The organism is Cognataquiflexum nitidum (genome assembly GCF_022538055.1).
Classification (GTDB): domain Bacteria; phylum Bacteroidota; class Bacteroidia; order Cytophagales; family Cyclobacteriaceae; genus Cognataquiflexum; species Cognataquiflexum nitidum.
In genome coordinates this window covers 1-53,131 of sequence record NZ_JAKZAM010000035.1, presented here as the reverse complement: position 1 = coordinate 53,131, position 53,131 = coordinate 1, and the positions used below count along the sequence as shown (strand labels likewise).

37 protein-coding genes, 1 tRNA gene and 2 pseudogenes are annotated in these 53,131 nt (G+C 39.9%); 11 read left to right on the top strand and 29 right to left on the bottom strand.

Features of this window, described 5'->3' with window-relative positions; translation table 11 throughout:
- The coding region (locus tag MMU07_RS18945) for a right-handed parallel beta-helix repeat-containing protein (protein ID WP_241128175.1) at window positions 1-1,283 on the bottom strand (1,283 nt) is incomplete at its 3' end.
- Between the two features lie 815 nt (window positions 1,284-2,098).
- Window positions 2,099-2,172, bottom strand: a tRNA-Pro gene (locus tag MMU07_RS18940).
- A gap of 208 nt (window positions 2,173-2,380) precedes the next feature.
- On the opposite strand from MMU07_RS18940, the gene MMU07_RS18935 reads away from it, so the two are divergent.
- On the top strand, window positions 2,381-2,797 hold the full coding sequence (locus tag MMU07_RS18935) for a CBS domain-containing protein (RefSeq protein ID WP_241128174.1): 417 nt from the start codon (window positions 2,381-2,383) through the stop codon (window positions 2,795-2,797).
- A gap of 374 nt (window positions 2,798-3,171) precedes the next feature.
- Here the strand turns inward: MMU07_RS18935 and MMU07_RS18930 are convergent, their stop codons facing one another.
- The 8 genes from MMU07_RS18930 to MMU07_RS18895 form a co-directional block, all read right to left on the bottom strand.
- On the bottom strand, window positions 3,172-3,555 hold the full coding sequence (locus MMU07_RS18930) for a DUF4174 domain-containing protein (RefSeq protein WP_241128177.1): 384 nt from the start codon (window positions 3,553-3,555) through the stop codon (window positions 3,172-3,174).
- A 69-nt stretch (window positions 3,556-3,624) separates the two neighbouring features.
- Window positions 3,625-4,914 carry a metallophosphoesterase gene (locus MMU07_RS18925; RefSeq protein ID WP_241128173.1) on the bottom strand — a complete coding sequence of 430 codons (1,290 nt, stop codon included), beginning with the start codon at window positions 4,912-4,914 and terminating at the stop codon, window positions 3,625-3,627.
- Window positions 4,915-5,102: 188 nt separating this feature from the next.
- The gene (locus MMU07_RS18920; protein WP_241128172.1) at window positions 5,103-5,942 is read right to left on the bottom strand and encodes a transglutaminase family protein; all 840 of its coding nucleotides are present in this window, start codon (window positions 5,940-5,942) and stop codon (window positions 5,103-5,105) included.
- Between the two features lie 3 nt (window positions 5,943-5,945).
- Window positions 5,946-6,683, bottom strand: coding sequence for a proteasome-type protease (locus MMU07_RS18915; RefSeq protein ID WP_241128171.1), 738 nt, complete (start codon window positions 6,681-6,683; stop codon window positions 5,946-5,948).
- Window positions 6,680-7,660, bottom strand: a complete 981-nt coding sequence (locus MMU07_RS18910; RefSeq protein ID WP_241128170.1) for an alpha-E domain-containing protein — start codon at window positions 7,658-7,660, stop codon at window positions 6,680-6,682. Before MMU07_RS18910 ends, MMU07_RS18915 begins: the two co-directional genes overlap by 4 nt.
- A 6-nt stretch (window positions 7,661-7,666) precedes the next feature.
- Window positions 7,667-9,094, bottom strand: coding sequence for a circularly permuted type 2 ATP-grasp protein (locus MMU07_RS18905; RefSeq protein ID WP_241128169.1), 1,428 nt, complete (start codon window positions 9,092-9,094; stop codon window positions 7,667-7,669).
- 186 nt (window positions 9,095-9,280) lie between these two features.
- The gene (metG, locus tag MMU07_RS18900) at window positions 9,281-11,341 is read right to left on the bottom strand and encodes a methionine--tRNA ligase (RefSeq protein WP_241128168.1); all 2,061 of its coding nucleotides are present in this window, start codon (window positions 11,339-11,341) and stop codon (window positions 9,281-9,283) included.
- A 50-nt stretch (window positions 11,342-11,391) separates the two neighbouring features.
- Window positions 11,392-12,024, bottom strand: coding sequence for a TetR/AcrR family transcriptional regulator (locus MMU07_RS18895; RefSeq protein WP_241128167.1), 633 nt, complete (start codon window positions 12,022-12,024; stop codon window positions 11,392-11,394).
- Between the two features lie 149 nt (window positions 12,025-12,173).
- Here MMU07_RS18895 and ligA point away from each other — a divergent pair, with 149 nt between their 5' ends.
- From ligA to MMU07_RS18865, 6 genes are all read left to right on the top strand, one after another.
- Window positions 12,174-14,639: an NAD-dependent DNA ligase LigA gene (ligA, locus tag MMU07_RS18890; RefSeq protein WP_241128166.1), complete on the top strand. Its 2,466-nt coding sequence runs from the start codon at window positions 12,174-12,176 to the stop codon at window positions 14,637-14,639.
- A complete protein-coding gene (locus tag MMU07_RS18885; RefSeq protein ID WP_241128165.1) occupies window positions 14,636-15,136 on the top strand; it encodes a DUF6913 domain-containing protein in 501 nt (166 codons plus the stop codon). The genes ligA and MMU07_RS18885 overlap by 4 nt, the downstream gene beginning before the upstream one ends.
- On the top strand, window positions 15,130-15,987 hold the full coding sequence (gene dapA / locus MMU07_RS18880) for a 4-hydroxy-tetrahydrodipicolinate synthase (RefSeq protein WP_241128164.1): 858 nt from the start codon (window positions 15,130-15,132) through the stop codon (window positions 15,985-15,987). Before MMU07_RS18885 ends, dapA begins: the two co-directional genes overlap by 7 nt.
- Window positions 15,988-16,047: 60 nt before the next feature.
- On the top strand, window positions 16,048-17,364 hold the full coding sequence (xseA, locus tag MMU07_RS18875) for an exodeoxyribonuclease VII large subunit (protein WP_241128163.1): 1,317 nt from the start codon (window positions 16,048-16,050) through the stop codon (window positions 17,362-17,364).
- Window positions 17,354-17,557: an exodeoxyribonuclease VII small subunit gene (gene xseB / locus MMU07_RS18870; protein WP_241128162.1), complete on the top strand. Its 204-nt coding sequence runs from the start codon at window positions 17,354-17,356 to the stop codon at window positions 17,555-17,557. Before xseA ends, xseB begins: the two co-directional genes overlap by 11 nt.
- Window positions 17,558-17,660: 103 nt before the next feature.
- Complete coding sequence (locus tag MMU07_RS18865; protein ID WP_241128161.1) at window positions 17,661-18,362, top strand: DUF6089 family protein; 702 nt, start codon at window positions 17,661-17,663, stop codon at window positions 18,360-18,362.
- 54 nt (window positions 18,363-18,416) lie between these two features.
- Here the strand turns inward: MMU07_RS18865 and MMU07_RS18860 are convergent, their stop codons facing one another.
- The 5 genes from MMU07_RS18860 to MMU07_RS18840 all read right to left on the bottom strand — a co-directional run bounded on the left by MMU07_RS18860 (window position 18,417) and on the right by MMU07_RS18840 (window position 25,607).
- Window positions 18,417-18,914, bottom strand: a complete 498-nt coding sequence (locus MMU07_RS18860; RefSeq protein ID WP_241128160.1) for a UpxY family transcription antiterminator — start codon at window positions 18,912-18,914, stop codon at window positions 18,417-18,419.
- A 144-nt stretch (window positions 18,915-19,058) separates the two neighbouring features.
- Window positions 19,059-22,469, bottom strand: a complete 3,411-nt coding sequence (locus tag MMU07_RS18855) for an efflux RND transporter permease subunit (RefSeq protein WP_241128159.1) — start codon at window positions 22,467-22,469, stop codon at window positions 19,059-19,061.
- A 7-nt stretch (window positions 22,470-22,476) separates the two neighbouring features.
- Window positions 22,477-23,604, bottom strand: a complete 1,128-nt coding sequence (locus tag MMU07_RS18850; RefSeq protein WP_241128158.1) for an efflux RND transporter periplasmic adaptor subunit — start codon at window positions 23,602-23,604, stop codon at window positions 22,477-22,479.
- Between the two features lie 30 nt (window positions 23,605-23,634).
- Window positions 23,635-24,993 (bottom strand): TolC family protein, encoded by a 1,359-nt coding sequence (locus MMU07_RS18845; protein ID WP_241128157.1) that lies wholly within the window; start codon window positions 24,991-24,993, stop codon window positions 23,635-23,637.
- Entirely contained in the window at window positions 24,990-25,607 is a 618-nt protein-coding gene (locus MMU07_RS18840) for a TetR/AcrR family transcriptional regulator (RefSeq protein WP_241128156.1), read from the bottom strand. Before MMU07_RS18840 ends, MMU07_RS18845 begins: the two co-directional genes overlap by 4 nt.
- Window positions 25,608-25,822: 215 nt before the next feature.
- Here MMU07_RS18840 and MMU07_RS18835 point away from each other — a divergent pair, with 215 nt between their 5' ends.
- A complete protein-coding gene (locus tag MMU07_RS18835; protein WP_241128155.1) occupies window positions 25,823-26,623 on the top strand; it encodes an alpha/beta fold hydrolase in 801 nt (266 codons plus the stop codon).
- A gap of 289 nt (window positions 26,624-26,912) precedes the next feature.
- Here the strand turns inward: MMU07_RS18835 and MMU07_RS18830 are convergent, their stop codons facing one another.
- Window positions 26,913-28,247, bottom strand: coding sequence for a S41 family peptidase (locus tag MMU07_RS18830; protein WP_241128154.1), 1,335 nt, complete (start codon window positions 28,245-28,247; stop codon window positions 26,913-26,915).
- Window positions 28,248-28,299: 52 nt separating this feature from the next.
- Window positions 28,300-28,689: a Dabb family protein gene (locus MMU07_RS18825; protein ID WP_241128153.1), complete on the bottom strand. Its 390-nt coding sequence runs from the start codon at window positions 28,687-28,689 to the stop codon at window positions 28,300-28,302.
- A gap of 75 nt (window positions 28,690-28,764) precedes the next feature.
- On the opposite strand from MMU07_RS18825, the gene MMU07_RS18820 reads away from it, so the two are divergent.
- The 3 genes from MMU07_RS18820 to MMU07_RS18810 all read left to right on the top strand — a co-directional run bounded on the left by MMU07_RS18820 (window position 28,765) and on the right by MMU07_RS18810 (window position 32,222).
- Window positions 28,765-29,751, top strand: coding sequence for an aldo/keto reductase (locus MMU07_RS18820; RefSeq protein WP_241128152.1), 987 nt, complete (start codon window positions 28,765-28,767; stop codon window positions 29,749-29,751).
- Between the two features lie 97 nt (window positions 29,752-29,848).
- Entirely contained in the window at window positions 29,849-31,141 is a 1,293-nt protein-coding gene (locus tag MMU07_RS18815; protein ID WP_241128151.1) for a glycosyltransferase family 4 protein, read from the top strand.
- Window positions 31,116-32,222, top strand: a complete 1,107-nt coding sequence (locus MMU07_RS18810; RefSeq protein ID WP_241128150.1) for a DegT/DnrJ/EryC1/StrS family aminotransferase — start codon at window positions 31,116-31,118, stop codon at window positions 32,220-32,222. The genes MMU07_RS18815 and MMU07_RS18810 overlap by 26 nt, the downstream gene beginning before the upstream one ends.
- On the opposite strand, the gene MMU07_RS18805 is transcribed toward MMU07_RS18810, so the two are convergent.
- The 12 genes and pseudogenes from MMU07_RS18805 to MMU07_RS18755 all read right to left on the bottom strand — a co-directional run bounded on the left by MMU07_RS18805 (window position 32,204) and on the right by MMU07_RS18755 (window position 52,699).
- A complete protein-coding gene (locus MMU07_RS18805) occupies window positions 32,204-33,244 on the bottom strand; it encodes an adenylate/guanylate cyclase domain-containing protein (RefSeq protein WP_241128149.1) in 1,041 nt (346 codons plus the stop codon). The genes MMU07_RS18810 and MMU07_RS18805 overlap by 19 nt on opposite strands.
- A 10-nt stretch (window positions 33,245-33,254) precedes the next feature.
- Complete coding sequence (locus tag MMU07_RS18800) at window positions 33,255-33,632, bottom strand: response regulator (RefSeq protein WP_241128148.1); 378 nt, start codon at window positions 33,630-33,632, stop codon at window positions 33,255-33,257.
- A gap of 11 nt (window positions 33,633-33,643) precedes the next feature.
- A complete protein-coding gene (locus tag MMU07_RS18795; protein WP_241128147.1) occupies window positions 33,644-34,714 on the bottom strand; it encodes a sensor histidine kinase in 1,071 nt (356 codons plus the stop codon).
- 152 nt (window positions 34,715-34,866) lie between these two features.
- Entirely contained in the window at window positions 34,867-36,222 is a 1,356-nt protein-coding gene (locus MMU07_RS21890) for an ATP-binding protein (protein ID WP_418884523.1), read from the bottom strand.
- A gap of 183 nt (window positions 36,223-36,405) precedes the next feature.
- A pseudogene (locus MMU07_RS21885) lies at window positions 36,406-36,621 on the bottom strand (triple tyrosine motif-containing protein); the annotation flags it as partial.
- A gap of 2,558 nt (window positions 36,622-39,179) precedes the next feature.
- Complete coding sequence (locus MMU07_RS21745; RefSeq protein ID WP_255737739.1) at window positions 39,180-39,305, bottom strand: hypothetical protein; 126 nt, start codon at window positions 39,303-39,305, stop codon at window positions 39,180-39,182.
- A gap of 64 nt (window positions 39,306-39,369) precedes the next feature.
- Window positions 39,370-39,540, bottom strand: a pseudogene (locus MMU07_RS18780) (GxxExxY protein); the annotation flags it as partial.
- Window positions 39,541-39,816: 276 nt separating this feature from the next.
- The gene (locus MMU07_RS18775) at window positions 39,817-41,193 is read right to left on the bottom strand and encodes a sensor histidine kinase (RefSeq protein WP_241128146.1); all 1,377 of its coding nucleotides are present in this window, start codon (window positions 41,191-41,193) and stop codon (window positions 39,817-39,819) included.
- A gap of 230 nt (window positions 41,194-41,423) precedes the next feature.
- Window positions 41,424-43,202: a patatin-like phospholipase family protein gene (locus tag MMU07_RS18770; RefSeq protein WP_241128145.1), complete on the bottom strand. Its 1,779-nt coding sequence runs from the start codon at window positions 43,200-43,202 to the stop codon at window positions 41,424-41,426.
- Window positions 43,203-43,525: 323 nt separating this feature from the next.
- Window positions 43,526-45,718, bottom strand: coding sequence for a tetratricopeptide repeat-containing sensor histidine kinase (locus MMU07_RS18765; protein ID WP_241128144.1), 2,193 nt, complete (start codon window positions 45,716-45,718; stop codon window positions 43,526-43,528).
- 554 nt (window positions 45,719-46,272) lie between these two features.
- On the bottom strand, window positions 46,273-46,464 hold the full coding sequence (locus MMU07_RS18760) for a hypothetical protein (protein WP_241128143.1): 192 nt from the start codon (window positions 46,462-46,464) through the stop codon (window positions 46,273-46,275).
- A 34-nt stretch (window positions 46,465-46,498) separates the two neighbouring features.
- The gene (locus MMU07_RS18755) at window positions 46,499-52,699 is read right to left on the bottom strand and encodes a S8 family serine peptidase (protein ID WP_241128142.1); all 6,201 of its coding nucleotides are present in this window, start codon (window positions 52,697-52,699) and stop codon (window positions 46,499-46,501) included.
- Between the last annotated feature and the right edge of the window lie 432 nt (window positions 52,700-53,131).

The following is a 53,131-nucleotide window of genomic DNA, read 5'->3' as shown; positions in this document are numbered from 1 at the left end:
GTGCCCGTAACCTTAAATCCATCTATGTTTATTCCACTGCTTCGCAAAGAAAACGTTCCACTCAAGATGGATTCCGCAACCCGAGTTCCTGTATTTGGATTGATACCAAAATTGGCGCCTCGAAGTTCTATACTCTTGTTAATAATAGGATTTTGGGTATAGGTTCCTTCCTGAACATTGATAATATCATCCAATGCAGCGTAATCAATAGCAGTTTGAATATTACTATTTACCGAATTCAGCAAATATTGATTACTGGGAACATAATAAACCAATCCATTTCGGTTACCTCTCGTACGATGAAACATTGTGCTTTCGATCCCAAAAAGAGTTGCAAGTGGTAGGGCATTGAAAGCAATACCATTGTAAGTACCTGCAGAAATATCCAATCTAAAGTCTGCTGTAACGTTGGAAAGATTTACAAAGGTACTGATTAGTGCTTTATACTCGTTGGCACCTAAAGCAAATGAACCTGAAGTTGGAGAGGTCCCACCAAAAGCCAAATAAGTACCACTGTTTTGAAAAGTATTTCCAGAAAGAGATATCCCCGACCCCATATCATCAATGTTGATAGCAGTTCGGCAATTTTCAAAAAGGTTATCCTCTATATTAATTACCCCCAAAGGTCCATTCAAAAAGATTCCAGAGTTCCATGTTTTATGACCACTGAATAGACCACCTGAAACATCACCTGTGAATTTATTATTAAGGATGTTTCTGATACCATTTCCATTTGAAATTTCAATACCTCTTACAGTACTTCCTGTAGTATTGCCAAAACGTTCAATAATATTGTTTTGAATTGTCACTTCAGATTCACCACCTAAAGAAATTGGAGTAACCGTATTGGTTTGGAAAATATGAAAGCCATCGATAATTACAGTATTGGATCCGAGGATACTTATATTACCATCCGATATGATTGATTCCAAGACTCTCGAACCAGAATTACCATCTATTCCAACATTTGCTCCTCGAAGCTCAATATTTTTATTAATTACAATATCTTCTGTATAGGTGCCAGGAAATACCACCAATACATGTCCATCGGAAGCCAAATTTACTGCCCCTTGGATTGTTTCACTAAAACCAATCAGAGGAAGAGTTAAGGTTTCATCAGAATAAACCAAAACCAAATTGGCAATTGCATTTTTGTTATTGATATTGGGTTGGAGCTCACTTCCAAAAGAAGGAGGATGAAGCAAAGTAAAAGTAATAAAGAAAAGGAAAAACCTGGAAATAAAATTTCCAAACGATCCCTGAAGTAGGATTTTATAGTTCATGACATTTGTTTTTAAGTTGAACAAAAGTTTAATTTTAAAATTATGCGGCTATACCTAATGCCTTTTTAAAAGAGTTTAGATTTTTGTTTAAATACCTAAGATGAATCAAAACATTTTAAGCTTGGTTTGGAAAGACTTAAACATCTCCTTAGGAATCTAATTAATTCAAAAATTGCGAAATTTATTTTATTATATCTTTTCATATTTTTTTTATATTATTTTTTACTAAAATATAATTATTATAAATATTATTTAATTAGTAATTAGAAGCACTTCAATTATTTATAAAGGTTTTGAGTTAATTTCTTATCTTAAATTTCAAATGAATATCATAAAAAAGTATTTAATAGACAAATTTTTGTATATAAAAAGTATTAAATTAATAATTTGATAAAACAAAGGTTGACTAAAAAAATATCTATTGACACCAAATGACAATAATTTGGTAACTATATATAACTAAAAAATAATCTTTAAATTTTATTAATAATAAGGATTTACTTTTTTTACTACTTTTTTTTATTTTTTATATTTAAAATATAATTATTCATTTATTTAAAAAAGTAAATAAAAAATAGATTCCTAGAAATATATTTTTAAGGATTTATTTGAAGAAAATCGATCGTTCTAAATATAGTTTCTTAAGTCTTGAAGAATACTTATTCCTATAGAACCTGAAAATTAAATGGGGTCAAACCCGAAATTGCGATATAAATGGGTAAAAAAATTTATTGCTACAATTTGAAAGCTTAGAATCATTATACGAAAAAAGTCCCAGTCTTTTGGAAAGGGACTTGTTATAGAATCCATAATCGTCGGGGTGACAGGATTTGAACCTGCGACCACACGCCCCCCAGACGTGTACGCTACCGGACTGCGCCACACCCCGATTCGGCTTCGAAAATACTATTTTCCTGAATAATTCTAAAATGCAAGACGATTTTGTTACTTTTTATCCTCATACAAAAGAAAAACAACTTAAAAAAAATCGTTTTTTTAATCTATTAAGGTCAAAATCAACTTTGAATATGACTTTCATCAGGTTTGGATTTTTGACATAATGGTACATTAGGGTACTTAAATAAACCCTATAAATCATGAAAAAGCGGGAACCAGTAAAGGAAATAATGACCAAAGAGGTATTCACTGTACAGGAAAATGAAAAACTGTCTACAGTGGTGGAAATGTTCAGAAAACACAAAATCAGGCATATTCCGGTATTAGAAGGAAAAAAAATAACGGGTATCATCAGCCGTACAGATATCAACAGGCTGACATTTGGCGCTCTTTTTGAAAATCAGGAAGGTGCGGATGAGGCTGTTTTGGAGATCTTAAGCATCAATCAGGTAATGACTGCAAAACCAAAAGTAGTCTCGGAAGATGATTCTATTAAAGAAATTGCTGAAATTTTCGCCCATGAAGAATTTCACGCATTGCCTGTCGTGTCAGGAGATGAACTGAAAGGAATTGTAACAACCACTGACGTAATAAAATACCTACTCGACCAATATTAAAGATTAAACAATCTTGATTCAGAATCGCAAAATTGTGAAAATCTTGGAATCATGGATACGCTCTGACAAGACTTACAAATCACCGATTTGGGATTGGATTTAAGCGACTGATTTATAGCTTCATAACTATTATTGAAAGGTCCTAAGTATAGCCTATCATGAAATGAGGGGATTTTAGAACATTCACGGTGGTGGATTTCAAACTCCCCTTCTTCATTCGGGATGGAGGATAAGTAGTAAAATTTCATTGAATAGCTATTTAACTCATTCAAATTTAAAAATTTTCACCCCCCAAAAAAATAACCTAAACAAGGTATTTTTGATCCAATCGTAGTAAAAGAGTCATTTCTTATAAAAAGAATCCAACAAAAAAATCAAAGGGATTTTCTGATTTCTGACTGCCTCATCGGCATAGAGTCTATGGTTTTGAATATATAATCCCAATCAGGTTTTCCTTCTACCTGTAACTTAACCCCTCCATCTAATCCTATTAAAACCCAGTTGCTTTTTCCTTTTGCAGGAGAATACTTTTCCTGAAGTCCTTTGAGATAGTTTTGATCAAATGAAGCCTTAGAATTGGTAATGAATTGCTCTCCAATGGATAGAAAAATAATTTTTCTTTCATTCATTCCTTTCTCAATAGGTTTTATAGCAAACTTGGGATTTTGATTTTCAGCAGGAAAAAAAAGTACAATTCGATTTTTCCACCTCAACTCTTCTAGTGTCACAGTTTCTTTTCCCTCCAAAGTGAAAAACATCAAAACTAAAGTCAACCAAATCATAAATTCAAAACCAAACAATGTATACTTTGTTCATAATTCACAATCCTAATTTTTGGCTGAAGCCAAATGGATGGAATCAGGCTTTTTACCCTTTTTCAACTCAATCACCGTAATCTCCGGCCATATCCCTACCCTTCCTGCAAATGCGTGGAAACCAAAACCTCTATTGACATATAAATAACTTCCGGCTTCCTCTGCCAAGCCGGCCCAATTAGGATATCGGTATTGGACAGGACTCCATTTGACCAATTGGGTTTCAATACCAAACTGCATACCGTGGGTATGTCCTGAAAGCGTCAGATGAACAGGATTGGGATTGTTTTTGACTTGGGCATCCCAATGGGATGGATCGTGGGAAAGCAAAATTTTGAAATCCCCGTTTTCAGTTCCCTCCAAAGCTTTTTGCAAGTCGCCTTTTTCTTTGAAGCCTACTCCCCAATTTTCAACCCCGGCGAGTATAATGGATTGCCCGTCTTTTTCTATCCTGATATTTTCATCCAACATCAAATCAAAACCAAGTTTGGCATGCTGTTTCTTTAGTTTTTCGAAGTTTTCTTTCTTAGCTTCAGGGCTCGGCCACGAGGAATAATCCCCGTAATCATGGTTTCCCAAGATTGAAAACTGACCATACTTAGCCTTTATTTTTGAAAATTCTTTTATCAAGGGTTCAATCTCCTCTGCCCTGTGGTTGACGAGGTCACCTGTAAAAACAAAAAGATCAGATTTTTGATCAATTACCATCTGAACCCCACTTGCCACAGCTTGATGATCCTTTAAGCTTCCGGAATGGATATCAGAAATCTGTGTAATGGTAAAGCCGTCAAAGGCTTCAGGCAAATCCTCAAAGTATAAGACTTCCCGGTGAACTTTGAAATTGTATTTACCATACTTGATCCCATAAACAAAGCTGAAAAGGGGTACTGAAGCGGCCGTCAAAGCCAAAACACTCACCCAAACTGTCCTGGATGGAAAGGAATATCCTTTGGCACCATTCATCGCAAAAATCGATATGGCTTGGATATTTCTGATGATATCTTCTCCTAAGAGGACAAAAACAATGACAAGCTGCGTCACAATCAAAGTAAGAAATACACTTGATAAGGTTTGGGCTGAAGATGCAAACTCTCCTGTTGAAAAAACCTGAACAGATTTAAATACAAGCCAGGTCAACAAGCTCAACATAAATGCCCAATAGGACCATTTGATCAATTGTTGGATGCGAATAAGGTCGATTCCCATGCTGACGGTTCTGATCGCCTGAAATACATACCAACTCAGAAAGAGAATAAATAAAAAGAGGATGGAAAGAAATATAATTGGTCCTGATTGACTCATTGTTGTGAAGATCTACAATGGTTTATACATATTCCAACCTGTTTTTGTTCATTTTGGAAAAAATAAAGGAAATGGAGAATTGGTTAAGGAGTTATCGGATTGTGTCTTGATTGTCCAAGGAGTAAGGAAATATGAAAATTACAAGGCTCAAAAAATATAGTAACCTACCTAACGATTTTGAAAAAAAATCAAACAACCTCAATCACTACATCAGTGGTCAAATGAGACTGTGAGGTGCCACCGTAATTCCCTACAACCGGTGATGCAAACTTTGGATCATAACTGATTGCCAAAGGAATATATCGGCTATCTGCCAATAAACCCAAACTTGGATCCAAACCTATCCATGACGCTCCGGGGAGAAATACTTCCACCCAGGCATGAAGCTCATGTCCTGCGTCCAATTCAGGGTTGAAAGCATAGCCGCTTACAAACCTGCACGCCAATCCTATACTTCTCAGCATGGACATCAGCATCCATGACAAATCACGGCAAGAACCCATTTTACTATCAAAAACCTCCCCCAAAGGCATAATACCCTCCTCATGACGGATGACATGTTCCCATTTGGAATGGATTTTTGCCAAAAGCAAAACCAAAAAACCTACCAGACCATCTGATTCTTTCATCACACTTTTGACGAAATCATCCAAACCGGGCAGTTTTTCTCCCTCAATATATATCCTTAAATAATCTCTGACTTCCTCAGGATAGGAAAAAGTACCAAAAGGAAAAACGGGCTGCGGTTGGATGATAAATCCGTAGGGATTAAACTCCCCAACTTCTATTTCAAAATCACTTTTGATTTCCAAAAAATCCGATTCACCTGTAAACCAAGCTTGAAAGTATGGATTATTCTCAAAATTGATCCTTTCGTGAAATCCCAAAGGGGTAGGAAAAACAGTCCAGTTTGATTTTAAAACCTTGAAATAAAAACGCTGTAACGGAATCAGGTAAAATTCATGGATATTAAGCTGTACTTTCTGATCGTAAGTATATCTTGTAGAATGTCTGATCCTTAATTTCATTTTTTAGTTAGATACTATTTCTTCCTCCCTAAAAGCATTGTGCAGGATATCTGCAGGAAGTACTTTGATGGCTTCCTTGAGCCGGCTGTTCCAAAATGCCGAAATATGTTCAAGCTCTTTTTGCTCAAATCTTTTTTCAATGATATGGTAGGCATCATTTTCCAACACCACCGTATCTATTGGATAATCCACATCATTGGCTGAAATCCTGGTGGCGTCAAATGCCAAGAAAGCACATTTAAGTGCATATTCCAAAGATTCTTCATAGCCCAATGACCTCCTCAAAACAGGATTGCCGGCACCTGTATTCCCGATGATTACAAAAGGCGTGCCCTTTCTGATCTCAATCCAATTCCCTTGAGGATAAAGCAGGTAAAGCTTTGGTTCTTTGTCATGTTCCAATTGTCCACCTATGATGGAAAAAAGATTGAAAGAAAGCCCTGCTTCTTCAAGGTACTCTTTATCCTCCTTGGCAACTATTTTTACCTGATTCCCAAATTCATTGACTGCTTTGTACAGTTTTGTGAAGTTTTCGTCCTGCTCCTCGATCACTTCTGTAAAATAAGTAATTGCCTTGTCCCTTACGGAACGCAATCCGGAGGTCATGATAAAAAAAGAATGTTTCTCTCTATTTACGGTAAAAACTTTCTTGGAAGTGGTAGTGTCGTTACCGGATGTAATTCGGGTGTCAGATAATCCAACAATTCCGTTTTTTGTTTTTATTCCGAGGCAAAAGGTCATTCCTGAATCTGAGTTTGATTGATAAAGTTATCCTTAATTTGGAAGAAGTTGGTATTTATTTTATTCGAAACATCATTTATTTTTATTTGGAGTTGGTCAAGATACTCGTGAAGACCTATATCGATTATCTCTTCCACATCGGTAAACTCTAGGTTTGACCTCAATTCTCCTATGGCTTTTTCTGCAGAATTCTTGTAACCGCTGTCTGCCAGACCGGAAATTTTGTGAAGACAACTTTCAGCTTCCCTGATGCAATAAAACACTGACCTCGGAAAGTACTTATTCAGAATCAGAAACTCCACCACTTTTGCAGGTTCAATATTCCCATACAGTCTCCTGTAGGTGTTGAAGGCAGTGACAGACTTCAACAGCGCCGTCCAATGCAAAAAATCCAAAGGACTTCCCACCAAACTCGGGGCGGGAAGCAGGATGTGGTATTTGACGTCCACAATCCGGCTGGTTTTGTCTGCCCGTTCCAAAAACAGCCCCAATTGCCTAAAATACCAGCCTTCTGTCCTTGCCACGGTACTGTCTGCAAGTCCATAAAGTAGAAGAACTTGATTCTTTACACTTTCAAAAAAAGCCCTAGGGTCTTCTTTGTTCCAATCTTTTTTATCCGCCCTTTTCAAAACAAAATGATACAATTCATTCAGGTTTTCCCAAGTTTCCTTGGTCAGGTTTTCTCGGATAACCCTGGCATTTTCTCTTGCATACGAGATAGAAGAAATGATCGAGTTTGGATTATCTGTATCAAATGTCAAAAAATGGATGACATCTTTTCTTTCAAAATTTTTATGCTTGGTCTTATAGATTTCATTGTCACCTGTGGTGATGACCAAGGGTTCCCACTGCTCTTTCAAGTCAGGCGGAAGGTCAAGCATCAGGTTGAAATTCACATCAATAAACCTGGAATAATTTTCGGCCCTTTCGAGGTATCTCCCCAGCCAATATATCGAACTTGCAACTCTACTTAGCATAGTATTTTAATTATATAAAACCCAAGTATCTTTACTTCCCCCACCTTGGGAGCTATTGACGACCAATGACCCTTTTTTCAATGCCACCCTCGTCAGCGCTCCGGGAATCACCTCAATCTCTTGTCCATATAAAATATAGGGCCTTAGATCCACATGCCTTCCTTCCAATCCATTGTCAGTCAAAGTCGGCACTGTTGACAGGGATAAAGTTGGCTGCGCGATATAATTGGTCGGGTTGTTTTTGACAAGGTCACGGAATTTGGCATGTTCTTCTTTGGAGGCTTTTGGACCTATCAACATGCCATAGCCACCTGCAGCATTGGTTTCCTTCACAACAAGGTCTTCAATATTGTCCAAAACATATTTTCTATCCTGTTCTTCTCTGCAGAGATAAGTAGGCACATTTTCCAAAATCGGATCTTCGCCAAGGTAATATTTGATTAATCTCGGAACATAGGCATAGACAGCTTTGTCATCAGCCACGCCCGTTCCCGGAGCATTGGCAAGCGCAATATTTCCTGCTTTATAAGCCTCAAATATCCCCGGTATGCCCAACATGGAATGAGGATTGAAAGTCAATGGATCCAAGAAAGTGTCATCGATCCTTCTGTACAAAACATCAATCTGCTCCAATCCCTTAGTAGTCTGCATAAAGACTTTCTTGCCTTTGGTGATCAAGTCCACTCCCGAAACCAACTCCACTCCCATCTGCAAAGCAAGATAAGAATGCTCAAAATACGCAGAATTATAAATTCCCGGAGTCAAAACACCAACCACCGGCTTTTCTTTATTGGAAATGAATTGCAGCATTTTCAAAAGCTTGACCGGATAATCCGAAACAGGCATCACACCCAATTTATTGAATAGGTCGGGGTAAGCGCGCTTGATGATTTCACGGCTCTCGAGCATGTAAGACACACCCGACGGACAGCGGAGATTATCCTCTAGGATATAATAGTTTCCGTCATTGTTTCGGACCAAGTCTGTTCCCGTGATGTGGCACCAAATCCCTTTGGGAGGTGTAAGTCCCTCACAGGGTTTGAGGTAATCCTTGCTGCCAAGAATCAGGTCTTCCGGTACAATTTTGTCCTTCAGTACTTTCCTGTCATTATAAATATCCTGCAAAAAAAGGTTGAGCGTATGGATCCGCTGCTTCAGTCCTGCTTCTATTTTCTTCCATTCCTGATGCGCAATGATCCTCGGTATAATATCAAGATGAAGGATTTTTTCCATCCCCTGATTGTCATGGTAGACATTAAAAGTCATCCCCATAGCTACCTGTGTCTTATTGGCAGAGTATTGAAGATGAGACATCCTTTTTGAAGTGGTTTTTCCCAAAAGTTTGAGAAATTCTTGATAATGGGGTCTCACCTGACCCTCTTTGGCAAACATTTCATCAAAATTATCCCCAACTTGGTATTGATTAGTCTCCATATGGCCTGTTTTTTGGATTTAAAAATGATATGGCTTGAATATAGCTGATTTTGAAAAACAAACAAAAACTTGGACTCCGATTCATCAATTTGATAAAAATAATATCTGATCATTAAAAAATTATTAAAAATAAAAAAGCCTTGAACTGACTTTCAATTCAAGGCCTTCCACTAGGTGTATTCAATATCAGGAAATCGTCGATCCTTCAGAAGTTGGAGTATTGGGTTGAAGAAGCCTTAAGCTGCCGTCCCGGTCTTCGGCCATCAAGATCATCCCTTCGGAGTCTATCCCCATCATCTTTCTTGGCGCTAGGTTGATCAGCATCGTAACCTGCTTTCCGATCAGATCCTCAGGTTTGAAATGTTCTGCCACGCCACTCAATACTGTTTTCACTCCCAAACCTGTATCCACTGTCAATCTGAGAAGTTTTTTGGATTTTGGCATTGGTTCAGCAGTCAGGACTTTTACCACCCTCATGTCAAGTTTGGCAAAATCCTCATAAGTGATAATATCTTTCATAGGTTCTGCTTCGGCATTTGCGATTTCATTCTGTTTTTTGGTGTCCATGAGTTTTTGGATTTGGGCTTCAACGGTGGCATCCTCGATTTTGTCAAATAATAGCGCAGCCTCAAAGATCTGTTGACCGGTCTGTAACAATTCGTGGCTTCCGGCATCTTCCCATTTCAATCCCTTTAGACCAAACATCCCAAAGATTTTAGCCGAAGTGAAAGGCAAAAACGGTTCTGCAACAATGGCAAGGTTTGCAGCAAAATTAAGTGCAATATTGAGGATTGTGCCTGTCCTTTCCTTGTCATCTTTGATGGTTTTCCAAGGTTCTGTTTCTGCTAGGTATTTGTTTCCTGTACGTGCAAAATCCATTACAAATGAAAGTGCTTCTCTAAATCGGTACCTTTCGATAGAAGCCGCAATTTTTTCGGGGAAGGATTTCAATGCTTCCAAAGCATCTTTGTCCAAGTCATACAATATGCCCAAACCGGGAACATTGCCATCAAAAAACTTGTGTGTCAAAACCACTGCCCTGTTTACAAAATTGCCATAAATGGCCACAAGCTCTGAGTTGTTTCGGGATTGGAAATCCTTCCAAGTAAAATCGTTGTCCTTGGTTTCGGGGGCATTTGCAGTCAAGACATAGCGCAAAACATCCTGCTTTTCCGGAAATTGCTCCAGGTATTCGTGCAGCCAGACTGCCCAATTTCGTGAAGTAGATATTTTGTCTCCTTCGAGGTTCAGGAATTCATTTGCGGGTACATTGTCCGGAAGGACATATCCACCGTGGGTTTTGAGGATAGCGGGGAAAACAATACAATGGAAGACGATATTATCCTTTCCGATGAAATGTACCAATTTGGTATCTTCTGATTTCCAATAAGGCTCCCAATCAAATCCCTTTGCAGCAGCCCATTCTTTGGTACTGGAGATATAGCCTATCGGTGCATCAAACCAAACATAGAGGACCTTTCCTTCAGCACCTTCCACGGGCACAGGAATTCCCCAATCCATATCTCTTGTCATCGACCTCGCCTGCAAACCATCGCCGGCTTCCAACCAAGAGCGACACTGTCCAAGAACATTGTTTTTCCAATCATGGGCATGCTCGACCAAAATCCAGTTTTTAAGAAAATCGGTGTATTTGGCCAAATCGAGAAACCAATGCTTGGTTTCCTTCAAAACCGGGGTATTTCCCGAAAGCTTGGATTTCGGATTGATAAGTTCAGTTGGACTGAGTGAAGAGCCACATCTTTCACATTGGTCGCCGTATGCATGTTCATTGCCACACTTTGGGCAAGTCCCTTCTATATACCTGTCCGCAAGAAACTGTCCGGCCTCCTCATCAAAATACTGTTCGGTGGTCTGTTCCAGAAATTCTCCTTTGTCATATAGGTCCCGAAAAAATCCTGAAGCAGTTTCGTGATGGATTTTGGCGGAAGTCCTGGAATAGTGGTCAAAACTTATCCCAAACTCCTCAAAGCTTTTTTTCATCAGCTCGTGGTACCTGTCCACAACTTCCTGAGGGCTGATCCCCTCTTTTCGGGCTTTGATGGTGATGGCTACACCGTGTTCATCAGATCCTCCGACAAAAGCCACGTCCCGTCCTTGGGAGCGTAGGTATCTTACGTAAATATCGGCGGGAATATAACAACCTGCCAAATGGCCGATATGTAATGGACCATTGGCATAAGGCAAGGCAGCCGTGACTGTATATCTTTTGAATTCGCTTGGTTTCATAAGCCGTAAAGGTAGAAATTAGAATGGAAAGTGGGAATGTAAAAAGGGTTTCAAATTTGGCTTAGCTCTCTTCTTGCATCATCGGTAAGTATTCCGGTGTAGATAATCTGAATGGCTTGATCGTAGATTTCTGCAGGACTGAGTTTAAAACTCGACCGCATTTCCTCAGGAAACTGACTTAAAAATTTGTGGTCAATCAGGTTTTGGATCGCAGAGGTATAAATGAATACGATAAAAGAAACATTGACTGTGGGAAGGACATACCCTTTTTCAATCCCTTCCTGAATTAGCTTTTGGAATCGTAAATACCCCGATTCTCTGATGTAAGCCAATAAATCTGCCCAAATGGAAGGTGCATGGTCTCGGAGTTCATCCAATATCTTGGGATTGATGGTCGAAACATCCGAAGCAACGGTGCTCAAAAGAGACTTGAGCTTGACCGTATATGGGATTAATTTATTGTCCAACAATGCGCTTACCTTGAGAGAAAGTCTTGTCTTAAGGATATCAAAAGTAGCGGCAAGAAGTTCAAGCTTTCCCGGGAAATACTTGTAAAGTGTCTTCTTGCTCATTCCCAATTCTTGGGCAATTTCATCCATGGTGGTATTCTTGTAGCCTTGCTTGATAAAATATTGGTAGGCCACTTCAAGGATTTTGGTTTCGATATCTGATTTCTTGCTCATCAATTGGGATATGGTAGCAAATATAGGCATTCCACGTAATTATTGCCCACTTAGGCAAAATCTGAATTCACTCAAAAGAATCCTTGGTGTTTCTTCATACAAAAGTTAATTTTGAGATCTTACCTTTTAATTTCCATCCCAAAACCGTCATGAATCCAACTGAGGCCAAAACTCGGATTGCTCAACTCAGCAAGCAAATCAATTACCACAACCATCTTTATTATCAGGAGGACAGGACGGAAATCACCGATTTTGAGTTTGATAGCTTATTGGAGGAGTTGGTCAAACTGGAAAAACAATTCCCTGAATTCCTCGAGTCCGATAGCCCAAGCCAAAGGGTTGGCGGAACGATTACCAAGGAATTTGAAACAGCCGAGCATGGCTACCGCATGCTTTCTTTAGGGAATACCTATTCTGAGGAAGACCTTTTGGCTTTCGACGAAAGGGTTGCCAAAGGACTGGGACACCGTGATTATGAGTATTTCTGTGAATTGAAATTTGACGGTGTGGCCATCAGTTTGGTGTATGAAAACGGTCAGCTTGTCCGCGCTGTGACCCGCGGAGATGGGACACGTGGAGATGTGGTCACCGAAAACATCAAAACCATCAGAAATATCCCCTTGAAGATCCAGGGGGACAATATTCCGGACCGTTTTGAGGTGCGGGGAGAAATCTTCTTGCCAAAAAAAGAATTTGAAAAAATCAATGCTGAAAAGGAAGCATCGGGTGAAGCGACGCTAGCCAACCCAAGAAATGCCGCTTCGGGCACAGTCAAAATGCAAGACAGCGCAATAGTCGCCAAAAGGAGACTAAACTGCTACTTTTATCAATTATTGGGCGAAGATATCGGGGTTACCAAGCACAACGAAGCCATTGCCCTGATCGAAAAATGGGGGTTCAATGTCTCCCCTACCCATTCCAAATACAAGGATATTCAAGGCGTGCTTACATTCATTGAAGACTGGAAAGAAAAACGATTTTCACTCCCTTTGGATACCGATGGTGTTGTGCTTAAAATCAACGACTATGACCAAAGAGAGGAATTGGGGTTCACCGCTAAGATTCCTCGATGGGCCATTGCTTATAAATACCAGGCCGAAAGCGCAGCTACAAGGTTACTCTCCATCTCCTACCAAGTGGGCAGGACTGGCGCCATAACTCCCGTCGCCAACCTTGCCCCAGTGCACTTGGCAGGCACCACGGTCAAAAGAGCCTCACTTCACAATGCCAATGAAATCCTCCGACTAGGCCTGCATGAAGGCGACATGGTACAGGTAGAAAAAGGCGGCGAAATCATCCCTAAGATCACAGAGGTGGTTTTGGACAAAAGAATTCCCGGTTCCAAACCCATTCAATATATAGACCACTGCCCAGAGTGTGGAACCAAACTTGAAAGAAAAGAAAGCGAAGCCAAGCATTTTTGCCCCAATACCAAAGGCTGCGCGCCACAGATTCTTGGGCGAATTGAGCATTTCGTCCATAAAAGAGCAATGGACATCGACTCTTTGGGTACAGAGCGGATCAGAACTTTGATCGATCAGGGATTTATAAGAAATCCTGCAGATATATACGAATTGGAATCCAAGCAGGAAAACCTCCTCGGACTCGAAATGAGCCAAGACCAATACCAGAAGAGCGATGATGGCTTACTATATATTTCTTTGCCAAAAGCATTCTTCGCCTTAACTGAAGGAATTTCCTTGACAGCCATCCAAAGTTTCTGTGAAAGTCAATCCGGAAAACCTCTGCTGAATGTTCTTCAGAATTTTCAGGCATTTATCCGAAACAGTAAAAAGAAAACTGCACAGAATGTAGGCACTGTTCAGCTCCTGGAAAATCTCCTGATGACTTCCGAATTTCCGATTTTGGAAGATTATGTGCCTGTTTCTTTGGTATTGAGCCTTTTGATAGGCAATAGGTCAACCTTAGCCGAAATCTCAAAAGCTGCTTACCATGAAAACACCGTGCATGCAATCCTGTTAAAGATGAAGCTCGAACTTACACATGAACAGGAAGACCGTATCAAAAAACTTAAAGCCAATACCTTTCAGGAAGGTGTTATCAGTAACATGATAGAAGGGATTGCGGCTTCCAAAAACCAATCTTTTGAAAAAGTTTTGTTTGCCTTGGGAATTAGGAACATTGGAGAGAATACTGCCCAGATTCTTGCACGTCATTTCAAAAATATCGAGGCTTTAATAGCTTCAAATCCTGAGCAACTTTTGGAAATCAATGGTGTGGGAGAAACACTCGTCATCAGCTTACAAGATTACTTCCAAGATACTGAAAACCTGATAATGATCAATAGATTGAAGGAAAAAGGATTGAGGTTTGAAGTCGAAGAAAGTAATATTGTTTTGCAAAGCAATAGATTGGAAGGAATGAAAATCCTTGCCTCCGGCCGACTCAACCATTTCAAGAGAGATGAAATCATTGATTTTATTGAAGCCAATGGAGGTCAATACCTGAAAGCTGTCTCTAAAGGGCTTGATTTTATTATAGAGGGAGAAGAAATGGGGCCAAGCAAAAAAGAAAAAGCAGAGAAATTAGGTATCAAGTTGATCTCAGAAGAAGAATTTCTGAAAATGGTAGAAAAACCACCCCTAGCACCATGAACTACATCAAAAAATGGATGATCGCCTATCAGTTGGATAAATCCCTCAAAAACAAGAATAAAACCGAGGTGGAATTTCCTACAAATCCCAGACGTGTAGCCATTTTGGCTTCAAATAAAGAGGAATTTTTGGAGTCAAAAGAGATACTCAGAAAAATATGGGGATTTAATATCAGAATCATTGGCGGATATTTTTCTGAAGAAAACACAGATGCGGAAGCTATTTGCCCAATTTATTTTTCAATGTGGGGTTTGCCCACTGATTACTTCAATGAGTTTATGGAGGAAAATCTCGATTTTATTTTGATACCGACTTTACACCTTAGCCCATATTTGCGTTATTTGCTCCTCGCAAACAAAAGCAAGTTTAAGATGGGATTTTATTCAAAAGAAAATAGCCCTTTATTGGACTTTATGATCAAAAAAGAAGGTGAGGATTTAACTCCAAACCTTGAAAAGCTGATGGCTTATTTCAAAAAAATTAAAGAAACATGTTGAAACTACACGGTACGGGAGTGGCCTTAATCACCCCATTTTCTGAAGACGGATCAATTGATTTTGCAGGATTAAGAAATGTTATCAACCACGTCATAGACGGTGGTGTAGATTATTTGGTAGTATGTGGTACTACAGGCGAAAGTGCTACTTTATCCAAATCAGAAAAAAAACAGGTTCTAAATGCGGCTTTGGAATACAATGCCGGCAGGATTCCTGTCGTGTATGGTATCGGAGGAAATAATACCTCCGGAGTATTGGAAGAAATCCGAGAAACAGATTTTTCAGGGATTGACGCCATTCTTTCTGTCAGTCCATATTATAACAAGCCTACCCAAGCCGGAATAATTGCCCATTATACAGCCATAGCAGATGCTTGCCCTGTTCCGGTGATTTTGTACAATGTACCCGGTCGGACCATGTCCAATGTGGCTTTTCAGACGACAGTCCATCTTTCCCAACATCCCAACATCATAGGCATGAAGGAGGCAAGCGGTGATCTTTCCCAATGTATGAGGATTGCAGCAAGGATGCCACAGGATTTTCTTCTGATTTCGGGAGACGATATCCTGACTCCCTCCATGAGGGTAATCGGGGGTCAAGGCGTAATTTCAGTGTTGGCGAATGCTTATCCTGCTATTTTCAAGACCATCTGCCATGGCAATCTTGACGAAGCAAAAGAGGCAGCTTTCAAGCTTTTGGATATCAACCCGATGATGTATGAAGAAGCCAACCCGGTCGGATTGAAGTTTCTGATGAGCCATTTGGGAATTTGTGGAGAAACGGTTCGTCTTCCTTTGGTAAAGGCTACAGAAAGTCTGAAAGAAAGGATTTTGAAGAATCTGGTAAACTAATAAGAGGGGGCAATTCTAAACAAATATTGCCCCTACCCTATTTTTTGACTAATTTGTGACATGCAGCAGGCCATTTCCCTTTTAGCGCTTAACCAACTGATCCGTGAAACATTAGATGTTCATCTTGAACCATCTTATTGGATTGTGGCTGAAATCGGGGAACTCAAACAGGCCGGACAAGGTCATGCTTACCTCGATCTCGTAGAAAAGCAAGGGAATCAGATTGCTGCCAAAGTAAGGGCAAATATCTGGGCTTATTCCTACAGGACTATTGCAGGAAAATTTCAGGCCACAACCGGACAATCACTCCGTGCCGGAATGAAAATATTGGCACAGGCGACAGTAACTTTCCATGAATTGTACGGAATCAGCCTCAATATCAAGGACATTGACCCCAACTTCACTTTGGGAGAAAGGGCAAGAATCCGTCAGGAAATCATTGACCGTCTCTCCAGAGAAGGAATGATGGAGCTGAATAAGCGCTTTTCGCTTCCGACTGTTCCCCAAAAAATCGCTGTCATCAGTTCTGCTTCTGCTGCCGGATATGGGGATTTTGTCAATCAAATAGAACATAATAGGTTTGGATACAAAGTAGCACACAATTTATATCAAGCCACTTTACAGGGAACAGATGCAGCGGCAACAATAATTGCTGCTTTTCAAAAAATTGAAGCTGATCAAAGTAAAGAAAAATATGACATCATTGTCCTAATCCGTGGTGGAGGGGCCCAATTGGATTTGGATTGCTTTGACGATTATGGACTTGCCATTACTATTGCAAAATCTTCACTCCCGGTACTGACAGGTATAGGCCACGAAAGGGATGAAACCATCGCGGATCTTGTTTCCCACACCAAAATGAAAACCCCTACGGCAGTCGCTGAATTTATCCTTTCAGGATTTAGGGATTTTGAGGACAGGCTCAACCTTTGGACAAAAAACCTGAGCAGATTTGCAGGACAGATGTTGATACAAGAAGACAGAAAGGTATTGGATCTGGAAAACAGGTTGAAAAACCTTGTCAGATTCAATCTTGGCAAAAATGGAGAAAAGCTGGTTTTTTTTGAAAGGAGAATCCAATCCTCCTACCAAAACCAAATCAAAATCAGCACCTTATCCTTGGTTAATTTAAGTCAAAATTTAAGTAAATCATGGAGAAATTATCTTGAAAAAGAAAACCGAAAACTCGAATTATTGGAAAAAGACATGATTAAATCTGACCCAAATACTTTTTTTGAAAAAGGGTATACCCGGTCAGAAATCAATGGCATCCCGATTCACAAGACAGTGCCCGAGAAGGGTCAGGAATTAAAGACATTTTCAAAAAACAGGGTATTATCAAGCACAATCAACGAAATCAAAGACTATGGAAAATAAAGCAATGAGTTATGATCAGTCTATTCAAAGAATCGAGGAAATCGTTTCGATCCTCGAAAGTGGAGAAAAAGGAATGGATGAATTGTCTGAACTGGTAAAAGAAGCGGCTGCGCTGGTAAAAAGCTGTAAAAAGAAACTGAAATCCACTGAGTCAGAAATTTCAAAGGCGTTGGAAGACGAAAAGGAGGTGTGACAAGGAATAAAAAAATTTTTTAACTTTGGATGCTCGATACTGATTTTGATCTTTGTCGACCACCCGAATTTGATTTGTATCTTCTCGCTAAATAATACTTCTTATGAACAAAACAGGTTACTTTTATGCCATAATTATTTACCTTTTTTTATTTTCTTCCAAAATGGAAACTTATGGCCAAAGCCTTTACCGGGATCAATATGAAAGGAAGCATTCTATTGCCATTGGGGCAGGACCATCATTTATGTACGCAGACAATGGGGGCATCTATAATTCCGGGGATTTCAGATGGAATCCTGCTTTTTCATTGGCATATCTCAGAAAATTAGGAAACCGATTTGCCCTTCAAGCCACTGTGGGAATGCAGATAGTAGAAAGCGGGGGCGCTGAAAGGGATTATGCCATTGAAGATTGGGAAGATTCCGGAGGTGCCTTCCGATTTAGGGGACAAGCTTATTTCTTTGACCTGATGCCTGTCATTTACCTGATTCCATACGATACCCATATGAACAGGGGAAGATTCAATGCTTATCTCGGTTCCGGTATCGGATTCCTTCAGGTCAGAAGAAGGGATGCTTTCTCATTTGATGAAAATGCTCCCGAATTTCAAAAGTCTGCCAATTCCTTTTATATCCCAGCCATGGTCGGATTCAGTTATAGCATCAGCCCCTTATCTGACTTATCATTGGAGTTCAAAGGGTTGTTTACTTTCTCGGACTCTCTAGACGGCAATGTTGGGTACAACCAATTTGATGACCACTTTGTCCAGACCCAATTAGTATACAGAAGGCTTTTGAGAAACTAAATGCGACAGAAAGTCTCTGACGATTGTTTTTCCTTGAAATCCAACGATACCAGATCAAATTACCTTCAAATATTTTCTTTCAATATTCACCAAGAGGTTTTGATTGATTCCGGGAATCCTGATGATGAAGTAATCTTTATTGCCTTTGTTGACGCATTCTCCTTTCATATTCTGGAGCGGACCTCCTAAAATCTCCACCTGCTCACCAGCATCGATTTCTGACCCATCCGTCTCTACAGCCACTCCTGTATCCAGGATTCTTTTGATCGTTGCGATCTCTTTCTCGCTCACAGTGGCGTGTTCACCCGAAAAATTAACAAACTTTACTGCTCCCGGGACTTGGAGGGATTCCCACAGATTGGGTTTGGAGGTTTTTACGAAAACATATCCGTTGAAAAGCGCTTTTTGAACTTTCTTTTTCCGGTCGCTCCATTGTCTCAATTCTTCCACTATAGGTAAAAAAACCTCGACTCCCATTTCATCCAATCTTTTGGCTACTTTTTTTTCTGACCGCGAGGTGGTATAAAGGACAAACCACTTTAATTCTGACATATAAAAATTGATTTGATTCTAACTCACAAATCTAAGAATTTTCAGTTCTTGACTGTCAAAACATTATGTTAAAAAACAAAAACCCCCGGAATATGACTCCGAGGGTTTTAACATTTAAAAACCACCAACCTTTATTTAATCATGCTATTTCATTCTACGAAGCAACATGTTTAATTTATCTGCCAATAAATACATGACAGGTACGACTACTAACGTCAGGAAGGTAGCAAAGGTTAGACCAAATATTACTGTCCAAGCCATCGGTCCCCAAAAGGCAGCATTGTCTCCTCCGACATAAAACTGAGGGTCAAAAGAACTCAACAATGAACCAAAGTTAATATTCATACCTATAGCCAAAGGAATCAATCCAAGTACTGTTGTGATAGCGGTGAGCAATACGGGCCTTAATCTTGTTTTTCCGGCAAGTATAATACTACCGAGCAACTCATTGATTGGAAGGAATTCTCCCTCAGCAGTTCCAAGCTCCTCCCTTCTCCTTTGTCTTACGAGGTTTGTATAATCAATCAAGACGATGGCATTATTAACCACCACACCCGCAAGGGAAATAATGCCTATGCCGGTCATAATCACGACAAAGTCCATGTTGAAAATAACTAATCCTAAGAAAACTCCTATCGTACTCAAGACTACAGAAGCCATGATGATCAAAGGTGTGGTTACTGAATTGAATTGGGCTACAATGATCAAGAATATAACCGAAATGGCTATAAACAGGGCATTCATCAAAAACGCCGTGGATTTTGCCTGCTCTTCCTGCTCACCTGTGAACTTCACAGTTACGCCATCAGGAATCTCATATTGGGCAACCAACTCTTTCAATTGGTTATTTATCTCTGTTGGGTTATAGCCGTCAGTTACGTTCGAAAAGATGGTGATCACTTTGTTCAAGTCTTTTCTTTTGACAGAACCGTAAGTGGAACCATATTGCAAATCAGCCACAGCAGAAATGGGAACCTCTTTTTTATTTCCAAATTTGTCTCTAAAACTGATTTTCTTATTGATCAGGGAAGAAATATCATAACGGTATTCATCACTCAATCTCAACTGAATTGGGTAATCTTCCTCTCCTTCTTTGTACTTGGAGACTTCTAGACCAAATAAGGCTGTTCGAAGTTCGTTGGCAATGGTAACTGTGGATAGTCCAAAACGGCGTGCATTTTCTCTATCAATATCCAAGATGACTTCCGGACTTCCCAGCTCCAAGTCAGACTTTAATTCTTCTATCCCCGGCACATTGGCGGAAGCCAAATCTTCTCTGAAATTGCCAACAAAACCAATCAACTGCTCAAAATTCTCCCCACTTACTTCAATATTCACAGGCTTACCGACAGGAGGACCATTGGTTTGCTTGTTGACAGTAACCAAAACACCCGGATAGACTTCCACCATCTCACGGATTTCGTCCATTATTTTATTGGTATTTACTCCTTGTCTAAATTGGTATTCCACAAAACTGATCGTAATTTTTGCTTTGTGCGGGGTATTGGCAATGCTTGGTCCCATGGTCTGATCACCTGTACCTTCACCCACTTGGGTAATGACAGATTCTATAATTTTCCCATAAGGTTCCAGGAGGTTAAGAAGATCACCTTCCATCCTATCGACCATAAAAGCATTGGTCGCTTCCGTATCAGTACCAATGGGATTCTCGATAAATATATTGACCAAAGCAGGCTGGTTATCCGGGAAAAAAAGCACTTTAGGAGCCCTAATTCCCAGTAGAGCAACACTCAAAAACAACAGCAATACTGTACCTCCAAAAAAGAGGTATGGATTTATACCTCTCAATGCGAAGGCCAATGTGCTTTCATAAATATTTTCCAACCTTACCAAAAAAACATTCTGAAACCATCTGATGGCCCTTCTGAGAACAAAAATATTGAAAACCGTCAAAACTGAACCAAGCATCAAAACATTCCCAAAAGCAATCCATCCGATCACGTAACACAATGCAGCAACAACAGCAAGAATCAAGGCTACGATCAAGGGTTTCTTCTTTTTCTTGACTACATCAAGGTTTTCGACTTTCATGTACATAGCAGTCAATACGGGATTGACCACCAATGCCACAAATAAGGAGGAAGACAATACAATGATCAAGGTGATGGGAAGGTATTTCATAAATTCCCCTATGATATCATCCCAAAATGCCAATGGCATAAAGGCCGCAAGGGTGGTAGCCGTGGAGGTTATGATGGGCCAAGCCACCTCTCCCACTCCCTCTTTTGCTGCCCTGACAGGAGACAATCCTTCTCCCATAAGCCTGTAGATATTTTCCACTACCACAATCCCATTATCCACCAACATCCCCAATGCCAGAATCAAGGCAAATAATACCATCAGGTTGAGGGATATTCCCAGCGAATTCAAAATCAAGAATGAAATGAACATGGACAGGGGAATCGCAATCCCAACGAAAAGTGCATTCCTGAAACCCAAGAAAAACATCAATACCAATACTACCAAGATTACTCCAAAGATGATACTGTTTTCAAGATCGGCTACCTGAGCCCTGGTAGTTTTGGATTGGTCGTTGGTGATACTGATTTCCAAATCCTGTGGAAACCTTTCTGCCTTGGCCTCCTGAATAAGTTCTTTGATTTTGTCTGCAGCGTCCAATAGGTTTTCTCCGCTTCTCTTGATTACGTTTACGGTTACCACAGGAAGTTTATTACTTCGCGCATAACTCGTTCTTTCCTTGTAGGTGTCCGTCACAGTGGCTACATCCCTGAGGTAAACGATTTTTCTCTCCTCGGTTTTGATGATGATGTCATTGAGTTCGTCAGGGGACTTGAATTCTCCGGTTACTCTCAATGACCTTCTAAAATCTCCTGACAAGATGTTCCCTCCGGAGATTGTGACGTTTTCTTGGGAAATGGCGTCCGAAATATCACTGAAAGATACACCCAAGGCTTCCATTTTGTAAATATCAGCATCGACACGTATTTCGCGCTCAATGGTGCCTCTAAGTTCTGCTTTGGATATTTCAGCCAGTTTTTCTATCTCATCTTCCAAAAATTCACCATACTTTTTCAATTCCTCCTCAGAATAATTTCCCGAAATGTTGACATTCATGATAGGGAAATCAGAAGTGTTGATTTCCAACACATCCGGATCCTGATCAAGGTCAGAGGGGAGTTCACTCTTGGATTTATCCACTGCGTCCTTGACATCCTGTATGGCTTTTGCGATTTCAACCCCGGGGTTAAATTCAACTACTATAGAGGAAAAATCTTGGACCGAGGTGGAAGTGATGTTTTTGACGTTGTTGAGAGACTTGAGCTCTTTTTCTATCGGTCTAGTAATGAGATTTTCCATATCCACGGGGGAGTTTCCGGGATAGGCTGTACCCACGTATACTGTTGGGATGATGATTTCAGGAAAACTCTCCTTTGGCATCGTCCTGTATGCACCCAAACCCAACACTGAGATTATAATCACTAGTATGATTACGGATATCTGATTGTCTACGGAAAAGGAACTTATTCCAAATTCACGTATAATTCCTTTTTTCTTTTCTTCTATCTCTGCCATAACAAAATTACTTGGCAATGTTTACAACAAAATTATCACCTACTTCTCTAAAACCTTTATCAATAAGAACTTCAGAACCTGTCAATCCCTGCACTACTTCGGTTACATCCTGATAAGTCTTTCCTCTTTTGATATACCTCTTTTTGCTAACACTTTCATCTACGGTAAAGACATAATCGCCTTTATTGTCCTGAAGAATAAGATAATTAGGTACAGTGACAGCTGTTTTGTTTTCATAATCCTTGATTTTGATCACCGAAATCATGTTTGGTTTCAAAAATTCCATTGAAGGGACGGCAATCTCTACCTTGAAAGTCCTATTGTTAGGATTGATTACAGCGCCTACGGAAGATATTTTTGACTTCACAGATTTGTCAAGAGAAGGAAAACTTACCTCAACAGAATCACCTTTTTGAATCAGACCAACATATTTTTCGGATACATCAGCTTCAATGAACAAATCGCTTTCACCTACAAACTGAAACATTGGCACACCTGGCTGAACCAATTCACCCAGTCTTACCTGTACAGCTTCCACAGTACCGTTAAAAGGTGCCCTCACCAATGTTTTGGATTGCTGGGTTTTTAAAGTCGCCAAATTGGTTTCCAATGATTCTTTCCTGTTTTTAGATTCCAAATATTGGATTTCAGTACCGATCTGTTGCTTCCATAACCTGTCCTGCTTCTCAAATAAAATAGTGGCCAATTCCAATTGCTTTTCGACTTCGTCAATATTTCTTAGAATAGATTCTGCGTCAATTTTCGCCAAAACCTGACCTTTGCTGACCCTCATGCCTTCAGTTGCGGAAATTTCTTGGATTCTACCCAAAACCTCCCCGGATATACTTACATTTTTCTTTGACAATACAGAACCTGTCACATCTACAAAATGCTCAAAGTGTTGGTTTTGAACATTAACAGTCGAAATCAATATTGATTTTCTGTTTTCCTTAGCAAATTCCGGATCCAATACAGCTATTTCTTTTTCCAATGCTTCTATTGAAGTCCTAAGGCTAGCTGCCTCAGATTTCATCTTTGCCAGTTCTTCTTTTTTGATGCTTACTTCATCTTTGGGGCCACATGATGCCGCCAAAAGCAAAATGGCAATAATTAAAAATGAGAAATTCGTTTTCATATTTTTTGTATATTTTTTGCTATTGATAAATTATAATAAACCCAAAGCTTTTTCAAGGTCGACTTTTGCGACCAAAGCATCATAAAGAGCTGAAAAATAGTTCGTTTCAGCATCCTTCAAAGCAGAATCCGCTTCCACCACTTCAAGGTTTGATCCAACCCCTTCATCATATTTGATCTTTGCCATTCTGAAGACCTCCAACGCTAGTTCTCTGTTTTCTTGTTGGACCTTTAAACCCTGAAGGTTATTCTCGAGGTTGGTTCTTGCCTGGAATTTTTCTACCTCAATATTGCTTTCCAAAAACAACTTCTGGTTTTCCAACTGACTCAGCTGGGCTCTTTTTTGTTGGATCTGAGAGCTCTTCAATAAACCGTCAAAAATCGGAATACTTAGTCTCAATCCAATAAATGCACCCGTTACCCACCTGTCTCTTTCCCAAATCAAACCTGTGGACTGTGCAGCAGCATTTCTCTGGTAGGTACCAAAAAAATCAAGGTTGGGAATGTATTGGGAGGTAGTGTATTTGATATCCAAATCGACCAGATTAATATTGGTATTGATCTGGTCCATTTCTACTCGACGGGTACCTTCAAATGCAAACAATTCATTGATTTCTTGCGGGCTATTGAGGTCTGCAAGACTCTCACTCAAAACGATGTCATACTCCATAGGCAGACCCATTTGGAGTTTCAAAAGCTGTATACTGATATCACGTGCAGCTTTGACCCTGTCCATTTCTGTCAAAAGGTTATTTCGCTGGACTTTGATCCTTGAAACATCAATTTTTTCAGAAAAACCGGCTTCAAACAATGCCTGAGTTTCTTTCAATAAAGTGTCTAGTCTGCCAAGGTTAGCCCCTATCAGACGGCTACGCTGTTCATTTACCAAGACTGAGAAATACGCTTTTTTTATTGTTTCCTTGACATCGATTTCACTTTTCTCCTTATCAAACTCTGTCAACATCTTATAAGTCCGGGCAGCTTTCAAGCCCACAAAATACGACCCATCAAAAATCATCTGATTGAGCTGGACAACCAAAGCTGAACTGTAATTTACTCCAAGCCTTAAAGGGAGGACGTCTGATTCAACATCAGGCTGCTGAAATGCTCCTTCATTTGGAACAAAGACAACCGGAATGGCGGCATTGTGCGTCACATCATAGCTACCTGTCACCTGTGGTAATCCTGCGGACCTCCGTTCTACAATCTGAGCTTTGGCAATCATGGTCTCCAACTGTGCGTTTTTAGCATCCACATTGTTTTCCAAGGCATACCGTAAGCTTTGTTCAAGTGTCAACTGCAGGACATTCTCCGATTGGGCATGTCCCTCCATCAACATCGCAAAAAGGAATATCCCTACTCCCATTAGCTTTTTGGCTGTGGTTTTCATTGGTTTTCGTTTTTCTGTTTTAAGTATGCTTCTCTTCCTTTTTCTGTAAAAATCCCATAAAGGAAATGTTCGAAAATTTCTATCTGTAAATCGACCATGTTGTATTTTGAAGGGGGAAATTTGATAGGATCAAAAGTGATCATCATCTGTTCCATTCTTAGTAAAGCAATGATTTCATTATTTATCTCCGGCCTAAAAAAGCCTTCCTCTTTGCCTTTCACCAATACAGCCTCTACTTCCTTTACTATGTGGGTATGCTTGAAGTCTTCAAACAACTGCCAGCATTGAGGAAAATACCGCTGGAGTTCGTTCATCACCATGGGATTGATGTCAGCAAAACGCTTTCTCATATAAGTGGAAAGCCCCACAAGATGCTCAATGGTCCCGTCAGTCAGTTTGGGGAATGTTTCCATCATGCATTTATCCCGTTCCAACGAGGCGGCAAATGTCTCAAACACCAAATGGTTTTTATCGGTAAATTCCTGGTAAATGGTTTTCTTGGACATCCCTGCCTGACGTGCTATGTCGTCCATTGTCACAGACCTTATGCCAAATCGCATAAACTGTTCAGCAGCCGTTTCAATTATCTTATTTCTTGTCTCCAAATTTTCCATAATTAGATCACAAAACTCGGGAAACTATTGGAAAGTTCAAAGTTTCTATAGTTTTTTATAAAATATTATTTCGAGAAAAAGATTAAAGGATGTAACAAACAATATAAAAGTTTATATATTAACAATATTCATTATATTATATCTTCAATGGCAAATTTTAAAAATTATTAATTCACAAAAGCTACCTTTGTATATATTTTATTTTAAATAAAAAAATGGAGTTTCTTGAGACCAGTTTTGGTCATTTGGCCTACAAAAAACATGGGAGTGGCAAAAACATCCATCTTCTTTTTCATGGATTTGGCCAAAATATGAAAGCTTACGATCCATTTTTAACCTTGAGGAAGGATTCGGAAAGTTTTTTTGTGTTTGACATGTTTTATCATGGACAAAGCAGCTGGAAATCCGTAAATCAAAAATTGACCAAAGAGATCTGGAGAGAAATCATGGTGCTTTTGATGGAAAAAGAAAAGTTCGAAAAATTCCATCTCATCGGTTACAGTATGGGAGGAAAATTTTGTCTCATTACATATGAACTCTTCCCAAATTTTGTCAAATCACTACTTCTGATGGCACCTGATGGTATCAAAACAGGTTTTTGGTACAACATGGCTACATTCCCAGGATTTCTCAACAGGCTATTCAAACATGTGATTTTTCATCCTGAAAGATTTTTTAGGACAATGGATTTTTTCCATGGACTCGGACTCCTCCAAAGCAGCCTTATCAAATTTGTAAAATCTCAAATGGGTAGCCGAACAATGAGGGCACAGGTATATTTTACATGGAATGTTTTCAAACCCCTCCAACCCGACTTGGGACAAATCATAAAAATGATCAGGATAAACCAAACTCCTATATCCCTCTTTACAGGATCTTATGACAAAATGATCACCTCTGACAATCTAAGCAGATTCAGTTCAAAAATCCCCCATATATTCCTTCATGAACTAAATTCAGGTCATAATACCTTGATTGAGGAAACTTCAATTTTCCTTATAGGCAGCAAAGCATAAATGGTTTTTCTAATATGATTAACCGCTTTGATACCATGAGCCAAATATCATTTTTGTTCATCTCCAATGAACGGAGATCTTCTAACATCTATAAAAATCGCAGGTAGACCCACTTAATTATAGTGGACGAGGCCATTATGATAGTTATCCTGCACCTCTCAAAAGACGGAATTACATATTTCAAATTTTCGAAAAAACTTTAAAAAAAATTGGGAAAAACTTCCAAAAACGACAAAAGCGGCCACCTCGCCGCTTTTGTCATTTTTACTGTAAATAAAAATTCCGAGTATCAATACATTGGAAACTCTTTCATTAACCCCTCAAATGCATCTATCATTTCCCACCTTGGTTTGAAGGAAGTATTTCTCATTCTAGCATTTACGGCGCCGCTTTCGATAAATTCGAGCGCAGCTTTTAGCCTTTTCTCCTCTTTGTCATTCCAATTTCGAGCCGGATCATCTCCAACGGCAAAGTTGACAGGAAATCCATCGAAGTATTCAGCCTTTCCTTCTGAGTTGGCGATGGCAAAAGTAATCGGCACCAATTCAACGTCATTGCTACTCAGATTTCTGTTGAAACTTGACAAAGGAAACGAACCTACGGGCTTGCCAAAGGTATTGTCCCCGATCAAAACCAAGTCCATATAGGGGTCAAGGCAATTGACTAATAACTCGGAAGCAGAAGCTGATCCTCTTGAAGTGATAAAAGTTATCCTATCAAGGTTAAGGCTTCCTTTTTTAGAGAAATTGACAGTTTTGTTGTTCGAGGTTTTCTTCTCGTTGAGTTTGTTTGTATACATTACCCGACCATTTACGGCTGCAGGAACTAAGTAATTTAAAATCTGTTCAGTGACAGCCACAGATCCTCCGCCATTATACCTCAGGTCAATAATCAGTTCGTTGATACCTTCAGCAATGAAGAAGTTGAATAAATCCTCTACTTCCTTACTCCTTGTCGGACTGAGTCCCGCTGTAGCCTTGAAGCTTTGATAAACGCAATGGCCTACCTTCTTGGCACCAACTTCATAAACATTTTTATACAAAACAGAATTGGTTTGAAAAGCTCCTTTTTGGATGGTTCGGGTAGTTTCAGTTCCATCAGGAAGTCTAAATTTGAAGGTATTGGTTACGCCTACCTCATTGGCACCAAGATTAAAAGAATAACCGCCTGTACTGTTTTTATAATCAGAAATAGGTTTGTTGTTGATTTGAATGATCTGCCATCCTCTCTGCCACCCATCTTTCCCTGCAGGGCCTTCATCAAAAACAAATGCTACAAACAACCTTTCATCTTGGTCAAAGGCAAAACTAAAACCATGAGCACCTGATGCTTGCCCTGTAAAGGCAGCTTCAAACTGGGCCTTTGTTGTCAGATAAGACCACCTGTCTAAAGGTTTGAACTTCAACTCATCCAACAAAGCTTGGTTGGAAGCAAATTTGGAAAGATCTAGAGTTTGAGGCAATTCGGATTCCCAAAAGTACCATTCTTTCATGCTGTCAAAAATCCCTTTTTTGACAAGATCAGCGACTGCTACCGGAACCTCTTCCTCTTCAGGATTACAGGAGGGAAAAAATATGACGGCTGTCAACATCAATCCCAAAATGGATAATCTTAATTTCATCATAATTAACGCTGCATTGATTTTGATAATATACGTAATGTGACAACCAAATGGTTTAAATCACAAAATCATAAACTTTTACACTTGCCCACTTGTTTGAATTTTTATCAATAAAAGCCAGGTGCAAGGGATCTGTTTGGTAATAATCCTGGTCCTCTATACTCTTAAAAAATAACGTACAGGCTACCGAATAACTATGGTCTACTACAGACCTTGCTTCTGTAGGCGCCGGAACACCCATATAGAAATTTTCCACGGTCTTGCATTTGCCAAGGACAGCGGCTTCTTTCATAAAATCTTTGGTATCGACCCCTTCTTTCAACCAGAAAAATACCTGGTGAATCATTTTTTGTTTTGCTGCTTGTTCTGCCATAAGTGAGATTGGTAAAGTTGCTGCCGCACCGGCAACGGTTAAGGTTTGGAGAAATTTTCTTCTGGATTTCATAAGGGTAATTTAAAGGTTTAAAGATAAAAATTTAAATTGCTTCCTGAAATTGACTGCCAAAATAAACATATCAAGATGAATTATAGAAAACTTGGAAAAACCGGTTGGCCTGTATCTGAAATTTCATTGGGCACTTGGCAAGTCGGTGGAGGATGGGGGAAAACTTTTGATGCCAAACTTGCGAACAGAATCATCCACACAGCCATTGATCAAGGGATCAACTTCATTGATACGGCTGATGTATATGATGGCGGTCTGAGTGAGGCTGCAGTGGGAAAAGCTGTAAAAGAAAGTGCTGAGAAAATATTTGTAGCAACAAAATGCGGAAGACAAATCCAACCGCATGTAAATGAAGGATATACTCCGAAAATATTGAGGGAATTCGTGGAAGCCTCCTTAAAAAATACAGGCTTGGAGACAATTGACCTTATACAGCTTCACTGCCCTCCCACTCCTGTTTATGACAGGGATGAAATTTTTGGGCTTTTTGAAAAGTTAAAGGAAGAGGGTAAAATCCTCGCCATGGGTGTCAGTGTGGAAACTGTCGGTGAAGCCTCGTCCGCGATGAAGTATGACATCGTTTCTTCGATTCAGGTTATTTTTAATATGTTCAGGCTGAAACCTTCAGAGACATTATTTACCTATCCTGAAATTGATAAGTTTGGAATTATAGCCCGTGTCCCGTTGGCGAGTGGTCTCCTGACAGGAAAACTGACTACAGACACTGTATTTTCAAAGGAAGATCACCGACTGTTCAACAGACAAGGAGAAGCTTTTGACAAGGGAGAAACTTTTTCTGGCGTAAATTATGATAAAGGTCTAAGTGCTGTACAAGAATTGACAGAAGTATTCCAAGGAAAGGAACATCTTGCAGCCTGGGCTATGCGTTGGGTATTGATGTTTCCTCAAGTAAGCACCGTAATTCCCGGGGCTTCCAAAATTGATCAGGTTCTTTCCAATGTGAAAGCTTCACTACTTCCGGAGATTCCTTTCAATCAAATGGAGGCAGTCAGAAATATTTATAACAAATATTTCAAGGCAGATATACATCATTTATGGTAGGGACTGAATGGGCTGCTTCCAAAAGGGAGCAAGGAAAAACTTAGTATTCAAATTTATCAAATTTTTTACTGTCAACTAAAAACTGTCAACATTACAAATGTCTAAGAGGGTACTCATCATCACTTATTATTGGCCTCCCTCTGCGGGTTCGGGCGTTCAGCGATGGTTGAAGTTTGCCAAATACCTACCTGAATTTGGCTGGGAACCAGTCATATTTACTCCCGAAAATCCGGATTTTGAACTCAAGGACGAAAGTTTGATGAAAGAAATCAGTCCTTCACTTGAGATCTTGAAATTTCCAATCTGGGAACCTTATGGGGTTTTTAGGAAATTAAAAAAAGAAACCCTCACCGATACAGCCAAAGTTCTTGAAAAAACTAAAAAGTCATTCACTGACAAAGTGGGTATTTGGCTCAGGGCCAATGCCTTGATCCCTGATCCAAGAAAATTCTGGGTAAAACCTTCCGTGGATTTTTTGACTGATTTGATTGAAAAAGGGCAATTTGAGGCCATCATCACCACAGGCCCTCCCCATAGTTTGCATTTGATAGGATCAAAACTCAAAAGACAATCCCAAATCACCTGGCTGGCCGATTTCAGAGACCCCTGGTCCAAGTGGGAATTCTTAGATACACTTCCAATGATGGATTGGGTACGCAAAAAACACAAAGCTCTGGAAAGAGATGTCCTCACAAATGCGGATGGCATTATCACCATCAGTCCTACTTTTCAAAAAGATTTTGAAGTCCTTTCGGGTAGAAAAATCCATTTGTTGACAAACGGTTTTGATTCGGCTGATTTACCGGGCAACTGGACTTCTCTCAAGCCATCCGGGGAAGGAATAGAAATCCTGTACACAGGTGTCATTGATGCGATCCGAAATCCTATTCCTTTTTTGAATGCTTTGAAAGAAGAATTTGAAAATAATTCTAAGAAAGTCACTTTGAGATTTGTAGGCAAAGTTTCTGAAAAAATAAAAAACCTCATAGAATCAGATCCCTGGTTTCAAAATCATGTAAAGTTGGAAGGATATGTTCCTCATGAGGCCGTATTTTCTTATTACCAAAAAGCACATTTACTTTTGCTAATCCTTACCGATACCAAAAATGCAAAAGGGAATATTCCAGGAAAGATATTTGAATATATGGCTACGGGAAGACCCATCGTTGCCTTGGGAGATCCCCTTGGAGATAGTGCCCAAATTTTAAAGGATTCGGATTCCGGACAAGTATTTACCCATACTGATCTCTTAGGAATCAAAAGTTTCCTCCATGATTTCAAACCTAAACCTGAAAGCAACAAGTCAGGTTCGATTGAAAAATATTCAAGAAAAAACTTAACCGGCCAACTCGCCAAAATTTTAGATGAAACAACAGGTTCCTTTTCTTGACCTGAGCCTGATTGATCAGGAATTAAAGTCTGCCTTGGAGCAAAAGTTTTCGGAAATGCTTTCCAAGGGGATTTTTTCGGGTGGAGAAGAAGTGGATTTTCTTTCCAATAACTTAGCCAAATATCTGAATACCGACAATGAGGTCATTCCCTGTTCAAATGGAACCGATGCCTTAGAAGTCGCTCTACGGGCATTGGGAATCTCCGAAGGTGATGAAGTGATTGTTCCTGCCCTCTCGTGGATTTCTACTGCTGAAGCTGTGTCTATGGTAAGAGCGATACCGGTTTTTATTGATACAGATACTTCGGGATTGATGGATTTGGGTCTTTTGGACAAGGTAATAAATCCCATGACTAAAGCAGTGATAGGAGTCCACCTGTATGGGAAAATGCTGGACATGGAAAAACTTGTTGCCTGGGGCAAACTAAATGCAGTCAAAGTCATAGAAGATAATGCGCAGGGTTTTGGAGCTCATCAAGGTGGGAAAAGTGCCGGCTGTTGGGGAGACGTGGGCTGTTTCAGTTTTTACCCTACCAAAAATCTCGGTGCTTTGGGAGAAGCAGGAGCATTGATAACCCATGATGAACAGCTCGCTAAAAAAATCAGAATGCTTATCAACCATGGTCAATCATTTAGGGACAGACACGAAATGCTCGGTAGAAATTCCCGGATTGACAGTATTCAAGCCGGCTTTTTAAATGTCAAGCTGGCTTATTTTAAAAAATGGCAGGAAAAAAGAAAAATACTTGCAGACATCTATCTACAGAACCTAACCGGTGTAGGTGATTTAATCCTTCCTGAAACCATTTTGGGATCAGAGCACAATGCCCATCTTTTTGTGGTTCAGAGCAATTTCCGCGATGAATTAAAGCAATATTTAGAGGACATGGGTATTGGTACCGCCATTCATTATCCCACCATAATCCCAAAAATGAAACCCTATTTAATTCAAAAGGAATTTCATGTATCAGAAATATGGAGCAAAAGAGCGCTTTCGCTTCCTTTGAATCCTTTTTTGAAGAAAAATGAGGTTTGGTACATTATTGAAGAAATAAAAAAATTTTACTCCAAAACCTCATAGGTAATCACCGGTTTTTCCCTGTTTTTCAAATCAAAAGAACCAACCTTCTCAAAATGAAATGAATTTTTTGCAGACTCATAGCAAGCATCACTTACCAAAATCTGCCCTCTATTTGCAGCAGCCTGCAATCTCGCTGCAACGTTAACCGTATCACCTATGACGGTATAGTCAAGTCTTTTGAGTGTGGCAGAACCTATATTTCCCCATACCATATCCCCTGTATTGATTCCAATAGAAACATCCGGCCTGTAGGTGCCTGACTCAATGCCAATTTTGGCTTCATGGATTTTTGACCTGATAGAAGTACAGGCCCTGAGGGCTTTTTGCAAATGATCTTCACCTTTAAATGTAGCCAAGATGGCATCCCCCATAAATTTATCTACTACGCCATATTCATTGATGATTTCCTGCACCATAATGTCAAAATAAGCATTTAGCATATTGACTACCCTATCGGCAGGTTCATTTTCACTAATGGCAGTAAATCCACAGATATCGATAAATGCTACCGTTCCTTCTATGATTTCATTGTCAAAAAAGGATGATTCCATGTCTTTACCCACCATAAAGTTTAGCACAGTTTCGTCCACATACATCTTAAGGATATTATTTTCTTTGATGGCTTTAATAGTTTCTTTAATACCCTGCACGTGTTTAATAGTCCGGTCTATGGTGATTTCAAGATCTACAAAATTGACAGGTTTGGTTACAAAATCGAAGGCACCTCTGTTCATGGCTGTCCGGATATTGTCCATATCCCCATAGGCAGACACGATGACAGACTTCATCAACCCATTGAGTTCATTTAACTTGGAAAGCAAAGTCAGCCCGTCCATTTCAGGCATGTTGATATCACTTAGGACCACATCCACATCCTTATGCTCAAGGAGCTGCTCGAGTGCATGTCTTCCATTTAGTGCAAATAAAAATTCGTATTCATTTTGACGGATTTTTTGTCTGAACTTCTGCTTGATCAAAATTTCTAAATCTGCCTCATCATCCACTACCAATATCTTTGCCATAATCAATAATTTAAGTTTTCATCAGGTTCCGAATTTCTTCCTTAAGAGATTCAAAATCAATGGGTTTTGTAAAAAATTCCTTTGCTCCGGATTTGATGGCTTTATTAAAATTTTCGCTATCGCCATATGCGGATATCATACTTACGTTGATCTGTGGAAAGCGCTCCTTAATTTTATCCAAAAGCTCAAGTCCGGTCATGCCTGGCATGTTGATGTCAGAAAAAACATAGACGACACTAGGAGGATCAGATTCCCCCAATATTTCCAATGCTTCTACACCCGAAAAAGCAAACACCAGTTCTAAATTTTCAGAACGAGTTTCTTTTCTGAATTTTTGTCTAAAAAGCATTTCGACGTCTCTTTCATCGTCCACAATCAGTATTTTCATGATAATTTTATTTAATGAATTTTTGGAATTAAAATGATGAATCTGGTGTATTCGCCTACCTGTGAGTCAATCTCTAGCACACCTTCATGGTCTTTGATGATATCATGTGTGATACTGAGTCCAAGCCCAGTTCCTTCCGTTCCTTTTTTGGTGGTAAAAAAAGGCATCAGCAATTTATCCCTGATTTCTTCAGGAACCCCGGGTCCATTATCCTCAACTACCAGCATCACACCGTCCTGAAGGTTCTTGGTACTGACAGAAAGTTTGGGGAGATAATCCTTTCCAAGCAGTTCGGTCTTGTCCCGCATGGCGTCAAAGGCATTTTTACATAAATTTAATATCACCCTACTGAAATCCTCCGGATTAAGCAGGACCTTGGGCAGCTCTTCCTCCAACTGTACTTTGATGTCTACGTTGATTGGATTCTTACTCGCCCGCATACCGTGAAAAGCCAAATTCACATATTCCTTGATCAATTCATTAAGGTCAGTCGGTTCTTTGATCCCCTTTCCGCCACGTGAATGCATCAGCATCGACCTGACGATACCATCTGCCCTTGATCCATGTTGAAGGATTTTGGTCAAGTTGACTTTGACATCCCCCAAAAGCGATTTTATGTCTTCAGTAGTTTCATTTTGTTCAAGTTTTTCTACTGCCTCATTAATCTCATCGACATATTCTATGCTAAGCTCCGAGAAATTGTTTACAAAATTCAAAGGATTTTTGATCTCATGGGCGATACCCGCGGTAAGCTGACCAAGACTGGCTAATTTCTCTTGTTGGATCAACTGCAAATGTGTAGCATCTATGGTCTCCTTCAATTTTTCTATTTCTGATGAAAATGAGATTTCCATCTTCTTCCATAATTCTTTTTCTTTGGCAAAAACCTGATCTTTCTGAGTTTTTTTAACCATATATCCAATCGAAAACAAAAAAAACCCAAATATCAAAAACAACCACCAATAGGAGTCTATTGAAAATCCTTCCACTGCCTTTTCGGTATTTCCATAAATAAGATTTGAATCCAACAACAGCACAATCAGTAGCAACGTAGAAAAAATTCTATGTCTACTAAGTCCCATATATCGTTTGGCGGCTTTCTCCATGAATTAAATAATGTCAAAATAAAATGTAAAATACATATTCTATTTGATATTAAGAATCAGTAATGAGGAATGTCGTTTTTTATAATTGATTGATTTGTAAATGGCGAGTTTTATAACTAAATACACACTCATTCCTTGAAAGGTAATTTAATCAAAAACTCCGTTCCCTTTCCCGGTTCGGATTTTAAGATAATCTCTCCCCCATGGGCCTTTACTATGTCGTAACTTAGACTCAATCCCAATCCCGTCCCCTGCCCTGCAGGCTTGGTGGTGAAGAAAGGCTGGAAGATTTTGTCTTTGATGGAGTCAGGGATACCAGAACCGTTGTCGGAGACCTTAATTTCTATCTTGTCTCCAAGGTTTTTGGTTGAAATTTGGACTAAGGGTTGGAAGCTTTCCTCCCGATAGCCAACAGGATCAGAACTTTGAGAATGTTGTCTCTTCCGCTCCAAGCACGCTTGAAAAGCATTGTTGATCAGGTTGAGCAGCACCCTCCCGATATCCTGTGAGACCACATTGACTTTTGGAAGATCTGGGGCAAAGTCGGTTTTATAGTCAGCGTTGAAGCTCTTGTCTTTGGCGCGCAATCCATGGTAAGACAATCTCAGAAACTCGTCTGCCAATTCGTTGATATCAGTGGGCAATTTTTCTCCCGAACTCAAGCGGCTATGGGCCAACATTCCCTTGACAATGCTGTCCGCCCGCTTTCCATGGTGATGGATTTTTTCCAGGTTCTTTTTGATATCATCCAGAATCTCATCCTCCATCTTATCCGCCTCTGTTCTTGGTATCGTCTCTCGCCTCTCGTTTCTCGCTTCTCGTATTTCTTCTAACAACTCCGCGCTGACCTCCGAAAAATTATTCACAAAATTCAATGGATTTTGAATCTCATGGGCGATGCCTGCGGTAAGTTCTCCAAGGGAGGCCATCTTCTCCGATTGGATCAGTTGCGACTGTGTAGCCTTCAAGCTGCTGAGGGTTTGCTGTAGGTTTTGGTAGGATTCGGAATTTTCGAGGGCGATGGCGGTGTAGACTGCGATCGTCCTGAGCATGTACAGATGGTATTCGGAAAAAGCATTTTTGGTGAAACTCTGCACTGTGATCACCCCAAACTTATTTCCTTTTACTTTCAGCGGCAGGTAAATCAGCGAAACAGGCACCTCACCTCCTGAAGCGGTGGGGATTTTTTGTAGGTATTTACTGTATTCTTCATTCAAGTTGTTGATGACTATTTCATTTCCTGTATTGAAACAGAGCGCTGCAAGTCTGTTTGGATCCTGGAGTGAATTTGAATAAGGGGCCAAGGGCGCACCGTTTTCATAAGTGGCAGGGAAGTCAAGGGTCTGGGTGTCCTCATGGTATATACCAATGCCCAATATAGAGGCCTCCATCAGTGCATTTACATTGGTATAAACCGTAGAAATGATCTTTTCCGCAGATAAAGAGGCAGTAATTTTTCTACCGATATCACCCAAGAGTTCCACATTGTGGTAGGATTGCTCCAATTCCGCTGTCCTTTCTTTTACCCTTTCTTCTAAAACTTGGTTTTCTGCTTTGAGTTTTCTGGAACGCCACTTTACGATGGCAGTAACTATTCCTCCTATCAGCAAGGCATAGATCAAGTAAGCCCACCAAGTAGCATACCAAGGGGCCAATACCACAAAGGAAAATACCGCTTCCTCACTTACTCTCCCTGTAAATGCCTGGGCCCTGACTCGGAAGGTGTAGGTTCCGGCAGGCAGGTTGGTGTACTCTTTGAATGTGTTGTCATTCCAGTCCACCCATTCCGGATCAAATCCCTCCAGATAGGTCTGGTACTTGGTTTTCTTTTCCTCTTCGAAATAAGGCGCCGCAAATTCAAACCTTAGCGAATTCTCTTTCATTTCCACTGCAGGAAGGGTTTTGTCCCTGCCATAGGCGATCAACGGTAGCGTATCGGTCTTGGATTCTATCCTACGGATTAAAGTAAAAAATTCCTTCTCGGTATGTCTGTCCTTTTTCGGGTCATAGCGGATCAGGCCTTTGGGGGTACCAAACCACATGATGCTGTCGGCATCGATAAAATCCTCTGTAGTCAGATAAGGTGCTATGGAATTGGGTCTTTCGTCTTTCACAAATTTCCCCTCCTCGTTCCGCTTTAGCACAAATTTTTTCCCTGCTTGAGATTCGTACCAGGTTACTCCTGATTTGTGTTGATTAAAATCCCAAAAGTCGGTTTCTACTGATTTAAAATCATCTGTTGGAAAAAATCCCCCTTCCTTTTCCGAAAACTTCTGCATTCCTTCGGAAGTTTTGACATAAAATTCTCCGTCGATTAAGGAATAAGTATCTGAATTAGAAAATTCAAATACTTTTGATTTAACGGACTCAGTTCCTATGGACTCTAATCTGCCTTCATTAATATCGAGGACATACAACCCTTCAGACCCATTTAAAAAAATCTTTCCCTCCTTTCCTTCTAAAAAATAACCTTGGATTTTACCTATCCCCGGAACTTTTCCCTTCAATTCCCATGGAAATTCTTTGGAAAGACCCCTTTCATAGAGAAGGACTCCTGTAGTTGTGCCTACTAAAAGTAAGTTGGGGTTTTTCTTTGGAATAAAGGCTGCATGGGGAACGCTCCCATCCTTGGGAAAATCCAACCGGAGCGCTTTACCATCACGGTAGACATTCAAGTCCATGCTAGGCACGATAAGGTCCTCCCCGTCAATATTCAAATCAAAAATTTGGTTGGAACGGATTCCTTGTACTGATTGGAAAGTGTTGCTTATTGTATCAAACTTCAATAAACCGTTAGATGTCCCTAAGAAAAACTCCCCACCTTGTTTTTGGATAGAAAGAACCCCTGAGGTGATTCCAAGCTCCTTCCCAAAGGTTTGGATCGGGGAGTCAATGGCTATCCTTGCGATCCCATCCTCAGTCATTGCCCAAAGCCCCATGCCCTGATCAAGGTAAACACTCCTGACATTATCAGAGGATAAACCTTGGGCTGTTCCGATTCTGTTGAGTATTTTCCCTTGGGGACTCATGATGACTATCCCTCCTCCTGAAAAAGAAAGGATATAATTACCCTCATAAGGAAGTGCGTGGTATAATATTCCGGAACCTTCTTTGAGAAGTTGGTCCACCTCTGATGAAAACTTGCTAACCGATGTGCCATCAAAAAGGTAAAACCCTGTTGAGGCTCCTCCAAATAGAAATGTCTTCCCTCCTTCACTTGGATAAGGCAGCATAATCCTGAATCGGTCCTTTCCCAAAATTTCTGTACCCGAAACAAGCCTGATCTCCTCCCCAATTAATTGGAATAGACCCCTCTCATTCTGATGAATAAAAAAATCGGATCCCTGCACAAAAGCATAACTGAAAGTGGTCTCTGCAGGCCAAGTCTTCAGGGATTTCAGAGAATAATCCTCCGCTAACTCAAATCGAATTATATTATCCCGGGTTTGGAGGAATAGAAATTTGTCCAAAAAATTGATTGAAAAAATACTTATTCCTGACCGAATCTCTTCCGGAATCAGATTTAGAAGGGAAACTGCCTTGGTTTCTCCTTTTGCATCAACTTTCAGATAGCCAAAATCCTGTCCTGCATAAAAGACCCTGCCTGTCGCATCTTTAGCTAATGCTCGGATCCCAAAAGGATTATTTCGATCAAAAATTGAACGCCAAGACACCCCATCATATTCGTGTAGGCCATAGCTGGTTCCAAAGAACATCAATCCCTCCTCACTCTGTATCGCAGCCCATACTGCGGGATCCCCGCCATACTCCTCGGCGGAATAGGTAGTAACTGGCAGCCTTCCGATCTGCTCGAAAATGGACTGGGCGGGAAGAATAATGGGAGAAAAAAACAAAATAATCAGTAGTCCGAAGAAGCTTTTTCGGAAATGAAGAAGTGCTAAACCTAAATCCATTCTATTTTATTGTTGGGTATGGGAATTTTTTTTGTTTTACTACCGGTCAAAATCATATTTTATCCCAAAATAAGAAAATAGTGATAAATACCAATCAGTTGGATAATTTTTTACTATTCAAGTCACAAAAAATTAAAAATGGTAATCCAAACAAAAAAATATGTATATACCCAATTTTCAACATTAAGCTTGAATGGGCTTTATCGGATGCGGATACTCGTCCAAGGACTGCGTTCTATTATCCACGCAGCCCGCTAATCTTTCTCCCACCATTAATTGTTTGGCTAGGTGCAATAAAAAGGATACACATATAAAGAAAATGATCATTCCGTTACTTTACCGATTGCTCAAAAATAAAGATCTAAACTGAGGGTAATCAGTTCATAGACCACTGCAGATAGTCCGCACCAGTCTGCTGTGAGGGAGCCGTTGAATTGGATTATCAGTCCGGGTTTTACACGGTTTGTGGGAAAAAATTATACATAAAAAAATTAAAAAGTAAAATGCAGTAGATGAAAGTTGAATGATCAAGTTACCGGTAGAATAACATTAAATTCAGCACCATAGCCCACTCCCAAAGGGTCATCCAAGCGGGCTTCCCTACTCCTCAGCCTAATCTTTACTCCTTGCGCACCTACAATATCATAAATCATCTAAAGCACACTTGCCGGACAGGCAGGGATCGGTACGGATTATTGGATTTCAGGGATTTTGTTATCATAAAACAAGTCGTTTAAAGGTTAGGCTCTTGCTTCCAAAATTTATTAATGACGCAACCCCCAATCTGAATGCTTTGAAGTAATTCATTACTTTGGCTAGATGAACATCTCCAAATTGAATGACCACTTTCAATTCAACCAATACCTTTTTTTCCACAAAAAATCTGCTCTTCCAGCTCCGATCGGTTCCTTCATGTCTTTATTGAATATTTCCTGTCTATTTCTCTAGCGTAGGATAACCCAGCCTTTTAGAGCTCCCAAGCCAAAGTCCTTTGATAAATAAGCTTCTAAAAACCCTGTTATCCAGCAGGAAGGTTTTACCTAAAAACTCATGAACCTCCAATGAAGCCTTTATGATTTTCTATGTGATGTCTTTGTATTTTAGATCTATTGTCTTTTTTATTCTCTATTTTTTTGTAATCAATTAATCCATTACAACAGTGGTTCAGACAAGAGGCAGTTGAATGGTAAATTCTGTTCCCTCACCTTCCCTACTTTTCACCCTTATCTCTCCTCCATGTGCCTTGACGATATCATAGCTTAGACTCAGTCCCAAACCTGTTCCTTGTCCGGTGGGTTTGGTGGTGAAGAAAGGCTGGAAGATTTTGTCTTTGATGGAATCGGGGATGCCGGAACCGTTGTCTTTGACAGATATCTCTATTTTGTTGCCAAGGTTTTTGGTGGAAACATGGACTAAGGGTTGGAAGCTTTCCTCCCGATAGCCATCGGGATTGGGACTTTGGGGAAGTTGTCCCTTGCGTTCTGCACAGGCCTGAAAAGCATTGTTGATCAGGTTGAGAAGCACCCTTCCTATATCCTGGGAGACCACATTGACTTGTGGAAGATCCGGGGCAAAGTCGGTTTTATAGTCCGCGTTGAAGCTCTTGTCTTTGGCACGCAATCCATGGTAGGACAATCTCAGAAACTCGTCTGCCAATTCGTTGATGTCAGTGGGTACTTTTTCTCCTGAACTCAAACGGCTATGGGCCAACATGCCCTTGACAATGCTGTCCGCCCGCTTGCCATGGTGATGGATTTTTTTAAGGTTTTCGATGACATCCTGAGAAATGACTTTCGCTTCCTCCAAATCCCCCTTATCTAACTCCTCCTGAAGTTCCTGAAGTAGCTCTTCACTGACCTCCGAAAAGTTATTTACAAAATTCAGCGGATTTTGAATTTCGTGGGCGATACCGGCTGTCAGTTCTCCGAGGGAGGCCATCTTTTCTGCCTGAATGAGTTGGGACTGCGTAGATTTTAGCTCATTGAGGGCGGTTTCCAACTCCTCTTTTTGGTGGGTAAGTTCTGCGGTGCGTACATTTACCTGTACCTCAAGCTCAGCTTTGAGTTTTTGGGTGATTTCATATTCCCTTTCTTTTTCTAAGGCTTTTAGTCTTTCGATTTCCAAAGCTTTTTTCTGCTTCCTGCCACTCCACCAGATCGAAACAGCCCATATCAGTGCAAAAAACTTAGCGGCTTCGAAGTAATTTTCAATTTTCTCAAAAAAATCTGTCCCGACAATATCGATCAATTGACCTGAAGATGAAATGACCATGTAGGGAAGAATGGCATAAACCAAAGGCTTTCCTTTAGAAAATTCCGGAACCTTGTAAGCAAGATAAGCCACTGCCGCAAACAGCAGAGTAGTCAAAATAGAAATCAGGGTATCAGGTAAAAAGTGGATGACATCAAGAAAAATCAGGGAAGCACCTATGCCAATCCCAATTTTGAGCAGTTTTTGCCATTTTGCAAAATCCTGGTTTTTCTCTACATTCTTTCGGAGGTAGTTGAGGATAAAAATAGAAACTATACTTTCAAAGATCATAAAACAGGCAAGAGGGATTTTATACGAAATAGATCAAAACAAAACAGAAATTCTAAAATACGGTTTTTAGTGAAGATTTTTAAATGTCCCTCAATATCATTTTATCTGCCACTAAAGCCTCTGAATTAAATCGCGCAACAAGACTTTCTTTTTACAATTTTTTCTGATTGGGATAAATATTTGAGGGCAGAATTTTGATGATCCAATCGGAAGTTTCAATGGTCTTTGGTTTACCAAAATTTCTTTTCCTCCGGTAAATTTTTCAAGGCAGTTTTCATCTGATCATGGCCCTTTTTGACTATTTCTTTCCACTTGCTGTCATCAAGCATACCTATTCCTTTGAGTTCCATCTCTAGGTATATCGCAACACCCGATTTTGTCATTTCTTGCTTTTGGCGGCTATTTAGGGTCAGGGAATTGACCAGAATGGAGCTGATACCGGGTAATCTGTATCTTTTCTTACCGGTGATTTTACTCCAGATGAGTTTTGATGCAGAAGGCGTTTCGTCAAAATCCACTTCTTGGGTCCGAAGTTGACTGAGGGAAATGGCAATGATATGCTCAACAGGGTAGTTGTACATGGTTTCTATAGGAAGATTGTCTACCACTCCCCCATCTACATAGAGTTGTCTGTCAATGACTACAGGAGGATATATTCCGGGGATTGCTATGCTTGCTTCAATTTGTTTATATGCAGGCCCTCTTTCATGAACCTTGATACTAGAGGTTGAATAATTGGTAGAAACACAATAGCTACCCACCCAAAAGTCTTCCAGATATGCGCCACCAAGCATCTTTTTGACATAATTATTCATTTTTTTTCCTGACATGATGGATATAATTGGAATAGTAAAATCATTGGATGTGAGTTTACTTTCTGCAGATTCTTTGCTGTAGTAATCTATTTTTTTTCTGTCAAAATCCACAAATGAAGCAGTCAACCCATACAGCGCTCCGGCGCTTGTACCCCCCAAGAAGTCTATTTCCAATCCTTCCTCATATAATGTCTTAATAGCGCCAAGGTGGGCAAAGCCCTTTGCCCCACCTCCACCCAAAACCAGACCCCGTGCCTTGTTGGCAAGAATCCTTGCAAAGCGACGGATATCCGGTCCATAATTTTTGCGGTAATGAATATGAAGGTCTATTTTCCTATTTTCAAACCATCTTCTAGTATTTTCGGGAAATTTAGCGTCTTCAGGATGCAGCAAAAGAAGGTAAATTTTCTTATTGAGAATATTGTTGGAATATAAATCCAATTGCTTTTCTATCTCTTGTAGACTGCTATCCGCATAAAAGTCCGTTGCCATTACAATCAAATCAGCATAGATGATACATTGATGGGACCAAGCCAAATCCTCATTACTACTTACCAAAAAATTTAAACCTTCATGCTGTTCAAGTGTATCATACATGGTTTGTAATTCCAGATTGGCATGGGAATCATGGTCTAATATCTGAATGCTCACATTCAGCGATTCAAACTGTGCTTTGATAGCTTCAGTATATTCTGAGATATCGTTTTCAGATTGAAGATTGATCACTGCAATATTTTTGGCAGATGTCTCAAGGTGCTTTTGTAAACTATTCCTCCTCAGCCTATTGACCACAAATCGGGTCAATTTGGTTGAGAAAGCAGGATAGCTTGAAACTATTTTATGGTATTCATTTTCCTTGAGTTCCAAGACCACCGACTTCCGAATCGCAACCACTGAAGCGGATCTTGGTTCTGCCATAAACAGCGCAAATTCACCTATCGGTTCCCCTTCTCCAATATCTCCAAGTGCATGCAAGGTCCCGTCTTTCTGTTGTGCAAGGGCCCGAAATCTCCCTGAAAGTACTATGTAAAGTGAATTCTCGAGATCCCCTTGATTGAAAAGAAATGCCCCGGTATCTAGTTCTAAGACTTTTCCTTTTTCTAGAATCTGAGTCAACAATTCTTCATCAAGTTCACCAAAAAGGCGAATAAGTATGGCACGATTATGTGAGTTGTGGTTAAATTTCGAATCCAAAATTTCAAACATTAAATTATAACTGTGTAAAGTAGTATAAAACCGTGTTTAAAATATAAGTAAGTTAAAATGTACCAAAGACTTATTTTTTAAGTGGTCAATATTTTGTTTTTGAATATTTTTTCTTGAATAATTACCAAAATAGGCTTCCGCCAAATGATGCCTACGGGGATCAAACAACAGGGAGGTAAAAATCTAAAGAACAGGGCATCTCTTGAATTATCAAATCAAAATCAAAGAGTGAAAAAATTTAAATCTCCCTAGAAATTTTTTCAACATTAGATAAAAAAGTTCCTATCCAATACCCTGCAAAGACAGCTATATTATGTCAAAGGTAGGGTGATCAAGAACGTTGTACCTGACTGTCCTTCGATAAGGTCATCTACACATTTGGATACGACGTTTATCTCCCCTCCATGTGCCTTCACTATATCATAACTCAAGCTCAATCCCAAACCTGTACCCTGCCCTGTAGGCTTGGTGGTGAAGAAAGGTTGGAAGATTTTGTCTTTGATGGAGTCTGGAATGCCGGGACCGTTGTCTTTGATAGAAATCTCTATCCCTCTGCTCCTCCCTATATCTCGGGACAGGCTCTCTAGAGGGGAGGTGGAGACGGTGACTAAGGGCTGGAAGCTTTCCTCCGGATAGCCATCGGGATTAGAATTTTGAGAAAGTTGTGCCTTCCGTTCTGCACAGGCCTGAAAGGCATTGTTGATCATATTAAAAAGCACCCTACCGATATTTTGGGGAATGACATTGACTTTTGGTAGGTTAGGATCTAATACCGTGACAATTTCCCCATTAAATGTTTTGTCTTTGGCCATGATGCCATGGTAAGACATCCTAAGGTATTCGTCACACAAGGCATTGATATCTGTCAGTTCTTTTTCTCCAGAACTTGTACGGCTATGTGCAAGCATCCCTTTCACGATGGCATCTGCACGCTTGCCATGATGTGTGATTTTGTCAATATTGCTTTTGAGATCAATCAGTATTTCAGATACTAGTGCTTCATCTCTATTTTCTCTGTCCTTTGCCCTTTCCTGTTCTATTTCATCTATCAATTCACTGCTGACTTCTGAAAAATTATTCACAAAATTCAGCGGGTTTTGTATTTCGTGTGCCACACCCGCTGTCAATTCTCCTAGTGAAGCCATTTTTTCAGATTGTATGAGTTGGGCTTGGGCGGATTTCAGTTGGTCATATGCAGATTCAACTTTCTCTCGTTGGGCATGGATTTCTTCCTTTTGAACCTGAAGCAAGTGATTTGCTTTTTGCTTGCTGAGGTTGTTTTTGAAAAGTGAAATACTGATGATGATAAACATCAACAATCCCCCCAATGAGGTAAAGATGATTATCCTTTGGTTGAAAACCGCAGCATTTTTCAATTCGGTGTCTTTTTGGAGAAGTATGATTTCCGCTTCTTTTTTATCCAGTTCAAATTCAAATTGAAGTTGTTGGATCATTTTTTCGGTGCTTGACCTTGCAATTTCTTCCTTTACTGATTTGGCATTTAATTCATTTTCATAAGCAGCCTTAAAATCCCCTGTAAATGCATTTATTTCCGCTAAATTTAAATACACATCTACCAATTCATTTTTGGCCTCAATTTCATGGGCCAAGAGTTTTGCTTTTTCTAAAGTATTGATAGCATTTTCAAAATCCCCTTTTTTTCCTTGAGTTTTTGCTAAGCCTAGAAGACCTTGAGTCAATTCAAATTTGGCATCCAACCTTTCCGAAATTTCCAAGGCACGCCTATGGAATCCAAATGCTTTTTGGAAATTACCTAGTTCAGCATTTATCTCTCCCAATTGGGTTAATGGAAAGGTGGCATCAAGTGTACCGTCACAAAGTCCCAATGCCATTTCATGAAAATATATGGCTGAATCATACTTTAAATCCAGAAAATACACTTCACCAATATTCATGGCCGCAGTAGCCATTCCTTGTTTCTCTTGAATTCCTTGGAATACCTCAAGTGATTTTTTGAAAAAAGTCAAAGATTCATTGATAGTATCCCTATTTTTAAGGTAAACTGTCCCTATATTATTAAGAGAAGTTCCTATTCTAAGTTTGTTATTAAGTTCTTCAGAAAGTTTGAGTGATTGAAAATGCAGTTCCAATGCTTTGGTACTGTTTCCCAACATATAGTAAATTGATCCCAGGTTACTCAAGATATTGGCCTCGCCAGTTTTGTCATTGATATCATGGAAATGCTTCAGTGATTCTTGAAAATTCAAAATGGCATCTTGGAAATTACCTTGTTTGGCGGATGCCCTACCTTTGGCGTTATATGCATTTGCAAGGCCTTTTTTAAAGTCAATTTTACTTCCTATAAGGATGGCTTCATCAAAATAATAAATGGCTTTTTTGATATCTGAGTCTAAATATTCCAACCCCAATTCCAAATAATGGGAAACTTTTGTGCTGTCATCATTAAGTTTTGATGTAGCCTCTAATAAACTATCGGCTAGTTCAGACTGAGATAAGCCTCTATTTACAACGGTAAATATCAATAAAGTAGAAAAGATTGTGCACCTAAAAATAGTCATATATCGATTCATATACTTGCGAGAATACCGTTTACCAGATTGGGGAAATTCCATATTTTGATTCTCTTTCATTTAAAAATTGCACTTTATTAGCCAAAAAACAACACTTATTTCATCTAAAATAATTCGGCAGTTAAAATAGTCTTTAAAAAGAATGTCTCAACCAAGCAATACTTTTTATAATCCACACAGTGCATATTTTTAGGAAAACCCTTTTGGACCATTTCCCATTTTTACTTGGTGTTTTCTAACCAATCATTGCTTAAGTTTTACCATTAAAAAACCAAAGACTGACCCAGTCAAACTCTTTATTCCCTAATTTGAGTATAATTCTCAAGAAATCATTTTCGATTCTTTCGAGCAAAGCACTTATTTTTTTGCAAAAATTGGAAGACATAAAATATCAAGCCTAATAGAATTCACCTAATTTTTTCAGTCAACTTTTACTGATAACAAACAGGATAAGTAAATAAGATTGATGCGTTCTTCACCATCTTTTTTTAAGCTACCATTCTTTCCTAAGGATCTACCATGATGGCACAATGTTCAAAATAATTTGCCCTTTTAAGGAGCTTTTGTTTCAAGCTACCCAAGATTATCCCAAAAACAGGGATTTGGCTATCACCCTGAAAAATATCAAATAAAGCCTTCTCTACCCTTCTTCCCAAATGACAGACCAGAAGAAAAACAAAAAAGAATGGAAGAGACATTCCATTCTTTTTCGCTGTTCCAAGGCTTAAACAATCACTGATTGTGTTTGATCACACGGATGGATTTGACACCTTCTATAGTATTGATATTGATGACATAGAAGCCCACGGGCATTTGTGAGAAATCCAATTCCAATCGGCTTTCTACTCCGTACCAAACCTGCGGCAAATGGTGGATTCTTCCCATAGCATCCAAAACAACCAACGAAGACTCCTGAGGTTGTTCTTCGACAAGACCCCTGAGGCTGAGATTTATTCTGTCTTTTACAGGATTAGGATAAGCGATCAAATCTCCTGATGTTACGTCCTGCTGAAGGGTTGAAATCCCTTCCGAAACAGATAATTCGGAGATCGTACCACTCGAAGGAGCTTGGGTTCTTGCGGAAGGAAGCTTGGTTAGGAGTGGCCGAATTGCAATTGCCTGGGCTACCCAATGTTCACTCATCGATGCTATAGCCGCTAAATCACCCGTACTGCCAGGTTCACTTTGAATATAGAAAGACATCATATTTGAAGTCAGACCTTGTTGATTATTGGGATCATCATATACCTCAATAGTTCCGACAGGTGCGGTCCAAGTTGCATTTTTCTTATTGGTATAGAATAGCATAACCATGGTATTGCAATCAACTGTAGTCAAGGACGGTGCAATGGCAATCAATGACTGTGCGCCAGATGCTCCGCTAAATGAAACTATTGGGCCGTCAGGATGATGAATGTCAGCCCCACTTACCCTTGATATCCCAATTGTCCATTTCGGACTTTGACTGATTCTAAATCCATAGGTATTAGGCTCATTGTCAGTCGCTACTTTGTAATATGTGACCATTGCTACTTGGTTCAGTTGATTTACACGTTGTATTTCAATCCAACCAGGGTCTTGAGGAGTCACGGACGGTGCTCGACCTTTTTCAAACATCAACCCTACGACTAACAAATCCCCTTTTTTGGTATTATCGGGCCTGCTTATGGTGGCAGGATTTGAGGTATTGCCACTGCCTTTTGCAGTTTTGAATTCACCCATACTTGGCGCTTGATTGACACAACCCACAATTACCAAAGAGGCATATTCTGAACTTGCAGGGATGTAATTTTCATTGCCCTCAAAGGTTGCAATCACCTTGTAAGTACCCGGCAAAACCGGGGCTGAAGGTGTTGGTCCATAATTTGTTTCGCCTGTGCCTTCATATTCGATTGTAATTAAGTTTTGGTCAAGGTTATCTTCTATACCCCCTACACCAAAGGCAAAAGCAACGGCTTCAACAGGCTCCCCGTCAAACTCAAACAAACCTCCCTTAACAGATACTGTTGGCGTTGCTTTTCCTACTGTCAACTGACCTTTTGTAATGCTGCCAAGGGAGTAATTGGAAGGTTCAAAAAGGCTTATCGTAGGATCAATTTCATAAATTCCAGCTGCAATTATCCCGCTGTTTGGGAAAGGCATCCCATCTCTCAATAATGAATAATCAATGGATTCGATTATTGACACCTGATTATCCTCTTGAATTACTTCAATTCCGTCAGAATCAAGAAAGCTGGTACTGACTTCAAATCCACTGAATTCAGTAGCTAATTCAGGTGCAGCCTCCCCAAACTCAATCAAATCCGGATTGGAAGAGGTTTTAGCGGTGAGGGCAGCAGGTGTTATGGTTAAGTCCGCGGGGAGATATCCAATGCTGAAATTTCTTGATTCAAAAGTCCCGGGGATAATAAAATGCTCCCCTATATCAGTCCCGGTTACCATATTTACTGAGAAAAATTCAAGGTTGAAATCGTAATCATTTTCGACAACCTCTTCACCGAAATCATAATATTTGATTCCATCTTTTTCAACTTCTTCTGCCAATTCCAGGTCTTTCTCACCAAAAATCACCAATATATTGCCTTCCTCGTCCTCTAATTCACCACCTCCGCTATTGACAATTGTCCTTGAGTTTACGATGGTTTGTCCGTTAAGTATTGTTCGGGCATTTATAATCACACGTCCGTTGATTATAACCCTTCCATTTACAATGGTTCGTGCATTGACCATTGTCCGTGCATTGATCATCGGCCTGCCATTGATACTTACAGTTTTAAGCTCTTGGTTTTCAGCATCCTCCAGATAATCCAGGAAAGAAGCCACGGGGACATCAAATGCTGAATTGATGATCGGTCTGCTATTGAGTAGAGAGCGCGCATTGATAATTACCCGTCCATTTAGCATAGTTCGGGCACTTACCATAAAGCTTTTGTTGATAAAACTTGCCTTGTTCAGTATGGTTCTTCCATTAAAAATTCCCAAAGGTAAACTGTTGTCATTAGGTTGTTTGGCAAGTGCAAGTTCGGTTAAGTATTGAGTAAGAACAGCATCCTTGAGGGCTTGCGCATCATCTATTTTGACTTTGCCATCCAATTCTATTAAATCTTGAGGAATAATTACATCAAATTTCAAAGCATCGCTGATAGATTCGCCATATTTCAATGCAAACTCACCCGTAAGGTCTACAGGCTTGATAGTAATCGGCAAAGATTCCACGGTGATGATTCCGGGACCATAATTTCCAAAAGCATTACTTAAACCATCATAGAAAAGATCCCCACCTTCCTGTATGACTCCAACATAATTAAAAAAGTCAGAGAAAGCGAAGCCGGTTTGAGGATGTGAAGCAGTGATTATATAAGATCCCACTTCTGCCATGTCACCACTAATAGGACTCGAAAGGGTCAAAGGAACCAAAGAACCATTTTGGGTATCGGGATTTAGGGTAAGCCCAACTTCTTCAAGTGTCAGCGTACTCGGCACCCAATTGTTGTCCATCCTTTCGTAAACCTTTGCAGTAAGTGGTTCTACAATTTGAGCATATTTTTTGGTTTGGTCATCTGCCCTTATCGCAATGGTTTTTTTAACAATGTCAAAGAAATAAACCGGACCGGCTATTCCACCGTCGAGTCCACTATCTGATATAGCATTGTTAACTACCGTGAGGCCTGGATTTCCTTCAAATTCAGGAATCGTAACTTCCAAAAATCCGGTTCCAAATTCGTCTAGCCCGTAAGTTGCTTTTAAAAGTTCGTCTCTTAAATACACATTGGAACCTTCGTACAAGTTAGTTCCTGTAATCTTCAATTTGAACTCAACTTCACCGAGATTAATTCCCTCATCATATACAAGTTCTATGTTATCAGGATTTGGCGTGGCAAGGGAAAGTAATGCCCTATCGGCACGAACTAGACCTGAGCCTGATTTTATATCAAATCCAGTGTCATGCATGTCTTGTGCAGTAGATTTTAATACTCTCCTGATATCAGCCGGCAAACTTGAGCCAGGTTCACCCAACCAACCGGTTGGATTGGTGGTAGGATAATACTTCAGTCGTGCCTGCTTGACCAATGCGGCAATTGCGGCTGCATGTGGCGCTGCTGCAGATGTACCAAAGAAGTTTGGGAAATTATCCCCTTCCAAATCCGGTGCACCAAAATTGACCGTGGTATTTCCACCATTCGGCCCGGTAAAATCAGGCTTGTCACGAAGAGTCCCATTGGTGATTGTTCCTCCTCTTGAAGAAAAATTGGCAACAGTAAATGGATCTGTCCCTATGGGTACGAGGGATGGATTAAATCCAAAAACTGATGTATTGGCATAAAGCACGGCTCCTACAGTCATCGCTCCTGTTGCATTGGCATGACCTACAATCGTTGACGACTCTATACCATTCGGGTCATTTGGATCCAGTTCACCTCTGAAAACCACATATTTAAACTTAATTCCCCTATTGGTATCCAAGTCGGTACAACTCTGACATTCACGTGAAATCAAAAGATCAACAGTAGTTGGAGCTGTGATGGTGAATGAAAGAATTTCAATAGGATCTCCATTCGCGTTATTTCTGTTAAACCCAAAAAGAGGAGCACCAAAATCTTTGAGGTAAATATCAAGATCATATAAACTACCAACTCCGTCAATAGAATACAAAGGATCATCCCATTGGAGCGCGATCATGTAAACTGCGGGGCCATTTTGACCAGGGTATACTTTGATGGTCTGGGTGATTTTTCCATCAGCAAATTGATGAATGCGGCCTCCATCGGTCCATTCTCCGTCATTAAGAGGCAAGCTTACAGAGGGATCTTGGACAGGATTAAATACCCCTTCAAAAGATTTGGTACCAAAATTTCCTGCTGAAGTGAAATAAGAAACACCGTTTGCAGCAACTTCATTCACAGCCTTTGCCACCTTTCCATCACTAAAGAAAGGCTCGGTTACATAGGTGATATCGTCCACAATAATATCACTTCCTGCAGCAGCCAAGTCGCGAATGCCTTGTGCAAAATCTCCAGCTGTAACCACACCTGTCCTAAAACCAAGCTTGGCACCGGGGGCTACGTCATGCACAATCTGTAGCATCGCACGCCCTTCGTCAGTACCAATTCCAAATCGACTTGGCAAATCCCTGTAAAAATAAAGACTATCAGTAGCAGGCAGATCACCATTGGATATATCTGTTGCCAAGGTGTTGACTCCGGCATCATTCCGTGTTGCATAGCTGTCAGAAAGAAGACCAATCCTAATTCCCGTTCCGTCAATAGCTTGGTCTCCTTCCTTATGGACATATCCTGCTCTTACTAGATTGGACCGCATGACCCGATCTCCTTGCGTAGTGGTAGCACCTTTATTGGGAACACCCGGAATTGCCGGACGGACAGAGTTAATAGCTGAAGGAAAGCGGTTTAAATCCAATAATTTTCCTATTGGAATAAATCCTGCAATGATCACCGAATTCGGGTCTTGCTTGAGTACTTCCTCTGTTGGGGTAAGAAAACCTAAGCTATCCAAAATTGTTTTTGCTCTATTAAATTCATCCTTTACGTAAATGACTTCGACAAGCACCTCCTCACCACTGATATAAAATACCTCATTAGATTCAACTGTTTGACCTTGCTTGAAAATTTCAAAAAGGGCCTTTAATTCAGATCCAATAGGCTCATAGACTTTTCCTTGCGAACAAATACCAAAAATTTGACGGTCATTGACGGTCATTTTAAATGTTTTTGTGCTACCACATCCACCTGCTGCAGTGACATCTATCAAATCGCCATCAGTAACTATGATATCCTCAGGAGTTTCGACGGTGTTTCCGTTACGTTTGAAAATCATTTCCCCAAAGCTGACTGAGGCATAATCGAATAAATTGGCAATCGCAGTATTGCCACCATTTTCTGTGCTACAAAGAATTCCATCAATAACCTCCAACGATGGTGGCGTAACTAAAGCAATATCTAGGCTACATTGAGTTGGACCGCAGGAACCTTGGTTACTGATATCAAGGGAAACAGAACCCGAAGTTGTCCAATCGACAGATATTACATTTGTCCCCTGGCCTGAGGTAATTTTCCCGCCTGAAACTGACCAAAAATAGTTATCAGCGCCACCTGCTACAGCATAAGTAGCTGAACTTCCTGCACAAACCTCCACATCACCTGTGATGTTGCAATCCGGGTCCAAATCTATGGCGGTAGAGGCAGCTTGTACAGACCTGTCTTGACTTCCCACTGATTTGCCATTCAGAGAAACTACCCGAGTATGGTAAGGTGAACCACTGATACTAGACGCTGAATTTCCCTGACCCCAGTCTTCAGCACTAGCAATATGCCCTCCCCAAGCAATGACAACCGAATTATTGGTTCCCGAAAAAGATCCCGTAGCAGTAAAAGCTATCCTTAAGCGGGTTATGGCGCTCGTTGAAGTAGGACTTTGTTGGATTGAATAACTGACTGCTCCGAATGTTCCACCATGAATAGCCAAACTTCTCTCCACTTCAGGTAATTGGTTGAAGCTAGTTGCCGGCAAAACATTTCCTGATCCCGGTACAGGTATTGGAACATATTGATATGCATTGGAACCAAATGGAAACCCGGAAACAGGTTCCACAACTTCGCAAATCCTATCAAATCCGGTGATGTAATCAATTGCACTTTTTCCATTGATTCGGGTATCCCATTCTATTTCAACAACACCCTTGAAACCTGTACGTACTTTGGAAATGGTAAGCCGATAGGGAATCGATTGGCCCTCGAAGAAATGGCTGTTGCTGTTATTTGAATTTCCTGTTGCCCAATTTACAGGACTTACTGGATTTTGGTTCACTCCCCCGTTTTGGCCCTGTTCAAGCCTAACAGTTTGGGCAAGAGAAAAATTTGCCGTTAGCAACAATACTATCATCAGCATGTTGCTGAATTGGAATAATGTCCGCATCGTAAAGAGGTTTTAAGATTGAAGAGTTAAAATTCATTTTTGAAATTAAGATTTGGATAAAATGTGGCTCCACTCTTTTAAAGACAAAATTTTGTCTTTTTTAGATCATGAAATACATATTAATTCAAATAAAAAGACATTTCTAATATACGAAATTACTTTCAATAAAATTACGCTATCAACAATTGAGAAAACCTATCTGATTATTAGAGGGAAATAAAAATAAAATTAAACCGCTAAAAAATTTAACTATTTGACTTATATAAATATTTATTTAATAATATATAGTTTTATTATTTCTTTTATTCTTTAGGCTAACTTATAATTATTCATTTATTTATTGATTTATTTTACTGTAACTACTCAGGTTGTAATTTAGCTATATGAGTGAGGTTTTGGAGGACATTTTCTGACTTTTTGATCAAGGTGTCG

Coding starts and splice junctions, on each gene's coding strand:
- MMU07_RS18830 (WP_241128154.1), bottom strand. CDS start 28,247: ATGATGAAATTAAGATTATCCATTTTGGGATTGATGTTGACAGCCGTC.
- xseA (WP_241128163.1), top strand. CDS start 16,048: ATGCAGCAGGCCATTTCCCTTTTAGCGCTTAACCAACTGATCCGTGAA.
- MMU07_RS18840 (WP_241128156.1), bottom strand. CDS start 25,607: ATGGAAAATTTGGAGACAAGAAATAAGATAATTGAAACGGCTGCTGAA.
- dapA (WP_241128164.1), top strand. CDS start 15,130: ATGTTGAAACTACACGGTACGGGAGTGGCCTTAATCACCCCATTTTCT.
- MMU07_RS21745 (WP_255737739.1), bottom strand. CDS start 39,305: ATGATTTATGATATTGTAGGTGCGCAAGGAGTAAAGATTAGGCTGAGG.
- MMU07_RS18915 (WP_241128171.1), bottom strand. CDS start 6,683: ATGACCTTTTGCCTCGGAATAAAAACAAAAAACGGAATTGTTGGATTA.
- MMU07_RS18865 (WP_241128161.1), top strand. CDS start 17,661: ATGAACAAAACAGGTTACTTTTATGCCATAATTATTTACCTTTTTTTA.
- MMU07_RS18795 (WP_241128147.1), bottom strand. CDS start 34,714: ATGGGACTTAGTAGACATAGAATTTTTTCTACGTTGCTACTGATTGTG.
- MMU07_RS18825 (WP_241128153.1), bottom strand. CDS start 28,689: ATGAAATCCAGAAGAAAATTTCTCCAAACCTTAACCGTTGCCGGTGCG.
- MMU07_RS18775 (WP_241128146.1), bottom strand. CDS start 41,193: ATGATCTTTGAAAGTATAGTTTCTATTTTTATCCTCAACTACCTCCGA.
- MMU07_RS18760 (WP_241128143.1), bottom strand. CDS start 46,464: ATGTCTCTTCCATTCTTTTTTGTTTTTCTTCTGGTCTGTCATTTGGGA.
- MMU07_RS18930 (WP_241128177.1), bottom strand. CDS start 3,555: ATGTTTTTCACTTTGGAGGGAAAAGAAACTGTGACACTAGAAGAGTTG.
- MMU07_RS18855 (WP_241128159.1), bottom strand. CDS start 22,469: ATGGCAGAGATAGAAGAAAAGAAAAAAGGAATTATACGTGAATTTGGA.
- MMU07_RS18755 (WP_241128142.1), bottom strand. CDS start 52,699: ATGCGGACATTATTCCAATTCAGCAACATGCTGATGATAGTATTGTTG.
- MMU07_RS18805 (WP_241128149.1), bottom strand. CDS start 33,244: ATGGCAAAGATATTGGTAGTGGATGATGAGGCAGATTTAGAAATTTTG.
- MMU07_RS18860 (WP_241128160.1), bottom strand. CDS start 18,914: ATGTCAGAATTAAAGTGGTTTGTCCTTTATACCACCTCGCGGTCAGAA.
- xseB (WP_241128162.1), top strand. CDS start 17,354: ATGGAAAATAAAGCAATGAGTTATGATCAGTCTATTCAAAGAATCGAG.
- MMU07_RS18920 (WP_241128172.1), bottom strand. CDS start 5,942: ATGAAATTAAGGATCAGACATTCTACAAGATATACTTACGATCAGAAA.
- MMU07_RS18845 (WP_241128157.1), bottom strand. CDS start 24,993: ATGAAAACCACAGCCAAAAAGCTAATGGGAGTAGGGATATTCCTTTTT.
- MMU07_RS18800 (WP_241128148.1), bottom strand. CDS start 33,632: ATGAAAATACTGATTGTGGACGATGAAAGAGACGTCGAAATGCTTTTT.
- MMU07_RS18895 (WP_241128167.1), bottom strand. CDS start 12,024: ATGAGCAAGAAATCAGATATCGAAACCAAAATCCTTGAAGTGGCCTAC.
- MMU07_RS18820 (WP_241128152.1), top strand. CDS start 28,765: ATGAATTATAGAAAACTTGGAAAAACCGGTTGGCCTGTATCTGAAATT.
- MMU07_RS18905 (WP_241128169.1), bottom strand. CDS start 9,094: ATGGAGACTAATCAATACCAAGTTGGGGATAATTTTGATGAAATGTTT.
- MMU07_RS18815 (WP_241128151.1), top strand. CDS start 29,849: ATGTCTAAGAGGGTACTCATCATCACTTATTATTGGCCTCCCTCTGCG.
- MMU07_RS18925 (WP_241128173.1), bottom strand. CDS start 4,914: ATGAGTCAATCAGGACCAATTATATTTCTTTCCATCCTCTTTTTATTT.
- MMU07_RS18910 (WP_241128170.1), bottom strand. CDS start 7,660: ATGCTAAGTAGAGTTGCAAGTTCGATATATTGGCTGGGGAGATACCTC.
- MMU07_RS18885 (WP_241128165.1), top strand. CDS start 14,636: ATGAACTACATCAAAAAATGGATGATCGCCTATCAGTTGGATAAATCC.
- MMU07_RS18835 (WP_241128155.1), top strand. CDS start 25,823: ATGGAGTTTCTTGAGACCAGTTTTGGTCATTTGGCCTACAAAAAACAT.
- metG (WP_241128168.1), bottom strand. CDS start 11,341: ATGAAACCAAGCGAATTCAAAAGATATACAGTCACGGCTGCCTTGCCT.
- ligA (WP_241128166.1), top strand. CDS start 12,174: ATGAATCCAACTGAGGCCAAAACTCGGATTGCTCAACTCAGCAAGCAA.
- MMU07_RS18850 (WP_241128158.1), bottom strand. CDS start 23,604: ATGAAAACGAATTTCTCATTTTTAATTATTGCCATTTTGCTTTTGGCG.
- MMU07_RS18935 (WP_241128174.1), top strand. CDS start 2,381: ATGAAAAAGCGGGAACCAGTAAAGGAAATAATGACCAAAGAGGTATTC.
- MMU07_RS18810 (WP_241128150.1), top strand. CDS start 31,116: ATGAAACAACAGGTTCCTTTTCTTGACCTGAGCCTGATTGATCAGGAA.